The organism is Pseudomonas sp. App30 (assembly GCF_047947025.1).
Lineage (GTDB): Bacteria > Pseudomonadota > Gammaproteobacteria > Pseudomonadales > Pseudomonadaceae > Aquipseudomonas.
The window spans coordinates 4542844-4600514 of the sequence record NZ_CP133165.1 but is presented as its reverse complement, the minus strand read 5'-3'; the positions used below and the strand labels follow the sequence as shown (position 1 = coordinate 4600514).

Annotated in this window: 51 protein-coding genes and 2 tRNA genes (2 of these 53 only partly in view); 19 read left to right on the top strand and 34 right to left on the bottom strand. The window is 63.0% G+C overall.

What is annotated here, in order from left to right; all coding sequences use genetic code 11:
* The 3 genes in view from RAM80_RS21420 to RAM80_RS21410 are tightly spaced (at most 50 nt apart) and all read right to left on the bottom strand, a layout consistent with a single transcriptional unit that may run on beyond the window.
* Positions 1-322, bottom strand: the start of a protein-coding gene (locus tag RAM80_RS21420; protein ID WP_416422428.1) for a heme ABC transporter ATP-binding protein. The gene continues 446 nt to the left of window position 1, outside the view; 322 of the gene's 768 nt are visible here — the first part of the coding sequence; its start codon is at positions 320-322; its stop codon lies beyond the left edge, outside the window.
* Positions 322-1305, bottom strand: a complete 984-nt coding sequence (locus RAM80_RS21415; protein WP_416427534.1) for a FecCD family ABC transporter permease — start codon at positions 1303-1305, stop codon at positions 322-324. Before RAM80_RS21415 ends, RAM80_RS21420 begins: the two co-directional genes overlap by 1 nt.
* 50 nt (positions 1306-1355) lie before the next feature.
* On the bottom strand, positions 1356-2240 hold the full coding sequence (locus RAM80_RS21410; RefSeq protein ID WP_416422427.1) for a heme/hemin ABC transporter substrate-binding protein: 885 nt from the start codon (positions 2238-2240) through the stop codon (positions 1356-1358).
* Positions 2241-2399: 159 nt separating this feature from the next.
* On the opposite strand from RAM80_RS21410, the gene RAM80_RS21405 reads away from it, so the two are divergent.
* A complete protein-coding gene (locus tag RAM80_RS21405) occupies positions 2400-2717 on the top strand; it encodes a Rieske (2Fe-2S) protein (RefSeq protein ID WP_416422426.1) in 318 nt (105 codons plus the stop codon).
* A 128-nt stretch (positions 2718-2845) separates the two neighbouring features.
* Here RAM80_RS21405 and sfsA read toward each other — a convergent pair whose 3' ends face one another.
* The gene (gene sfsA, locus RAM80_RS21400; protein WP_416422425.1) at positions 2846-3553 is read right to left on the bottom strand and encodes a DNA/RNA nuclease SfsA; all 708 of its coding nucleotides are present in this window, start codon (positions 3551-3553) and stop codon (positions 2846-2848) included.
* On the bottom strand, positions 3553-4725 hold the full coding sequence (locus RAM80_RS21395) for a pyridoxal phosphate-dependent aminotransferase (protein ID WP_416422424.1): 1173 nt from the start codon (positions 4723-4725) through the stop codon (positions 3553-3555). Before RAM80_RS21395 ends, sfsA begins: the two co-directional genes overlap by 1 nt.
* A 232-nt stretch (positions 4726-4957) precedes the next feature.
* On the opposite strand from RAM80_RS21395, the gene dksA reads away from it, so the two are divergent.
* The 13 genes from dksA to RAM80_RS21330 all read left to right on the top strand — a co-directional run bounded on the left by dksA (position 4958) and on the right by RAM80_RS21330 (position 22648).
* On the top strand, positions 4958-5404 hold the full coding sequence (gene dksA / locus RAM80_RS21390; RefSeq protein ID WP_416422423.1) for an RNA polymerase-binding protein DksA: 447 nt from the start codon (positions 4958-4960) through the stop codon (positions 5402-5404).
* 77 nt (positions 5405-5481) lie between these two features.
* On the top strand, positions 5482-6372 hold the full coding sequence (gene gluQRS, locus RAM80_RS21385) for a tRNA glutamyl-Q(34) synthetase GluQRS (RefSeq protein WP_416422422.1): 891 nt from the start codon (positions 5482-5484) through the stop codon (positions 6370-6372).
* Positions 6373-6641: 269 nt separating this feature from the next.
* Positions 6642-6818 (top strand): hypothetical protein, encoded by a 177-nt coding sequence (locus RAM80_RS21380; RefSeq protein WP_003250005.1) that lies wholly within the window; start codon positions 6642-6644, stop codon positions 6816-6818.
* Positions 6802-9756, top strand: a complete 2955-nt coding sequence (locus RAM80_RS21375) for a sensor histidine kinase (RefSeq protein WP_416422421.1) — start codon at positions 6802-6804, stop codon at positions 9754-9756. Before RAM80_RS21380 ends, RAM80_RS21375 begins: the two co-directional genes overlap by 17 nt.
* A gap of 22 nt (positions 9757-9778) precedes the next feature.
* On the top strand, positions 9779-11221 hold the full coding sequence (locus tag RAM80_RS21370) for a sigma-54-dependent transcriptional regulator (RefSeq protein WP_416422420.1): 1443 nt from the start codon (positions 9779-9781) through the stop codon (positions 11219-11221).
* A 689-nt stretch (positions 11222-11910) separates the two neighbouring features.
* Positions 11911-13302 (top strand): polynucleotide adenylyltransferase PcnB, encoded by a 1392-nt coding sequence (locus RAM80_RS21365; protein WP_416422419.1) that lies wholly within the window; start codon positions 11911-11913, stop codon positions 13300-13302.
* Between the two features lie 4 nt (positions 13303-13306).
* Positions 13307-13789: a 2-amino-4-hydroxy-6-hydroxymethyldihydropteridine diphosphokinase gene (gene folK / locus RAM80_RS21360; RefSeq protein ID WP_416422418.1), complete on the top strand. Its 483-nt coding sequence runs from the start codon at positions 13307-13309 to the stop codon at positions 13787-13789.
* A 256-nt stretch (positions 13790-14045) separates the two neighbouring features.
* Positions 14046-14846, top strand: coding sequence for a 3-methyl-2-oxobutanoate hydroxymethyltransferase (gene panB / locus RAM80_RS21355; RefSeq protein WP_416422417.1), 801 nt, complete (start codon positions 14046-14048; stop codon positions 14844-14846).
* Positions 14843-15697 carry a pantoate--beta-alanine ligase gene (gene panC / locus RAM80_RS21350; protein WP_416422416.1) on the top strand — a complete coding sequence of 285 codons (855 nt, stop codon included), beginning with the start codon at positions 14843-14845 and terminating at the stop codon, positions 15695-15697. Before panB ends, panC begins: the two co-directional genes overlap by 4 nt.
* Positions 15698-15913: 216 nt before the next feature.
* On the top strand, positions 15914-17578 hold the full coding sequence (gene pgi / locus RAM80_RS21345; RefSeq protein ID WP_416422415.1) for a glucose-6-phosphate isomerase: 1665 nt from the start codon (positions 15914-15916) through the stop codon (positions 17576-17578).
* A 92-nt stretch (positions 17579-17670) separates the two neighbouring features.
* Positions 17671-18540 (top strand): oxygenase MpaB family protein, encoded by an 870-nt coding sequence (locus RAM80_RS21340; protein WP_416422414.1) that lies wholly within the window; start codon positions 17671-17673, stop codon positions 18538-18540.
* Between the two features lie 54 nt (positions 18541-18594).
* The gene (locus RAM80_RS21335; RefSeq protein ID WP_416422413.1) at positions 18595-19611 is read left to right on the top strand and encodes a class I SAM-dependent rRNA methyltransferase; all 1017 of its coding nucleotides are present in this window, start codon (positions 18595-18597) and stop codon (positions 19609-19611) included.
* Positions 19612-19711: 100 nt separating this feature from the next.
* Positions 19712-22648 carry a DUF748 domain-containing protein gene (locus RAM80_RS21330; RefSeq protein ID WP_416422412.1) on the top strand — a complete coding sequence of 979 codons (2937 nt, stop codon included), beginning with the start codon at positions 19712-19714 and terminating at the stop codon, positions 22646-22648.
* A 79-nt stretch (positions 22649-22727) separates the two neighbouring features.
* Here RAM80_RS21330 and RAM80_RS21325 read toward each other — a convergent pair whose 3' ends face one another.
* The 17 genes from RAM80_RS21325 to rlmE form a co-directional block, all read right to left on the bottom strand.
* Complete coding sequence (locus RAM80_RS21325) at positions 22728-23060, bottom strand: BON domain-containing protein (RefSeq protein ID WP_416422411.1); 333 nt, start codon at positions 23058-23060, stop codon at positions 22728-22730.
* A 556-nt stretch (positions 23061-23616) separates the two neighbouring features.
* A protein-coding gene (locus tag RAM80_RS21320) for an IS3 family transposase (protein WP_416422410.1) occupies positions 23617-24980 on the bottom strand; the annotation gives its coding sequence in 2 pieces (ribosomal slippage) (positions 23617-24515 and positions 24515-24980; 1365 coding nt in all).
* Between the two features lie 509 nt (positions 24981-25489).
* Entirely contained in the window at positions 25490-27595 is a 2106-nt protein-coding gene (pnp, locus tag RAM80_RS21315) for a polyribonucleotide nucleotidyltransferase (protein ID WP_416422409.1), read from the bottom strand.
* 254 nt (positions 27596-27849) lie between these two features.
* Positions 27850-28119, bottom strand: coding sequence for a 30S ribosomal protein S15 (gene rpsO, locus RAM80_RS21310; protein ID WP_158157548.1), 270 nt, complete (start codon positions 28117-28119; stop codon positions 27850-27852).
* A 116-nt stretch (positions 28120-28235) separates the two neighbouring features.
* Entirely contained in the window at positions 28236-29153 is a 918-nt protein-coding gene (gene truB / locus RAM80_RS21305; protein WP_416422408.1) for a tRNA pseudouridine(55) synthase TruB, read from the bottom strand.
* Positions 29154-29156: 3 nt separating this feature from the next.
* On the bottom strand, positions 29157-29558 hold the full coding sequence (rbfA, locus tag RAM80_RS21300; protein ID WP_416422407.1) for a 30S ribosome-binding factor RbfA: 402 nt from the start codon (positions 29556-29558) through the stop codon (positions 29157-29159).
* A gap of 110 nt (positions 29559-29668) precedes the next feature.
* Entirely contained in the window at positions 29669-32170 is a 2502-nt protein-coding gene (gene infB / locus RAM80_RS21295; protein WP_416422406.1) for a translation initiation factor IF-2, read from the bottom strand.
* A gap of 27 nt (positions 32171-32197) precedes the next feature.
* Entirely contained in the window at positions 32198-33679 is a 1482-nt protein-coding gene (gene nusA, locus RAM80_RS21290; RefSeq protein ID WP_027981880.1) for a transcription termination factor NusA, read from the bottom strand.
* A gap of 59 nt (positions 33680-33738) precedes the next feature.
* Positions 33739-34197: a ribosome maturation factor RimP gene (gene rimP / locus RAM80_RS21285; protein WP_027981879.1), complete on the bottom strand. Its 459-nt coding sequence runs from the start codon at positions 34195-34197 to the stop codon at positions 33739-33741.
* Between the two features lie 131 nt (positions 34198-34328).
* Positions 34329-34405 (bottom strand) — tRNA-Met (locus RAM80_RS21280).
* 98 nt (positions 34406-34503) lie between these two features.
* Positions 34504-34589: transfer RNA gene (locus RAM80_RS21275), tRNA-Leu, on the bottom strand.
* 21 nt (positions 34590-34610) lie between these two features.
* Positions 34611-34994 carry a preprotein translocase subunit SecG gene (gene secG / locus RAM80_RS21270; protein ID WP_416422405.1) on the bottom strand — a complete coding sequence of 128 codons (384 nt, stop codon included), beginning with the start codon at positions 34992-34994 and terminating at the stop codon, positions 34611-34613.
* Between the two features lie 4 nt (positions 34995-34998).
* Positions 34999-35754 carry a triose-phosphate isomerase gene (gene tpiA, locus RAM80_RS21265; RefSeq protein WP_416422404.1) on the bottom strand — a complete coding sequence of 252 codons (756 nt, stop codon included), beginning with the start codon at positions 35752-35754 and terminating at the stop codon, positions 34999-35001.
* Positions 35755-35819: 65 nt separating this feature from the next.
* Positions 35820-37160 carry a phosphoglucosamine mutase gene (glmM, locus tag RAM80_RS21260; protein ID WP_416422403.1) on the bottom strand — a complete coding sequence of 447 codons (1341 nt, stop codon included), beginning with the start codon at positions 37158-37160 and terminating at the stop codon, positions 35820-35822.
* 16 nt (positions 37161-37176) lie between these two features.
* On the bottom strand, positions 37177-38028 hold the full coding sequence (gene folP, locus RAM80_RS21255; RefSeq protein WP_416422402.1) for a dihydropteroate synthase: 852 nt from the start codon (positions 38026-38028) through the stop codon (positions 37177-37179).
* An 8-nt stretch (positions 38029-38036) separates the two neighbouring features.
* A complete protein-coding gene (ftsH, locus tag RAM80_RS21250; RefSeq protein ID WP_416422401.1) occupies positions 38037-39944 on the bottom strand; it encodes an ATP-dependent zinc metalloprotease FtsH in 1908 nt (635 codons plus the stop codon).
* A 219-nt stretch (positions 39945-40163) separates the two neighbouring features.
* Positions 40164-40787 carry a 23S rRNA (uridine(2552)-2'-O)-methyltransferase RlmE gene (rlmE, locus tag RAM80_RS21245; RefSeq protein WP_416422400.1) on the bottom strand — a complete coding sequence of 208 codons (624 nt, stop codon included), beginning with the start codon at positions 40785-40787 and terminating at the stop codon, positions 40164-40166.
* A 101-nt stretch (positions 40788-40888) separates the two neighbouring features.
* On the opposite strand from rlmE, the gene RAM80_RS21240 reads away from it, so the two are divergent.
* A complete protein-coding gene (locus tag RAM80_RS21240; RefSeq protein WP_416422399.1) occupies positions 40889-41197 on the top strand; it encodes a YhbY family RNA-binding protein in 309 nt (102 codons plus the stop codon).
* A gap of 12 nt (positions 41198-41209) precedes the next feature.
* Here the strand turns inward: RAM80_RS21240 and RAM80_RS21235 are convergent, their stop codons facing one another.
* The 8 genes from RAM80_RS21235 to grpE all read right to left on the bottom strand — a co-directional run bounded on the left by RAM80_RS21235 (position 41210) and on the right by grpE (position 51748).
* Complete coding sequence (locus RAM80_RS21235) at positions 41210-41617, bottom strand: MFS transporter (protein ID WP_416422398.1); 408 nt, start codon at positions 41615-41617, stop codon at positions 41210-41212.
* Between the two features lie 16 nt (positions 41618-41633).
* A complete protein-coding gene (gene greA, locus RAM80_RS21230; RefSeq protein WP_416422397.1) occupies positions 41634-42110 on the bottom strand; it encodes a transcription elongation factor GreA in 477 nt (158 codons plus the stop codon).
* Positions 42107-45328, bottom strand: a complete 3222-nt coding sequence (gene carB / locus RAM80_RS21225) for a carbamoyl-phosphate synthase large subunit (protein ID WP_416422396.1) — start codon at positions 45326-45328, stop codon at positions 42107-42109. The genes greA and carB overlap by 4 nt, the downstream gene beginning before the upstream one ends.
* 137 nt (positions 45329-45465) lie before the next feature.
* Complete coding sequence (gene carA, locus RAM80_RS21220; protein WP_416422395.1) at positions 45466-46602, bottom strand: glutamine-hydrolyzing carbamoyl-phosphate synthase small subunit; 1137 nt, start codon at positions 46600-46602, stop codon at positions 45466-45468.
* A gap of 396 nt (positions 46603-46998) precedes the next feature.
* Entirely contained in the window at positions 46999-47805 is an 807-nt protein-coding gene (gene dapB, locus RAM80_RS21215; protein WP_416422394.1) for a 4-hydroxy-tetrahydrodipicolinate reductase, read from the bottom strand.
* A 10-nt stretch (positions 47806-47815) separates the two neighbouring features.
* Positions 47816-48946 carry a molecular chaperone DnaJ gene (dnaJ, locus tag RAM80_RS21210; protein ID WP_416422393.1) on the bottom strand — a complete coding sequence of 377 codons (1131 nt, stop codon included), beginning with the start codon at positions 48944-48946 and terminating at the stop codon, positions 47816-47818.
* A gap of 188 nt (positions 48947-49134) precedes the next feature.
* Positions 49135-51054 (bottom strand): molecular chaperone DnaK, encoded by a 1920-nt coding sequence (gene dnaK / locus RAM80_RS21205; RefSeq protein WP_416422392.1) that lies wholly within the window; start codon positions 51052-51054, stop codon positions 49135-49137.
* A 127-nt stretch (positions 51055-51181) separates the two neighbouring features.
* Positions 51182-51748, bottom strand: a complete 567-nt coding sequence (gene grpE / locus RAM80_RS21200; protein ID WP_416422391.1) for a nucleotide exchange factor GrpE — start codon at positions 51746-51748, stop codon at positions 51182-51184.
* 231 nt (positions 51749-51979) lie between these two features.
* Between grpE and recN the strand changes: the two genes are divergently transcribed.
* A complete protein-coding gene (gene recN, locus RAM80_RS21195) occupies positions 51980-53656 on the top strand; it encodes a DNA repair protein RecN (protein WP_416422390.1) in 1677 nt (558 codons plus the stop codon).
* Positions 53657-53811: 155 nt separating this feature from the next.
* Here the strand turns inward: recN and fur are convergent, their stop codons facing one another.
* Positions 53812-54216 carry a ferric iron uptake transcriptional regulator gene (fur, locus tag RAM80_RS21190; RefSeq protein WP_416422389.1) on the bottom strand — a complete coding sequence of 135 codons (405 nt, stop codon included), beginning with the start codon at positions 54214-54216 and terminating at the stop codon, positions 53812-53814.
* Between the two features lie 98 nt (positions 54217-54314).
* On the opposite strand from fur, the gene RAM80_RS21185 reads away from it, so the two are divergent.
* Positions 54315-54839: an outer membrane protein assembly factor BamE gene (locus RAM80_RS21185; protein ID WP_416422388.1), complete on the top strand. Its 525-nt coding sequence runs from the start codon at positions 54315-54317 to the stop codon at positions 54837-54839.
* Between the two features lie 42 nt (positions 54840-54881).
* Here the strand turns inward: RAM80_RS21185 and RAM80_RS21180 are convergent, their stop codons facing one another.
* The gene (locus RAM80_RS21180; RefSeq protein ID WP_416422387.1) at positions 54882-55199 is read right to left on the bottom strand and encodes an RnfH family protein; all 318 of its coding nucleotides are present in this window, start codon (positions 55197-55199) and stop codon (positions 54882-54884) included.
* Positions 55192-55626, bottom strand: a complete 435-nt coding sequence (locus RAM80_RS21175) for a type II toxin-antitoxin system RatA family toxin (RefSeq protein ID WP_416422386.1) — start codon at positions 55624-55626, stop codon at positions 55192-55194. The genes RAM80_RS21180 and RAM80_RS21175 overlap by 8 nt, the downstream gene beginning before the upstream one ends.
* 153 nt (positions 55627-55779) lie before the next feature.
* Between RAM80_RS21175 and smpB the strand changes: the two genes are divergently transcribed.
* Positions 55780-56262, top strand: a complete 483-nt coding sequence (gene smpB / locus RAM80_RS21170) for an SsrA-binding protein SmpB (protein ID WP_008373856.1) — start codon at positions 55780-55782, stop codon at positions 56260-56262.
* Between the two features lie 117 nt (positions 56263-56379).
* Here smpB and RAM80_RS21165 read toward each other — a convergent pair whose 3' ends face one another.
* Positions 56380-57147: a GntR family transcriptional regulator gene (locus tag RAM80_RS21165; protein ID WP_416422385.1), complete on the bottom strand. Its 768-nt coding sequence runs from the start codon at positions 57145-57147 to the stop codon at positions 56380-56382.
* A 164-nt stretch (positions 57148-57311) separates the two neighbouring features.
* Here RAM80_RS21165 and RAM80_RS21160 point away from each other — a divergent pair, with 164 nt between their 5' ends.
* Positions 57312-57671: the 5' portion of a lactate permease LctP family transporter gene (locus RAM80_RS21160; protein ID WP_416422384.1), read on the top strand. Its footprint extends 1335 nt past the window's final position; the window shows 360 of its 1695 coding nt (coding positions 1-360); the start codon lies at positions 57312-57314; the stop codon falls past the right edge of the window.

Sequence of the window (57671 nt, the reverse complement as noted above, 5' to 3'; positions counted from 1 at the left end):
CCAGGCCGCTGTCGTGGGGCAGCCGGCCCATGCCCACCACCTCCTCCACCCGGAAGGCGAAGCCCAGGGTCGAGACCTGCGGCAGCACCGCCAGGCGCCGGGCCCGCTCGGGGCCATGCCAATCGGCCAGCAAGCGCCCGTCCAGCCAAACTTCGCCCTGGCTGGGCGCCAGTTCGCCGCACAGGGCGCCCAGCAAGGTGCTCTTGCCGGCGCCATTGGGGCCCAGCACGCCCAGCACCTCGCCGGGCTGCAGTTGCAGGCTGATGTCGTCGATCACCGCCTGCTGGCCGCGTCGAACTTGCAGGTTGGCCACACGTAACATCAGGGACGCCCCCGCACCAGCAGATAAAGGAAAAACGGCGCGCCGAGGAACGCCGTGACAATGCCGATGGGCAACTCGGCCGGGGCCAGGGCCATGCGCGCGATCAGGTCGGCGAACAGCAGCAGGCTGGCGCCCGCCAGCAGCGACGCCGGCAGCAGCACCCGATGATCGGGGCCGGCCACCTGGCGCACCAGGTGCGGCACCACCAGGCCGATGAAGCCGATCAGCCCTGCCGCCGCCACGGCCGCGCCCACGCCCAGCGCGGTGCAGAACACCAGCTCACGCTTGAGGCGCTCCACCTCGATGCCCAGGTGCCGCGCCTCGGACTCGCCCAGCAGCAACGCGTTCAGCGCCCGCGCCCGGCGCGGCAGCCACAACGCCACGCCGGCGGCGATCACCACCAGCGGCCACAGGCGCTGGTAGCTGGCGCCATTGAGGCTGCCCAGGTTCCAGAACGTCAGGGTGCGCAGGGTGCTGTCATCGGCCAGGTAGGTGAACAGCCCCACCGCCGAGCCGGCCAGCGCCGTCAGCGCCACGCCCGCCAGCAGCATTACTGCCACGCTGGTCTGGCCGTCCTTGCGCCCCAGGCGATACACCAGCGCGGTCACGCCCAGGCCGCCAAGGAAGGCGCAGATCGACAGCAGGTAGGGCTCCAGCATGGGCGGCAGGCCGCCGAACCAGCTGCCGCCGACAATGGCGATGGCCGCGCCCAGCGCGGCGCCGCTGGACACGCCCACCAGCCCCGGGTCGGCCAGCGGGTTGCGAAACAGCCCCTGCATGGCCACGCCCGACAGCGCCAGCACCGCGCCCACGGCCAGGCCCAGCAGGGTGCGCGGCAGGCGGATCTGGCCGACGATCATCTCGGCCTGCTCCAGGCCCTGGCCGTTCACCGGCAACCCGGCCAGGCGCAGGCCGGCCTTCAACGTGTCGAGCAGCGGCAGGCTCACCGGGCCCAGGGCCAGGGACAGCCAGCACGCCAGCAGGCACAACAGCCCCAGGGTGACGAACAGCGTGCGTGGCGCCAGCAATGGCCTCATCGGACAGGCTTGGCGTCAGGGAAGAACGCCTGCGACAAGCCGTTCAGGCTCGCCGGCAGGCGCGGCCCCAGGCCGCCCACCAGCAGGGTCGGGTCCAGCACCACGATGCGCTTGTCCTTCACCGCGCGGGTGTTGGCCAGCGCCGGATTGTCCTTGAGCATGGCGGCAATGGCCGCGTCCCCGCTCAGGCTGCGGTCGGCGAACACGATCACCTGCGGGTCGAGCGCGGCCAGCACTTCGGTGGAGAAATTCTTGTAGCCCGGCTGCGTGGCCAGGTTGCGCCCGCCGGCCTGGCTGATCAGCCAGTCAGCCACGGTACCGGGGCCACCCACCAGCGGCTTGGCGCCCATGTGGCCCAGCAGCAGAATCACCCCGGGCGCAGGCTGGCCGGCTTCGGCGGCTTTCACCCAGGCCTGGTGGTCCTGCAGCTGCTGGCGGTAGTCGTCGAACAGCTTTCCAGCGTGGGCCTCATCGCCCAGCAGCCGGCCCAAGTGCAGCAGGTTGGCCTGCAGGGTCGGCAGCTCGGGCTTGCTGTCGAACATCTCCACGCTCAGGCCGGCCTGGCGAATCTGTTGCAGCACCGGCGGCGGCCCCATTTCCTCGGTGCCGATGAGGATGTCCGGGCGCGGGGTCAGGCTGAGAATGCCCTCGGCCGACAGCGCGCGCTGGTAGCCGATGCTTTTCAACGCCTTGACGCTCTCGGGGTGTTGGCTGGTGGTGTCCACCCCGACCAGCTTGCTCGCGCCGCCCATGGCCACCACCCACTCGGTCAGCGCGCCACCGGCGCTGACCCAGTGCTGCGGCAGCGCTTCGGCGGCCATGGCCCAGGGGTGACACAGCATGGCGGCGGTAAAGCCAACGACCTTGGCGCTCAGGCGCATCGGGTGTTCCTCTATTCAATGATGGGCAGTGGTTGCAGCGCTCGGCGTTTTCTCGTTGAATGCCCGCCCAAATGGCAACCTATCAATTCATTTGATAATTATTTGCATTTAGGCGTCAAGTCGCCCCTTGTATCATCAAGTAAAACAAAAGAGGTCAGCATGCAGTGGCTGTGTGAAAGCACCGCTTTGAGCGAAGCACAAAGTCGTGGTTTCGAGTGTGAAGGCATCAAGCTTTTCATCGTGCGCCGCGAAGGCCGGGTGTACGCCTACCGCAACCGCTGCCCGCACCGGGGCACCGCGCTGCAGTGGGAAACCGACGTGTTCCTGGACGACAGCGCCACCATGATCCGCTGCGCCAGCCATGGCGCGTTGTTCCTGATGGACTCGGGCGAGTGCGTGGCGGGCCCGTGCGAGGGCAAGGAGCTGGAGAACTTCGATTGCCGCGAGGACGACAAAGGCATCTGGGTAGAACTCTGATTCCGGCCCCGCGACGATCTGCGTAGCCGCTGCCGCAGGCTGCGCTGGCCCTCCCCTCCACTGTAAATCTCCAGTGTAATCTGGGGCCGGCGCAGCCTTCGGCAGCGGCTACGAGTCGGCGGCGTGAATCAAATCTGGACGTTCAAGCGGCGGTTCACATACACACGCTCGCTATCCAGGTGCACCCCATACGCCAGCACCTCCACGCCATCCGCCACTGCAGCCTTCAACGCCTCGGCATAGCCGGCGTCAATCTCGCCAGCCGGGCGCACGGCGTCGATGCCGGTCAGGTTCACGCAATACAACTGCACCGCGCGCACGCCGTTGCGCGCCAGCGTCGCCAGCTCGCGCAGGTGCTTGGCGCCGCGCTGGGTCACGGCGTCCGGGAAGGCCGCCACCGTGGTGCCGTCGTGGCCCAGGGTCACGCTTTTTACTTCCACGTAGGCCGGGCCTTGCGGGTATTGCAGGCAGAAATCCACGCGGCTGCCCTCCTCGCCATAGGCCACTTCGCGTTTCAGCGCGGTAAACCCGTTCAGCTCGGTGATCACCCCGGCCAGCAACGCCTCTTCCACCAGCCGGTTGGCACGCGCGGTGTTCACGCAGGCCAGGCGGCCCTGGGGCGTCTCGCTGATTTCCCAGGTGCCCGGCAGCTTGCGCTTGGGGTCGTTGGAGCGGCTGAACCACACCTGCCCGCCCTCGACCATGCAGTTGAACATCGAGCCGGTGTTGGGGCAGTGAATGGTCAGCTCTTCGCCGTCCAGGGTGCGGATATCGGCAAGGAAACGCTTGTAGCGGCGCAGCAGGCGACCTTCTTCCAGGGGAGGATTGAATTCCATCAGCCTTGCCAGCTCCGCAGGCCACGCGCGATGCGCTCCACGGCCTGCTGCAGGCGCGGCAGGCTCTGGGTGTAGGCAAAGCGCACATGGTGGCTGGCCTGGTGACGGCCGAAGTCCAGGCCAGGGGTGAACGCCACGTGCTCGGTTTCAAGGAAATGCTGGCAGAACGCGAAGGCATCGCCGCCGAACCGGCTGATATCGGCGTACAGGTAGAACGCCCCTTCCGGCTCCACGGCAATGCCGAAGCCCAGTTCGCGCAGGGCCGGCAGCAGGAAGTCGCGGCGGCGGCCGAATTCGGCCCGGCGCTCCTCCAGAATGGCCAGGGTCTGCGGCTGGAAGCAGGCCAGCGCGGCGTGTTGGGCCATGCTGGGGGCGCTGATGTAGAGGTTCTGCGCCAGCTTCTCCAGTTCCGGCACCGCTTCGGGCGGCGCCACCAGCCAACCCAGGCGCCAGCCCGTCATGCCGAAATATTTGGAAAAACTATTAAGGACAAAGGCGTCGTCGTCCACTTCCAGCACGCTGGCGGCGTCGGTGCCGTAGGTGAGGCCGTGGTAGATCTCGTCCACCACCAGGTGGCCGTTGCGCGCCTTGATGGCCTGGGCCAGCTGCGCCAGCTCGTCGCGGCTCAGCAGCGTGCCGGTAGGGTTGGCGGGCGATGCCACCAGGGCGCCGACGCTGTCCTTGTCCCAGTGGCGTGCCACCAGGTCGGCGGTGAGCTGGTAGCGCACCTCGGGGCCCACCGGCACCAGTTGCGCCGCGCCTTCCACCAGGCGCAGGAAATGGCGGTTGCACGGGTAGCCAGGGTCGGCCAGCAGCCAGTGCTTGCCCGGGTCCACCAGCAGGCTGCTGGCCAGCAACAGCGCGCCGGAGCCGCCAGGGGTGATGAGGATGCGCTGCGGGTCGATGTTCACGCCATAGCGCTGGTCGTAGAAGCCAGCGATGGCCTCGCGCAGCGCCGGCAGGCCACGGGCCGCGGTGTAGCGGGTCTGGCCGTTGGCCAAGGCCGCCTGGCCGGCCTGGATGATCGGTTCGGCAGTGGTGAAGTCCGGTTCGCCGATTTCCAGGTGGATGACGTCATGGCCGGCGGCCTGCAGTTCGTTGGCCCGCGCCAGCAGCGCCATCACGTGAAAGGGTTCTATGGCGCGGCTGCGCGCACTGTAGGGCTGGGCCATTGACCTTCCTTAAAAGGGTGTAAAATAACGATTCTACCGGACACGGCAGCCGAACGCGTCGCGAAACGGCCGGTCCATATGCTTTGACGCCATCTGCGACAGGCTCGACAACCGGGAGTGGCGCCGTCTGGATTGATCTGCTAAGTTCGCCGGCTTGCAGTCGCAGGGCCGGCGGGTGTCGGAGATGGAGCATCCTGCGCAATGGATTAGAAGAGCGAGAGGCGGTCAACCAATGTCCACCAATGAAAAGCAAGCATCTACCCAAACACTGGAATCGGGCTTTGAGCCTTACGTAGTAGCTCCCGGTGAGGAGTACATGGGCAAGCCCATGCGCGCGCACTTCACCAGCATCCTGCAAAAATGGAAGATGGAGCTGATGGTCGGCGTCGACAAGACCGTGGACCACATGAAGGACGAAGCAGCCAACTTCCCCGACCCTGCTGACCGTGCCAGCCAGGAAGAGGAATTCGCCCTCGAGCTGCGTGCCCGCGACCGCGAGCGCAAGCTGATCAAGAAAATCGACAAGACCCTGCAGCTGATCACCGACGAAGAATACGGCTGGTGCGAATCCTGCGGCGTCGAGATTGGCGTCCGCCGCCTGGAAGCCCGCCCTACCGCCGACCTGTGCGTCGACTGCAAGACCCTGGCAGAGATCAAGGAAAAACAGGTCGGCAAATGACCTGTTGAAGCCGGGGCGCGCCACGCGCCCCGGACCTGCCCCGCCCCTTCTCCGAAATTTCCAGTACCCTGTTCCCCATGAACACGCCTGCCTACATTGGCCGCTTCGCGCCAACGCCCAGTGGTTTCCTGCATTTCGGCTCGCTGGTGGCCGCCCTTGCTTCCTACCTTGACGCCCGTGCCGTGGGTGGCCGCTGGCTGCTGCGCATGGAAGACCTGGACCCGCCACGGGAGATGCCCGGCGCCCAGGCCGCGATCCTCAAGGCCCTGGAGAACTACGGTTTCGAATGGGATGGCGAGGTGGTGTACCAGAGCCTGCGCCATCACGCCTATGCCCAGGTCATCGACCGCCTGTTCCAGCAGGGGCTGGCGTATGCCTGCACCTGCTCGCGCAAGCAGCTGGAGCCCTACAACGGTATCTACCCCGGGCTGTGCCGCAACCTGGGCCACGGCCAGGAAGATGCCGCCATCCGCATCCGCGTGCCGGAGCTCAACTACGCCTTCGTCGACCGTGTGCAGGGCCGCTTCGAGCAGCACCTGGGGCGCGACAGCGGCGACTTCGTGATTCGCCGCCGTGATGGCCTGTACGCCTACCAACTGGCCGTGGTGCTGGACGACGCCTGGCAGGGGGTGACGCACATCGTGCGCGGCGCCGACCTGCTGGACTCCACCCCGCGCCACCTGTACCTGCAGGAACTGCTGGGGCTGCCCCAGCCCAAGTACCTGCACGTGCCGCTGATTACCCAGCCCGACGGCCACAAGCTGGGCAAGAGCTACCGCTCGCCGCCGCTGGAAGCCGACCAGGCCGCGCCGCTGCTGGTGCGCGCGCTGCGGGCGCTGGGGCAGCCGGTGCCGCTGGAGCTGCGGGGTGCCATGCCTGGCGAGGTGCTGGCGTGGGGCATCGCCCACTGGAACGCCGAGCTTATCCCGCGTGCCTTGAGCCTGCCCGAGGCGCAGTTGCCGGCCTGAGGTCCGCGTTGGGCGTGGACGCAGCCTTCGGCAGCTGCTACGGCGATATCTGTCTTGAAATGGCCGCGATGCAGGCGACGCGATCGATGGGGTCTGCGCATCTGCGTAGCAGCTGCCGAAGGCTGCGTCCCGGGCCACCACTCACGGTGTAGTGAACTTCCAGTTGCACTACGACGCGCTTGCGTTACCATCCCCGCTCCTTTTTGCCCGTACCTACAATAATAAGGCGAGCACCCTGGACTTGATGTTCTTCCATTCGAGAGGCCGGCATGTACATCTACCGATTGGTCCTGCTGCTGGTAGTCGGTATCTACCTGTTCTCCCCCGCGATCATGGACTGGTGGATAGAACCGACCGGCGCCTGGTATCGGCCCTACCTGTTGTGGCTGATCCTGATCGTGGTGACTTTCATTCTCCAGAGCCAACGTGATGCCGATGAGCTTTAGCCTCACCCAGATGATCCTGATCAGCGCCGCCTACCTGCTGGTGCTGTTCGGCGTGGCCTGGGTCAGCGAGCGCGGGATGATCCCGCGCGCGATCATTCGCCACCCGCTGACCTACACCCTGTCGCTGGGCGTCTACGCCAGCGCCTGGGCGTTCTACGGCACGGTGGGCCTGGCCTACCAGTACGGCTACGGTTTCCTGGCCTGCTACCTGGGGGTCAGCGGCGCGTTCCTGCTGGCGCCGGTGCTGCTGTACCCGATCCTGAAGATCACCCGCACCTACCAGCTGTCCTCCCTGGCCGACCTGTTCGCGTTTCGCTTTCGCAGCACCTGGGCCGGCGCCCTGACCACCATCTTCATGCTGATCGGCGTGCTGCCGTTGCTGGCCTTGCAGATACAGGCAGTGGCCGACTCCATCAGCATCCTCACACGCGACCCGGTGCAGAACCGCGTGGCCCTGGCGTTCTGCGCGCTGATCACGCTGTTCACCATCTTCTTCGGCTCACGCCACATCGCCACCCGCGAGAAGCACGAAGGCCTGGTGTTCGCCATCGCCTTCGAGTCCATCATCAAGCTGGTGGCCGTGGGCGGCATCGGCCTGTACGCACTGTACGGGGTGTTCAACGGCCCCCACGAGCTGGAACTGTGGCTGTTGCAGAACCAGACCGCCCTCGCCGCCCTGCACACGCCGCTGCAAGAAGGCCCATGGCGCACGCTGCTGCTGGTGTTCTTCGCCTCGGCCATCGTCATGCCGCACATGTACCACATGGCGTTCACCGAGAACCTCAACCCGCGCTCGCTGGTCAGCGCCAGCTGGGGCCTGCCGCTGTTCCTGCTGCTGATGAGCCTGGCCGTGCCGCTGATCCTGTGGGCCGGCCTGCGCCTGGGCGCCACCACCAGCCCCGAATACTTCACCCTGGGCGTAGGCATCGCCGCCAACAGCAAGGCCCTGGCGCTGCTGGCCTACGTGGGCGGGCTGTCGGCCTCCAGCGGGCTGATCATCGTCACCACCCTGGCGCTGTCGGGCATGGCCCTCAACCACCTGGTGCTGCCGCTGTACCAGCCGCCGGCCGAGGGCAACATCTACCGCTGGCTGAAGTGGACGCGCCGCGGCCTGATCGTCGCCATCATCATGGCCGGCTACGCCTTCTACCTGCTGCTGGGCACCGCCCAGGACCTGGCCAATTTGGGCATCGTCGCCTTCGTCGCCACCCTGCAGTTCCTGCCCGGGGTGTTGTCGGTGCTGTACTGGCCGGCCGCCAACCGCCGCGGCTTCATCGCCGGCCTGCTGGCGGGCATCCTGGTGTGGATGGTGACCATGCTGCTGCCGCTGGTCGGCAACCTGCAGGGCTTCTACATCCCGCTGCTGAACATGATCTACGTGCTCGACGACACCAGCTGGCACATGGCGGCCATCGCCTCGCTGGCCGCCAACGTGCTGGTGTTCACCCTGATCTCGCTGTTCAGCAACCCCAGCGCCGAAGAGGCCAGCGCCGCCGAAGCCTGCGCGGTGGACAACGTGCGGCGGCCCCAGCGCCGTGAGCTGCACGCCGCCTCGCCCCAGGAATTCGCCACCCAGCTGGCCAAGCCGCTGGGCGCCAAGGCCGCGCAGAAGGAAGTGGAACAGGCCCTGCGCGACCTCTACCTGCCCTTCGACGAGCGCCGCCCCTATGCCCTGCGCCGCCTGCGCGACCGCATCGAGGCCAACCTCTCGGGCCTGATGGGCCCCAGCGTGGCCCAGGACATGGTCGAGACCTTCCTGCCCTACAAGTCCGGCAACGAGAATTACGTCACCGAAGACATCCACTTCATCGAGAGCCGCCTGGAAGACTACCACTCGCGCCTCACCGGCCTTGCCGCCGAGCTGGACGCCCTGCGCCGCTACCACCGCCAGACCCTGCAGGAACTGCCCATGGGCGTCTGCTCGCTGGCCAAGGACCAGGAAATCCTGATGTGGAACAAGGCCATGGAAGAGCTTACCGGCATCGCCGCGCAGCGCGTGGTGGGCTCGCGCCTGGTGACCATCGGCGAGCCGTGGCGCGGCCTGCTGCAAGGCTTCATCAACGTGCCCGACGAACACCTGCACAAGCAGCGCCTGCCCCTGGACGGCCAGATCCGCTGGCTGAACCTGCACAAGGCGGCCATCGACGAGCCCCTGGCGCCGGGCAACAGCGGCCTGGTGCTGCTGGTGGAAGACCTCACCGACACGCAGCTGCTGGAAGACAAGCTGGTGCACTCCGAGCGCCTGGCCAGCATCGGCCGCCTGGCGGCTGGCGTGGCCCACGAAATCGGCAACCCGATCACCGGCATCGCCTGCCTGGCGCAGAACCTGCGCGAAGAGCGCGAGGAAGACGGCGAGATCACCGAGCTCAGCAGCCAGATCCTCGAACAGACCAAGCGCGTGTCGCGCATCGTGCAGTCGCTGATGAGCTTCGCCCACGCCGGCAGCCACCAGCACAGCGACGAGCCGGTGAACCTGGCCGAAGTGGCCCAGGACGCCATCGGCCTGCTGGCCCTGAACCGGCGCAATTTCGAAGTGCAGTTCTACAACCTCTGCGACCCCGACCACTGGGTGGAGGGCGACCCGCAACGCCTGGCCCAGGTGCTGATCAACCTGCTGTCCAACGCCCGCGACGCCTCCCAGGCCGGCAGCGCCGTGCGGGTGAAAAGCGAGGCCAGCGAGCACACCGTGGACCTGATCGTCGAGGACGAGGGCAGCGGCATTCCCAAGAACATCATGGACCGCTTGTTCGAACCGTTCTTCACCACCAAGGACCCTGGCGAGGGAACCGGACTGGGGCTTGCTCTGGTCTATTCCATCGTTGAAGAGCATTATGGACAAATCACCATCGACAGCCCGGCTGATACCCAGAGCCAGCGCGGCACCCGAATCCGGGTGACCTTGCCGCGTCATGTCGAAGCGACGTCCGCCGTGAACTGAGACCGTCGAGAGAATTGAATCAATGCCGCATATTCTGATCGTCGAAGACGAAACCATTATTCGTTCTGCCCTGCGCCGCCTGCTTGAACGGAATCAGTACCAGGTCAGCGAAGCCGGCTCCGTGCAAGAGGCACAAGAGCGCTTCTCCATCCCCACGTTCGACCTGATCGTCAGTGACCTGCGCCTGCCTGGCGCCCCGGGCACCGAGCTGATCAAGCTGGGCCAGGGCAAGCCGGTGCTGATCATGACCAGCTATGCCAGCCTGCGCTCGGCCGTGGACTCGATGAAAATGGGCGCGGTGGACTACATCGCCAAGCCCTTCGACCACGACGAGATGCTGCAGGCCGTGGCGCGCATCCTGCGTGACCGCCAGAGCGCGCCAGCCCCGGCTGCCGCGCCGGCCGAACGCGCCGGCAATGGCAACGCCAAGGCCGCCGCCGGCGCCGAGAACGCCAATGGCGAGATCGGCATCATCGGCTCATGCCCGCCCATGCAGGACCTGTACAGCAAGATCCGCAAGGTGGCGCCCACCGACTCCAACGTGCTGATCCAGGGCGAGTCGGGCACCGGCAAGGAGCTGGTGGCCCGTGCCCTGCACAACCTGTCGCGCCGCGCCAAGGCACCGATGATCTCGGTGAACTGCGCCGCCATTCCCGAAACCCTGATCGAGTCCGAGCTGTTCGGCCACGAAAAGGGCGCGTTCACCGGCGCCAGCGCCGGCCGTGCCGGCCTGGTGGAAGCGGCGGACGGCGGCACCCTGTTCCTGGATGAGATCGGCGAGCTGCCGCTCGAGGCCCAGGCGCGCCTGCTGCGCGTGCTGCAGGAAGGCGAGATTCGCCGCGTGGGCTCGGTGCAATCACAGAAGGTCGACGTACGCCTGATCGCCGCCACCCACCGCGACCTCAAGAGCCTGGCCAAGGTCGGCCAGTTCCGTGAGGACTTGTACTACCGCCTGCACGTGATCGCCCTGAAGCTGCCGGCCCTGCGCGAGCGCGGCGCCGACGTCAACGAGATCGCCAACGCGTTCCTGGCCCGCCAGAGCGCGCGCATCGGCCGCAACGACCTGCGTTTCGCCGCCGACGCCGAACAGGCCATCCGTCACTACTCGTGGCCCGGCAACGTGCGCGAACTGGAAAACGCCGTGGAGCGTTCGGTGATCCTCAGCGAGAGCGCGGAAATTTCCGCCGAGCTGCTGGGCATCGACATCGAACTGGAAGACCTCGACGACGAGGCGTTCGACGCCATGGCCGCGCAACCGGCGAGCAACGTCGGCGGCGGCAACCACGAACCCACCGAGGACTTGTCGCTGGAAGACTATTTCCAGCACTTCGTGCTCGAGCACCAGGACCACATGACCGAGACCGAGCTGGCACGCAAGCTGGGCGTCAGCCGCAAGTGCCTGTGGGAGCGCCGCCAGCGCCTGGGTATTCCACGGCGCAAGTCGGGCGTGGCCAGCGAAAGCTGATACGTTTCAGCTAATTACGCGGTGTCACGGGGTAACAAAAGGGGGGAGTGACAAACTGTTACCCCCACCTTGCCGGCGTAACAGATGCCGGGGCATACGGTAACGAATTTTGTCCGTTTCAGGCACTGGCCGATGGCCACCAAACAGCCGAAAGCCTTGATTTACAAGGGTTTTCAAAAGTTGGCACGGCACCTGCTATGTATTTGGTACAAGAACAACAATAAGCAATGACACACTCTAATAAAAACAAGATGAAACGGCTCACGCATAACAAGAACAACACGGCGGAGGCGCAGCTAACTGATTCTTTTGGAGAGGCGTTGTAATTGGGGCCCGCCCCACACCCAGGCAAAGACCAATAAAAACTGCACTGAAAAGCAGAACGGCATGGGATGAAAGCAACTCAGCGACCAAAGCAATCCGTTTGCTCTTGCTCCCGGTTAGGGAGCCACTCACTGGCGAAGACCACGTGGGTAGGGCGTTAACAAAAACAAGAAGCCCGATCAAAAAAACAAGAAGAGCACGCAACTACATTCCTTGGGGAGCTTCGGCTCCCCTTGTAGTTTCCACGTTTCGTCCCCCTCGTTGCGCAGTGTCCTACACCATCCCCTGACTAAATGCTAGAATCCCCGCCCATCATGCGGTCATTCTCCATTCATGGCCGAACATTCCTTCAAACAGTGCATCCCATGCTGAAGAAGCTGTTCCAGTCTATCCGTCCCCCCGTGCGTCGCCCGCAACACCTGCGGACCACGCCCGAAGTGCTCAATAGCGGGCAACACTCGCTGCAGCGCAACCAGTTCAGCCGCCACGCGGTGAGCATCGTCGAACGCCTGCAAAACGCTGGCTATCAGGCCTATCTGGTGGGCGGTTGCGTGCGTGACATGCTGCTCAACATCACCCCCAAGGACTTCGACGTCGCCACCAGTGCCACCCCCGAGCAAGTGCGTGCGGAGTTCCGCAACGCCCGGGTGATCGGCCGTCGGTTCAAGCTGGTGCATATCCATTTCGGTCGCGAGATCATCGAGGTCGCCACCTTCCGCGCCAATCATCCCAAGGATGAAGAAGAGGAAGACAGCAACCAGTCGTCGCGTAACGAAAGTGGTCGCATCCTGCGCGACAACGTCTACGGCACCCTCGAAGAGGACGCCCAGCGCCGCGATTTCACCATCAACGCCCTGTACTACGACCCGGTGAGCGAGCGCATCCTCGATTACGCCAACGGCGTACACGACATTCGCAACCACCTGATCCGCCTGATCGGCGACCCGGTGCAGCGCTACCAGGAAGACCCGGTGCGCATGCTGCGGGCCGTGCGTTTCGCCGCCAAGCTGGACTTCGGCATCGAGAAGCACACCGCCGCGCCGATCCGCGAGCTGGCGCCCATGCTGCGCGAGATCCCGTCGGCGCGCCTGTTCGAGGAAAGCCTGAAGCTGTTCCTCTCGGGCCACGCCTCGGACACCTTCGAGATGCTGGTCGACCTGCAGCTGTTCGACCCGCTGTTCCCGGCCAGCGCCCACGCGCTGGAGCACCAGCCGACCTACACGCACACGCTGATCAGCGAAGCGCTGAGGAACACCGACCTGCGCGTCAAGCAGGGCAAGCCGGTGACCCCGGCCTTCCTGTTCGCCGCCCTGCTGTGGCCGGCCCTGCCCGCCCGCGTGCTGCACCTGCAGGAACGTGGCATGCCGCCGATCCCGGCCATGCAGGAAGGTGCGCACCAGCTGATTGCCGAGCAGTGCCAGCGCATCGCCATTCCCAAGCGTTTCACCATCCCGATCCGCGAGATCTGGGACATGCAGGAGCGCCTGCCACGCCGCAGCGGCAAACGCGCCGACCTGCTGCTGGACAACCCGCGCTTCCGCGCCGGCTACGACTTCCTGCTGCTGCGCGAAAGCGCTGGCGAGCAGACCGAGGGCCTGGGCGAGTGGTGGACCGACTACCAGGACGCCAATGACAGCGAACGCCGCGACATGATCCGCGACCTGGGCAGCAAGGACGAAACCGGCGCCGGCCCACGCAAGCGCAAGCGCACTGGCGCCAAGCGCAAGCGTGGCGCAGCGGCGGATTCGGGCGAGTAAGCCGATGGAAGTCGTGTACATCGGCCTGGGCAGCAACCTGGCCGAGCCCACCGAGCAACTGCGCCAAGCCATCGAGGCCCTGGGGCAGTTGCCGTCCAGCCAAGGCCTGGCGGTGTCGGCGCTGTACAGCAGCGAGTCGCTGTCGCCCGGCCAGCCGCGTTATACCAACGCGGTGGCACGGCTGGAGACCTCGCTGGCGCCCTTGGCGCTGCTGGACGCCCTGCAGGCCATTGAGAACGACCAGGGCCGCGTGCGCGCCGAGCGCTGGGGCCCGCGGACCCTGGACCTGGATGTGCTGTTGTTCGGCGAGCGGGTTATCGATGAGCCGCGCTTGAAGGTGCCGCATTACCACATGCACGCGCGGGCGTTCGTGCTGTACCCGCTGGCCGAGCTGGCGCCGGCCGACCTGCGCCTGGCGGATGGACGGCCTTTGGCCGATCTATTGGCTGCTTGCCCGTTTGAAGGCCTCGAGCGCTTAACTCCTTAGCCTGGCGGCAGCGGCTACGGGGCCGTCTGCCGTCCCGGTAACACACAATCCCCCCACCCAGTAACACACCCGTAACACATCCAATTGACTTCCCGCCCCCTCCTCACGACTATAGGCATCCCGTTGCTCACTAACGCAGCAAAACGGCGCGGAACGGCCGGTTGACGGTCGTTTCCCAAACATCACGGCAGATGATGTTGTGTTTGATCCGCTAACTGTTAGCAGTATTCACGGCGCCTGAAAGAGGACCCCTTTGATGCCTGAAATCACCCTGACCACCCTGCAGAGCCTCAAGCTCAAGGGTGAGAAAATCGCCATGCTGACCTGCTATGACGCGACCTTCGCCCAGGCAGCCTGCCAGGCGGGCGTGGAAATCCTGCTGGTCGGCGACTCCCTGGGCATGGTCCTGCAGGGCCACGACAGCACCCTGCCGGTCACCAACGCCGAGATGGCCTACCACGTGGCCAGCGTCAAGCGCGGCAACGAGGGCGCGCTGATCCTGGCCGACCTGCCGTTCATGGCCTGCGCCACCCTGGAGCAGACCTTCGCCAACAGCGCCCAGCTGATGCAGGCCGGCGCCCACATGGTCAAGGTGGAAGGCGCGGCCTGGCTGGCGGAGTCCATCCGCCTGCTGGCCGAGCGCGGCGTGCCGGTGTGCGCGCACATGGGCCTGACGCCGCAGACGGTCAACGTGCTGGGCGGCTATAAAGTGCAAGGCCGCAACGAAGCCCAGGCGCGGCAGATGCGCGCCGACGCCATCGCCCTGGAACAGGCCGGCGCGGCGATGATTTTGCTTGAATGCGTGCCCAGCGAGCTGGCCGCCGAGATCACCCAGGCGGTGAAGGTGCCGGTCATCGGCATTGGCGCCGGTAGCGCCGTGGACGGCCAGGTACTGGTGCTGCACGACATGCTGGGCCTGTCGCTGACCGGCCGCGTGCCCAAGTTCGTGAAGAACTTCATGGCCGGCCAGCCAGACATCCAGAGCGCCCTGGGCGCCTACGTCACCGCCGTCAAGGAAGTCAGCTTCCCGGGTACCGAACACGGATTTAATGCATGAACACCGTAAAAACCGTCAAAGAACTGCGCGCCGCCGTGGCCCGCGCCCGTAGCGAAGGCAAGCGCATCGGCTTCGTGCCCACCATGGGCAACCTGCACAGCGGCCACGCCGCACTGGTGACCAAGGCGGCCCAGCGCGTCGACTTCGTGGTGGCGAGCATCTTCGTCAACCCGCTGCAGTTCGGCCCTGCCGAGGACCTGGACAAGTACCCGCGCACCCTCGCCGCCGACCAGGAAAAACTGGTGCAAGCCGGCTGCCACCTGCTGTTCGCCCCCACCGTTGAAGAAATGTACCCCGACGGCATGGGCGTGCAGACCCGCGTCAGCGTCCCGCACCTGTCCGAAGGCCTGTGTGGCGCCAGCCGCCCTGGCCATTTCGAGGGCGTGGCCACCGTGGTCAGCAAGCTGTTCAACATGGTCCAACCGGACCTGGCCGTGTTTGGCCAGAAGGACTACCAGCAGCTGGCGGTGATCCGCGCGCTGGTGCGTGACCTGAACATGCCCATCCAGATCATCGGCGAGCCTACCGTGCGCGCCGAGGACGGCCTGGCGCTGTCGTCGCGCAACGGTTACCTGACCACCGAGCAACGCGCTGCCGCCCCTGCGCTGTACCGCGCCATGCAACAGGTGGCCAAGGCCATCGAGGCCGGCGAGCGCGACTACGGCCGCCTGCTGGATGAGGCCCGCACGCAGATCACCGCCGCCGGCTTCAAGACCGACTATTTCGAGATTCGCCACGGCATCAACCTGCGCCCGGCCACCGCCGAGGACCGTGACGTAGTGATCATCGCCGCCGCCTACATCGGCAGCACGCGGCTGATCGACAACCTGCACCTGAACCTCGACGCCTGACTGCTATGCTGCAAGGCCCGGAACTGTTAAAAGTACCGGGCACCGCGCAGACAGATGCGCTGTAGATGGTTACTGTGGGAGCTGGCTTGCCAGCGAGCTTTTTGCTGGCCGGAAAGCTCGCTGGCAAGCCAGCTCCCACAGGTTGCAAAATTTATGCAACTGGCCAGGACCCGACCGTGTCCAAAGGCTGTTCTAAGTACAAGGAAACCCGCAGCGATGGCGTATTACCGTACCCCCCACGACGTTACCGCTCTGCCCGCCTGGCAGGCACTTACCCAGCACCGCCAGGCCATGCAGGATTTCAGCATGCGCGAAGCCTTCGCGGCCGATCCGCAGCGTTTTCACCAATTTTCCCTGAGTGGTTGCGGGCTGTTCCTCGACTACTCGAAAAACCTGATCACCACCGAGACCCGCGACCTGCTGGTCAAGCTGGCCGGTGAAGTGGACCTGCAGGGCGCCATCAAGGCCATGTTCGCCGGCGAGCTGCTGAACGCCTCCGAAGGCCGCCCGGCGCTGCACACCGCCCTGCGCCGCCCGGTAGGCGACAAGCTCAACGTCAACGGCACCAACATCATGCCCGAAGTGCATAAGGTGCTGAACCAGATCACCGAGCTGGTCACCCGCATCCACGACGGCCTGTGGCGCGGCTACACCGAGAAGCCGATCACGGACGTTGTGAACATCGGCATCGGCGGCTCGTTCCTGGGCCCGGAGCTGGTCTCCGAAGCCCTGCTGCCGTACGCCCAGAAAGGCGTGCGCTGCCACTACCTGGCAAACATCGACGGTAGCGAGTTCCACGAACTGGCCACCAAGCTGCGCGCCGAGACCACCCTGTTCATCGTCTCGTCGAAGTCGTTCAGCACCCTGGAAACCCTGAAGAACGCCCAGGCCGCCCGCGCCTGGTACCTGGCCCAGGGCGGTTCGGAAGCCGAGCTGCACCGCCACTTCATCGCCGTGTCCAGCAACAACGCCGCGGCCGTGGCCTTCGGCATCCGTGAAGAGAACATCTTCCCGATGTGGGACTGGGTAGGCGGCCGCTACTCGCTGTGGTCGGCCATCGGCCTGCCGATTGCCCTGGCTATCGGCACCGCCAACTTCAAGGAACTGCTGTCCGGTGCCTACACCATGGACCAGCACTTCCAGACCGCGCCGTTCGAACAGAACATGCCGGTGCTGCTGGCCCTGCTGGGCGTGTGGTACGGCAACTTCTGGGGCTCGCAGGCCCACGCGATCCTGCCGTACGACCACTACCTGCGCAACATCACCAAGCACCTGCAACAGCTGGACATGGAGTCCAACGGCAAGAGCGTGCGCCAGGACGGCAGCCCGGTCACCACCGACACCGGCCCGGTCATCTGGGGCGGCGTGGGTTGCAACGGCCAGCACGCCTACCACCAGCTGCTGCACCAGGGCACCCAGCTGATCCCGGCCGACTTCATCGTGCCGGTGGTGAGCTTCAACCCGGTGGCCGACCACCATCAGTGGCTGTTCGCCAACTGCCTGTCGCAGAGCCAGGCGCTGATGCTGGGCAAGACCCGCGCCGAGGCTGAAGCCGAGCTGCGCGACAAGGGCATGCCCGAAGAGCAGATCCAGAAGCTGGCGCCGCACAAGGTGATCCCGGGCAACCGCCCGAGCAACACCCTGGTGGTGGAACGCATCAGCCCGCGCCGCCTGGGTGCCCTGGTGGCCATGTACGAGCACAAGGTGTTCGTGCAGAGCGTGCTGTGGGGCATCAACGCCTTCGACCAATGGGGCGTGGAGCTGGGCAAGGAACTGGGCAAGGGCGTGTACCAGCGCCTCACCGGCGGCATCGAAGAGCCTGCCGAGGACGCCTCCACCCAGGGCCTGATCAACTACTTCCGCGGCCGCCACCGCGGTTGACGAAAAAATCCCCTCTCCGGAGGGGATTTTCTTTTTAGGCACCAATAACCCCCTAGCAGCGGCCGCAGGCCGCGTCCTGACCCAGATTATTCATGGAATTCATTCGTCGTCGTATCGAGAAACAAGTGTTGAGCCTGACCGGCCTGTCCCTCGGCCGGCTGGACCTGGAAAACCCCAAGGGTGACCCCGGCCTGTTCGGCCCCCAGGCGGTGTGCTGGCAGGTGCATGGCGACTTCACCAGCATGCTGGTGGGCGGCATCAGCGCGCTGATGCTGCAGGCGCTGCACCCACTGGCGCTGGCCGGAGTGTGGGACCACTCCAATTTCCGCACCGACATGCTCGGGCGCCTGCGCCGCACCGGCCAGTTCATCTCCGGCACCACCTTCGGTGCCACTCGCGACGCCGACTGGCTGATCGACAAGGTGCGCACCATCCACCTGCAGGTAGTGGGCCACGCCGAGGACGGCCGCGCCTATGCCGCCAGCGACCCGGACCTGCTGACCTGGGTGCACGTGGCCGAGGTCAGCCATTTCCTCGCCGCGCACCTGCGTTACCGCAACCCGCACCTGCCGGCCGCCGACCAGGACCGCTACTACGCCGAGATCGCCCTGGTGGCCGAACGCCTGGGCGCGCGCCATGTGCCCGCCTCGCGCCAGGAGATTGCCGAGTACCTGGAGGGCATTCGCCCGCAACTGGTGTGCGACCACCGCAGCCGCGAGGTCATCCGCCTGCTGATGAACGCACCCGCGCCCAGCCGCCTGGCCAAGCCGTTCGGCGCGCTGATGATGCAGGCCGGGGTAGACCTGTTGCCCGACTGGGCCAGCGCCATGCTCGAACTGCCGCAAAGCGACTTCAAGCGCCGGCTGGTGCGCACGGGCATCAACGGCACCGCGCCGGTGCTGCGCTGGGCCGTGCGCGACGGCTCTGCCCACCGCGCCCGGCGGCGCATGGGCATCGCCTGAGGCGGGTGTTCTCCTGTTAAACTACGCGCCTCTTTTTTTCCAGGCGTACAGCGCATGTCCACCGTGAACAAGGCGCTGCGCGCCGCTCTCGACTCCCGCAAAGACCTCCTCGCGCAACTGCACGCCCAGGGCACCGATTGCTACCGGCTGTTTCACGGCAGCCAGGAAGGCGCCGGCGGCCTCACCGTGGACCGCTACGGCCCGCAGCTGATGGTGCAAAGCTTCCACACCAGCCTTGAGCGCGACGACCTGCTGGCTATCCACGCCGCCATCAACGCCGAACTGGGCCAGGAGCTACTGCTGGTCTACAACGACCGCTCCAAGGGCAACTCGCGCATCGACCGCCAGGACAGCGTGTACCAGGCCGACGAAGCGGCGCTGGCCGACCTGGTGGGCCACGAGTGGGGCCTGGACTACCGCGTGCGCGGCCGCCATGCCGGGCAAGACCCACTGCTGTTCCTGGACCTGCGCAACGCCCGTGGCTGGGTGAAGGCCAACAGCCAGGGCAAGAGCGTGCTCAACCTGTTCGCCTACACCTGCGGCGTCGGCCTGGCCGCCGCGGCCGGTGGCGCGCGCGAGGTGTGCAACCTGGACTTCGCCGAAGGCAACCTGGCCGTGGGCAAGGAAAACGGCGCGCTGAACCCGACGCTGCTGCCCATGACTTTTGTGCAGTCGGACTACTTCCCGGCCATCCGCCAGCTGGCCGGCCTGCCCATCAGCCAGCGCCGCGGCCAGAAGCTGCCCAGCTACCCGCGCATGGAGCAACGCCAGTACGACCTGGTGTTCCTCGACCCGCCGGCCTGGGCCAAGAGCGCCTTCGGCACCGTGGACCTGCTGCGCGACTACCAGAGCCTGCTCAAGCCAGCGCTGCTGACCACCGCCGACGACGGCGTGCTGATCTGCTGCAACAACCTGGCGAAGGTGGCCTTCGATGACTGGCGCGACCAGGTGCTGCGCTGCGCCGAGAAAGCCGGCCGGCCGGTGCGTGACTGGCAGGTGATCACCCCGGCCAGTGATTTCCCGTCCATGGACGGCCAGCCGCCGCTGAAGACCCTGGTGCTGCAACTGTAAGTTTCCAGAAAAATCCTACACATAAAGCGGACACCTCTTCGGAACCAGATAGGCGTGCCATACTCCAAGCACTCCTATTCCGAGACGTAGATGCCCCCCCATGCCCAAAGGATTGATACGCGCCATCGGCGCCGTACTGACCGCGCTCGCGCTTTACAGCCTGCTGGGCTTCCTGATTCTGCCGGGCATCGGGCTGCGGGTGGCCAATTCCCAGCTGGCCAAGTATTCCAGCGTGCCGGCGCACCTGGAGCGGCTGGAGTTCAACCCCTTCAGCCTGGAGCTGACCCTGTGGGGCCTGCACATCGGCGAGCCGGGCATCGAGCAGGTCGGCTTCGAGCGCCTGTACCTGAACCTGCAGGTGGACAGCCTGTGGACCCGGGCCCTGCACCTGGACGCCATCGAGCTGGACAAGCCGCGCACCGAGTTGCTGTTCAACAAGGACGGTAGCCTGAACCTGGCGCAGCTGTTCAAGCTGCCGCCCAGCGAGCCGGCCAAGCCTGACCAGCCGCCGAGCAAACCCTTCCCGGTGCGGGTGGGCAGCATCAAGCTCAGCGAAGGCTACCTGCACTTCAAGGACGTGCGCCCCAGCGAGCCCATCGAATTCCTCTACAACTCCATGAACCTGGAACTGAAGAACCTCAGCACCCTGCCTGAGGACAACGCCGACATGACCCTGGTGGCCGCCGGCCCGGACGGTGGCCAGATCGACTGGAAAGGCAGTATCAGCCTGGTGCCCATCACCTCCAAGGGCAGCCTGAAGGTCACCGACGGCAAGATGAAGGTCTGGTGGCCCTACGTGCGTGACGCCCTGCCCCTGGCCTTGCAGGACGGCATCCTCAACCTCAGCACCGATTACTCGCTGGACCTGTCGAAAAACACCGAGCTGAATCTCACCAACGCCTCGGTCAGCATCGCGCCCTTCGCCCTCAACGCCCCGGACGGCCGCCCGCTGGTCAAGCTCGAACGCCTGGACGTCAGCGACACCTCGGTGGACCTGGCCAGGCAGTTGGTGACCGTCGGCAAGATCCGTAGCAGCAAGCTGGAAACCTGGGCGGCCCGCGAAGCCGATGGCCAGCTGGATTGGCAGAAGCTGTTCGCCAGCCAGAAAACCGCCGCGCCGCCGCAAGAGAAAACCGCGCCGGCCACCGCCGACGCCAAGCCCGAGGCCAAGCCGGTGCCTGGCGCGCCGAGCAAGCCCTGGCAGGTGCTGCTCAAGGACGTGCAGCTGCGCGACTACCAGGTGCACCTGGCCGATCGCCTGCAGAAGGAGCCGGTGGCGCTGGAGCTGGGCCCGCTGAACGTCGATGTGCAGAACTTCGACAGCCTGAACAAATCGCCCTTCACCCTCAAGCTCGATACCGGCCTGGGCAAGCAGGGCAAGCTCAGCGCCGCCGGCGAGGTCAACCTGGCGCCGGTCACCGCCAACCTCAAGGTCAAGACCCAGGACATCGACCTGCGCGTGGCCCAGGCCTACATCAGCCCGTTCATTCGCCTGGAACTGCGCAGCGGCATGCTCGGCAGCGACCTGGCGGTGAACCTCAAGAACATCGACCCGCTGACCCTGAGCGTCACCGGTCGCGCCCAGGTAGACCAACTGCACACCCTGGACACGGTGAAAAACCGCGACTTCGTCAAATGGGAGCAACTGCAGCTCGACGGCCTGGACTACGAGCACGGCAACAGCCTGACCATCGACAAGGTCACCCTGATGCAGCCGTACGCGCGCTTCATGATCAACGAAGACCGCACCACCAGCATCAAGGACCTGCTGATACCCCAGGCCGAGAACCCCAAGGCCCAGGCCGACGCCAAGCCTGCGGTCGCCAGCAAGCCACTGGCCATTCACATCGGTGGCATCGCCATCAATGACGGCTCGGCGTATTTCGGTGACTTCAGTCTGACCCCCAACTTCGCCACCAACATCCAGAACCTCACCGGCACCATCGGCACCATCGACAGCCAGCAGCAGAAGCCAGCCAAGGTGGACATCAAGGGCAAGGTCGACCGCTACGCGCCGGTGACCATCAGTGGCGCGCTGACGCCGTTCGACCCCATGGCCAGCCTGGACATCGACACGCGCTTCAACCGCCTGGAACTGACCACGCTGACGCCCTACTCCGGTAAATTCGCCGGCTACCGCATCCGCAAGGGGCGGATGAACCTGCAACTGCACTACGTGATCACCAAGGGCCAGCTAAAGGCCGAGAACAAAGTGCTGGTGGACCAACTGGAGCTGGGCGAGAAAGTCGACAGCCCCGACGCCGTGAGCCTGCCGGTGAAGCTGGCGGTGGCCCTGCTCAAGGACGTCAACGGCCAGATCAACATCGAGCTGCCGATCACCGGCGACCTCAACAACCCGCAGTTCAGCGTGATGCCTATCGTGTGGCAGACCCTGCGCAACCTGGTGGTCAAGGCCGTGGCCGCGCCCTTCAAGTTGCTGGGCGGGCTGGTGAGCGGTGGCGATTCGGCAGACCTCAGCAACATCGCCTTCGCCCCCGGCGCCAGTGACCTGACCCCCAGCGCCCAGGACAACCTGCTGAAGCTGGCAGCCGGCATGAAGGCCCGCCCCGGCCTGCACCTGGAAGTGGAAGGCGGCGCGGCACCCAGCAGCGACGGCCCGCTGGTGGCCCAGCAGCGCCTGGAGCGTGAATACCAGGCCACCTACTTCAAGATCCTCCAGCGGCGCGGCGACAAGGTGCCCGCCCAGGCCTCGCTGCTGGTGGTGCCCGAAGACGAGAAAGCCCCCATGCTGCCGGCCATCTACCGCACCCGCCTCAATCAGGCGCCACCTGCCGAGTGGGATCAGCTGGAGAAGAAACAGCGCGATGCCAACCTGCGTGACGCGGTCATCAAGTCCTGGAGCACGGACGAGCAGCTGCTGCGCACCCTGGGCCAGGCTCGTTCGGCGGCCATCAAGGCCTTCCTGGTGGACAAAGGCCAGTTGCCGGACGAGAAGGTGTTCCTGATCGACACCATCATCAGCGATGCCCAGAAAGACGGCACCGTGGTCACCAACCTGCACCTGGAAGCGGATTGACCTGACCCACAAAAAAAAGCCCCGGCACACGGCCGGGGCTTTGAGTGGGCACAGTCCGTGTGCCCGTCGCATGAATCGATTATTGGGTTTCCAGCGCGTCAGCCGACACGGACTTGACGTGCTTGGTGTGCTTGGCGATGTTCACCGCGGTGGTTTTCTGTGCCGAGGTCAGGGTAGTGCCTGCCTTCGAAGCCAGGGTTACCACGCCTTGGTTGGTCTCGACGGTGATGTCGCTACCAGGAATGCCTTTCTCGGTCAGCAGGTTGGCTTTCACCTTGGTGGTGATCCAGGTGTCGGAACCGGCCTGTTCGGTCTTGGCTGCGGTTTCACTCGCAGTGGCGGCATACGCGAAGTTACCCATGGCCAGGGTCAGGGCGGTGGCAGTAGCGGCAGCAATAGCGAACTTTTTCATACGAGTCACTCCTGTTTTTCGAGAAGTCTGCGCCAAGGCATGCCTGGCTGCAGGGTTAGCTATACCGTTGCAGGGCGTGTGCCAACCTGATGATTAAATAAAATCCTTTAAAATCAACACCTTAAAAAACTCTTCGTTTTTGCTGTTCGTGCATTCTGCATGCTCGCAGCAAAAACCGCGTGCAAGTTGCATGTCCGCTAAAGAACTGGGTAAAGGCTAACCGCCTGCACCCACCCACCTTGCCTTTGCTTGTGATCTGCTTGTGATCTGCTGTTGATCTGGCTCTTGATCTTGATTGTATGCCCCGTAAAGCGCCCGGGCCGACTGGAGGCGTTGACCAGGCGGCAGCCCGCAGGGCCCTTCGGCGCAGCCGAAGGAAACGGCAACCCGCCAGCTTCTATAGCGGGGGCCGTTTGCCGCCTGGGCGACGCCGGAAGGAGGGGACCCGCAGCGCAGCGGAGGGCCCAAGCAGGGGCAAGCCCTTTTTGGTGACTTTTTGGGGCGACTGCCAAAAAGTTACTCGCCGTTGAACTGACCCCCTAATGTTGGACAAGGGTTAGTGTTTCCGTGCTTGGGTCCGAAATTGTACCGGACTCAAGCCATTCAATCTGAGGCTTATGCGTTCCTGGTTGTAGTAGTCGATGTAGCTCTCTAGCCCTGATGCCAGTTGCTCCACGCTCTCAAAAGATTCCAGGTAGAAGAACTCACTCTTGAGCGTGCCGAAAAAGCTTTCCATGGCGGCGTTGTCCAGACAATTGCCCTTGCGCGACATGCTCTGCTCAATGTTTTTTTCGGCCAGCATGTGCCGGTAGGTCGGCTGGCGGTACTGCCAGCCTTGATCAGAGTGCAGGATCGGTTTGTCACCTTGATTAAGCCGCCCAAAAGCTTGCTCCAACATGCTCGAAACCATATTGAACTCAGGGCGGCGGTTGGTCTGGTAAGCCAGGATTTCTCCGTTGTACAGGTCCATCACAGGCGAAAGAAACAACTTCTGCCCTCTTACGTTGAACTCCGTCACATCGGTCGCCCATTTCTGGTTGGGGGCTTCTGCCTTGAATTCGCGCTTAAGCAGATTACGTGAGGCAAGCCCCTCATCGCCCCGATAAGAACGGTACTTCTTCACCCTGATCAGCGATTTTAGGCCCATCAACTGCATCAGACGCTGCACCTTCTTGTGATTGACCGACTCACCAGTGCGCCCAAGGGCTGCGGTGATGCGGCGATAGCCGTAGCGCCCTCGATGCTTGTGATAGACGCTGCGTATGCGGTCTTTCAGATCAGAATGCTTGTCAGTCAGCAGTGCCTTGCCTTGGTAGTAGAAGGTGCTGCGCGCCAACCCGGCAGCACGAAGCAGCAAAGCAAGTGGATATACCTGCCTCAATCCTTGGACGGCCTGCGTTTTTTTGATTGCGCAGTCCGAGGATCCGCCTGGATCAAGGCATCGAGCTTTTTTAGATAGGCATTCTCGGCGCGCAGATAGGCCAGCTCCTTGAGCATTTGCTCAGGTGTCAGGTCAGCGTCCGCATGGTTCTCAGGACTTACTGTGGGTGCTTTGGAGGTTTTGCGGGACACGCTGGGCTCTCGGTGACGATGCGATTGAAGTGCTTCAATTCCGCCTGCATCGTACCGCGTTTTCCATTGCCTGATGCTGCTCGGGCCGCGGATATCAAACCGTATGCACGCTTGCTGGGTTGACAGCCCCTCTTGCTCGATGCACTGCAACACCTTCATTTTGAACTGGGCATCGTAGTGGCTGTATTTGGCAGCCAAACCTGCGGCGCCGTGCGTCTCATAGCCTTTGACCCAGCGGCGCAGGATCGATGGGCTCAGGCCATGCTTGATTGCCACCTCATGAACACTGCCCGCAGACAGACATTCCTCAATCAGTGATTGTTTGAGCGATCGGTCGTACTTCGTCATTGAACACCCTCCGGCGAGGTCAGGTGTCCAACATTCGGGGGTCAGTTCACGTAAGGGCGAAACAGTCGGTGGTCGCACCACGAAAATGGATATGTTCGAAATCGCCGAAGCAGGATACAGAATCCAAGCGCTTATCCATTACCGAGGGTGATGCAGAATCACCTTTCCGGCCTTACGCCGGCTCACTTTTTGTCAAACGCCCGGTGTGCCGGCCCAGACAAAAAATAAGCAAAAAAGGCTTGCCCCTGCTTGGTCCCTACGCTTCGCTACGGGTCCCCTCCCTCCGGCGTCGTCCAAGCGGCCGACGGCCCGGAATAGAAGCGCCTCCGGTTCCGTCTTCCCCGGCTACGCCGTGGACCGCTCGGCCAACGCCTCCAGTCGGCCCTGGCGCTTTATGGGGCACACAATCAAGATCAAAGGCCGCACGGGATCAAGGTCAAAGGCGGTCCGTGGGGTAGCTGGGGGCATAAAAAAAGGGCCCCGAAGGGCCCTTTTCTGCTATCGGCTAATTAAACGCCGGAAGCTTTTGCTGCAGCTACGTCCTTGATGGACAGCTTGATACGGCCGCGGTTGTCCACGTCCAGCACCAGTACTTCAACTTCCTGGCCTTCTTTCAGGATGTCGGTCACTTTCTCTACGCGAGCGTCGCTCAGCATCGAAATGTGAACCAGACCGTCCTTGCCAGGCAGGATGTTGACGAAGGCGCCGAAGTCGACGATACGCTCGACCTTGCCCACGTAGATCTTGCCGATCTCGGCCTCGGCAGTGATCGACAGCACGCGCTGCTTGGCAGCCTCGGCCGCGTCCTTGGTTTCGCCGAAGATCTTGATCGAGCCATCGTCTTCGATGTCGATCGAAGCCTTGGTCTCTTCGCAGATGGCGCGAATGGTGGCACCGCCTTTACCGATGACGTCACGGATCTTGTCGGTGTCGATCTTCATGGCGATCATGGTAGGCGCGTTTTCCGACAGCTCGGTACGCGACTGGCCAATGATCTGGTTCATCTGGCCGAGGATGTTCAGGCGCGCTTCCAGGGCCTGGCCCAGGGCGATTTCCATGATCTCTTCGGTGATGCCGTTGATCTTGATGTCCATCTGCAGGGCGGTAACGCCCTTGGCAGTACCGGCCACCTTGAAGTCCATGTCGCCCAGGTGGTCTTCGTCACCCAGGATGTCGGTCAGGATGGCGAACTTCTCGCCTTCTTTAACCAGGCCCATGGCGATACCGGCAACCGGTGCCTTCATCGGTACACCGGCGTCCATCAGGGCCAGGGATGCACCGCACACCGAAGCCATGGAGCTGGAACCGTTGGACTCGGTGATTTCCGACACCACGCGGATGGTGTACGGGAACACGTCGGCGGCTGGCAGCATGGCCTGTACCGAACGACGAGCCAGGCGGCCGTGACCGATTTCACGACGACCAGCGCCGCCCATGCGACCACACTCGCCCACCGAGAACGGAGGGAAGTTGTAGTGCAGCATGAAGGGGTCTTTCTTCTCGCCTTCCAGGGTGTCCAGCAGCTGGGCGTCACGGGCAGTACCCAGGGTCGCAACGACCAGGGCCTGGGTTTCGCCACGGGTGAACAGGGCCGAACCGTGGGTCTTCGGCAGCACGCCGACTTCGATGTTCAGCGGGCGCACAGTCTTGGTGTCGCGGCCGTCGATACGTGGCTTGCCGTTGACGATGTTCTCGCGCACGGTGCGGTATTCGATCTCGCCGAAGGCAGCCTTGACGTCGCTGGCCGAAGGCTGGCCTTCTTCACCGGACAGCTTGGCAACGACCTGGTCCTTCAGCTCGCCCAGGCGAGCGTAACGGTCGGCCTTGACGGTGATGGTGTAGGCGTCGGAGATGGCAGCGCCGAACTCGGCACGGATAGCGCCCAGCAGTTCGGTGGCTTCGGCTTGAGGAGCCCAGGCCCAGGTAGGCTTGGCAGCTTCGGCAGCCAGTTCCTTGACAGCCTTGATGACCGCCTGGAATTCGTCGTGGGCGAACAGCACGGCGCCCAGCATCTGGTCTTCGGTCAGCTCCTTGGCTTCCGATTCAACCATCAGCACGGCGTCGGAGGTACCGGCAACGACCATGTCCAGGCTCGAGGCAGCCAGTTGCTCGTAGGTTGGGTTCAGCAGGTAGCCGGTGCTTTCGTGGAAAGCAACGCGCGCGGCGCCGATCGGGCCTTCGAAAGGAATACCGGAGATGGCCAGGGCTGCCGAGGTACCGATCATCGCAGCGATGTCCGGATCGGTCTTCTTGCTGGTGGACACCACGGTGCAGACCACCTGGACTTCGTTCATGAAGCCTTCAGGGAACAGCGGGCGGATCGGACGGTCGATCAGGCGCGAGGTCAGGGTCTCTTTCTCGGAAGGACGGCCTTCACGCTTGAAGAAACCACCAGGGATCTTGCCGGCGGCGTAGGTCTTTTCCTGGTAGTGCACGGACAGGGGGAAGAAGCCCTTGCCTGGATCAGCTTGCTTGGCACCTACCACGGTGACCAGCACGGTGACGTCGTTGTCGACGGTGACCAGCACGGCGCCGGAGGCTTGACGGGCAATACGGCCAGTCTCGAGGGTTACGGTCGATTGACCGAACTGGAACTTCTTGATTACCGGGTTCACGGTTTCCTACCTTCTTCAATGGCTCTGGGGGAACTGGTTTCTTGCGAAATTCTTGGGCAGCAAGGGGAATCGGCCCCTTTTGGCAGTCCAGATAAAACTTGAGGCTGGAAGCCTGCCCTGCATCAGCGCCTAGGCGCCGATACAGGACAGTCAACCAACCTCATTGATACGCACGGCGTGTTCGTCAGCTCCGGCGCCAGGCGCCGGGTTCGACGGAGGCAACACGCCGCGCACACCACAAGCCCGGGCCGCTATTAGCGACGCAGACCCAGACGGCCGATCAGGGCGCTGTAACGAGTGGTGTCTTTGCCCTTCAGGTAGTCCAGCAGCTTACGACGCTGGTTAACCATACGGATCAGGCCACGACGCGAGTGGTGGTCTTTGCCGTTGGCCTTGAAGTGGCCTTGCAGCTTGTTGATGTTGGCAGTCAGCAGTGCAACTTGCACTTCTGGCGAACCAGTGTCGCCAGCGGCTTGCTGGAACTCACCAACGATCTTTGCTTTTTCTTCAACGTTAAGTGCCATGAGGCATCTCCATTACTAAGGAAAACCGTTTGACCGGCTTTCCAACAGGCCGAGGACAAATCCTCGTATTTAAAAGTGAGGGATAACCGTGCCTGTTAACAGCCACCCTCGTTCGGTCATTCTGACCGAATCAGTCGACGTGGCGCGATGCGCCCGTCTTCGCTCACTTCACCGATACCGATGAAGCGACCGTTGTGATCCTGCACCCGCACCATGCCGAATTTCGGCGCGTCGGGGGCGCGAACCGGTTGCCCGTGCAGCCAGTAGAACGCACTGTGCTCGGAGAACTGCAACAGGGGCCAATCCAGCAGGCCGCTGTCAGAAGGCATCAGGAACTGGTCCACCGCCTCGTTGCCACCTTCGGCATGCACGCGCTCGAGTTCCTCGAGGGTGACCGTCTGGGCCAACGTGAACGGGCCAGCCTGGGTGCGACGCAGTTCTGCAACGTACGCGCCGCAACCCAACTGCTCGCCGATGTCCTCCACCAGGGTACGGATGTAGGTGCCTTTGGAGCACCCTACCGACAACCGTGCGCGGGTCTCATCGAAGGCGAGCAATTCCAGCCGGTCAATAGTAACAGAACGCGCTTCGCGCTCCACTACTTCCCCTGCACGTGCCAGCTTGTAAAGCGGCTGGCCATCACGCTTGAGGGCGGAGTACATCGGCGGTATCTGACTGATTTCACCACGAAATTGTGGCAAAACGGCTTCGATGTCGCCGCGACAAACGGTTACATCTCGAGTGCGCAAAACCTCACCCTCGGCGTCTGCCGTGGTGGTGGTCTGGCCCATCTGCATGACGGTCTCGTAGCCCTTGTCGGAATCGAGCAGGTATTGCGAGAACTTGGTGGCCTCGCCGAAGCACAGCGGCAGCACGCCGGTGGCCAGGGGGTCGAGGCTGCCGGTGTGGCCGGCCTTCTCGGCATTGAGCAGCCAGCGGACCTTCTGCAGGGCGGCGTTGGAAGTGAAGCCCAACGGCTTGTCCAGCAGGATGATGCCGCTGACGTTACGACGGATACGCTTGACCTGAGCCACCGCTTACTCCTCGGTGCCTGGTTTGCTGTCGGCGTCCTGGTGCTGGCTGTCTTCGGCCACGGCACGCTCGATCAGCGCGGAAAGCTGGGCACCACGGGTGACGCTTTCGTCGTAGTGGAAGTGCAGTTGCGGCACGCTGCGCAGCTTCATTTCCTTGCCCAGGTGCACGCGCAGGAAGCCTGCGGCAGAGTTCAGCACCTTGATGGTCTGCTTGATGTCCTCGGCGCTGTCCTGGCCCATGACGGTGATGAACACCTTGGCATGGCCCACGTCGCGGCTGACGTCGACGGCAGTGATGGTCACCAGGCCCACGCGCGGGTCCTTGACCTCACGGCGGATCAGTTGCGCCAGCTCGCGTTGCATCTGGTCGCCGATGCGCTGGGTACGGCTGTATTCTTTTGCCATGAATTCTTACCTGTAACTGAAGCGGCAAACGCCCGGCCAGGCGAAGAGCCGGACCGGGCGTTGCGTTTAGAGTGCCCGGGCGAACCCGGTGCACTCCTCTAGCTCGCGTGTTAGAGCGTACGAGCCACTTGGACCTTCTCGAAGACTTCGATCTTGTCGCCGACCTTGACGTCGTTGTAGCTCTTCACGCCGATACCGCATTCCATGCCGGCACGGACTTCCGAGGCGTCGTCCTTGAAGCGACGCAGCGATTCCAGCTCGCCTTCGAAGATAACGATGTCTTCGCGCAGTACACGGATCGGACGGTTCCGGTAAACGGTACCTTCGACGACCATGCAACCTGCGATAGCACCGAACTTCGGCGAACGGAACACGTCACGCACTTCGGCGATGCCCAGGATGTTCTCGCGAACGTCGCTGCCGAGCATACCGGTCAGGGCTTTCTTGACGTCTTCAATGATGTCGTAGATCACGTTGTAGTAACGCATATCCAGACCTTCCTGCTCGACGATCTTGCGCGCGCCGGCATCGGCACGCACGTTGAAGCCGAACAGTACTGCATTGGAGGCCAGTGCCAGGTTGGCATCGGATTCGGTGATACCACCGACGCCGCCACCGACCACGCGCACTTGCACTTCGTCGTTGCCCAGGCCGTTCAGAGCGCCCTGCAAAGCTTCCAGCGAACCACGGACGTCGGATTTGAGGACGATGTTGAGCGTCTTCTTCTCTTCCTGGCCCATGTTCTCGAAGATGTTTTCCAGCTTGCCAGCGTGGGCGCGGGCCAGCTTGACTTCGCGGAACTTGCCTTGACGGAACAGAGCCACTTCACGGGCTTTCTTCTCGTCGGCAACCACGCTCATCTCGTCGCCAGCGTCCGGGGTACCGTCCAGGCCCAGGATCTCGACCGGAATGGCCGGACCTGCTTCCTTGATCGGCTTGCCGTTCTCGTCGAGCATGGCACGTACACGGCCGTAGTTCGAACCGACCAGCACCATGTCGCCTTGGCGCAGGGTACCGTCTTGAACCAGCACGGTGGCAACCGGGCCGCGGCCCTTGTCCAGGCGCGATTCAACCACAACACCACGGCCAGGGGCCGATGGGGTTGCCTTCAGTTCCAGTACTTCGGCTTGCAGCAGGACAGCTTCCAGCAGCTCGTCGACGCCAGTACCCATCTTCGCCGAGACCGGTACGAATGGAGTGTCACCACCCCAGTCTTCCGAGGTCACGCCGTGTACCGACAGCTCGCTGCGGATACGGTCCAGGTCTGCACCCGGCTTGTCGATCTTGTTCACTGCGACAACCAGCGGCACGCCAGCAGCAACGGCGTGCTGAACGGCTTCGATGGTCTGCGGCATCACGCCGTCGTCGGCAGCAACGACCAGGATCACGATGTCGGTAGCCTTGGCACCACGGGCACGCATGGCGGTAAACGCGGCGTGGCCAGGGGTGTCGAGGAAGGTCACCATGCCACGGTCGGTTTCAACGTGGTACGCACCGATGTGCTGGGTGATACCACCGGCTTCGCCAGCAGCTACCTTGGCACGACGGATGTAGTCCAGCAGCGAGGTCTTACCGTGGTCAACGTGGCCCATTACGGTCACGACTGGGGCACGGGAGAACGCCTCACCTTCGAACTTCAGCGATTCGGCCAGGGAGTCTTCCAGGGCGGTGTCGCTGACCAGGGTCACCTTGTGGCCCAGTTCTTCAGCAACCAGCTGGGCAGTTTCCTGGTCCAGTACCTGGTTGATGGTGGCCGGGGTACCCAGCTTGAACATGAACTTGATGACTTCGGCAGCTTTCACCGACATCTGCGCGGCCAGGTCGCCGACAGTGATGGTCTCGCCAATCTGCACGTCACGAATCACAGGACCGGTAGGGTTCTGGAAGCCGTGGGCGTTGCGCTTCTTCAGCTTGCCCTTGCCACGACCGCCACGACGGAAGCCATCGCTTTCCTCGTCGGTGGTGCGTGGGGCGGCACGTGGAGTCGGCGCCTTCTCTTTTTCCTTGACCGAAGCACGATGCGGCGCGTTCTTGCGCTCGCCATCGTTGCGGCGGCTGTCGTCGTTGCGCGGTTTGTCCGGGCGACGCGGCTCGTCTTTCTTGCGGTCGGCAACCGGCGCAGGGGCAACGGCTACATCGGCAGCGGCGGCAGGCGCTTCCACGGCAGGTGCCGGGGCAGCAGCCGACGCAGGCGCGGCAGGACGGCGTGCTTCTTCTTCGGCACGCTGACGGGCAGCTTCCTGTTCGGCTTTCTGACGCGCAGCGTTCTCGGCTGCACGGCGCTCTTCCAGCTCGCGCTTCTGCTCGGCCTGAATTTCTTCAGGGCTGCGCTGCACGAATACTTTCTTCTTGCGTACTTCTACGCTGATGCTCTTGCTGCCAGCCACACGCAGGGTGCTGGTGGTCTTGCGCTGCAAGGTGATCTTGCGTGGTTCTTCCGCTTTAGCCTTGTGGCTGCTTTTCAAATGAGCCAGCAGAGCCTGCTTCTCATTATCGGTCACAACTTGTCCGGCGTCGGTGTGTGGCAGACCTGCCTCACGCATCTGCTGTAACAGGCGCTCTACCGGTGCGGCGACCTCTGTGGCCAGTTCTTTCACCGTGACTTGCGTCATGCACTTCTCTCCTCAGGCCGCGCCTACTTACTCGAACCAGTGGGCTCGGGCGGCCATGATCAACTTGCCGGCACGATCATCGTCAATGCCGTCGATGTCGAGCAGATCATCAATAGACTGCTCGGCCAGGTCTTCGCGGGTAATTACGCCGCGCACCGCCAGTTCCATCGCCAAATCCTTGTCCATACCCTCAAGCGAGAGCAGGTCTTCGGCCGGATGGGCGTCTGCCAGCTTTTCCTCTGTAGCGATGGCTTTGGTCAACAGGCGATCCTTGGCACGAGCGCGAAGCTCGTTGACGATGTCCTCGTCAAAGCCGTCGATGTTGAGCATTTCTTCCAACGGTACGTAGGCAATCTCTTCCAGGCTGGTGAAGCCTTCATCAACCAGCACCTGTGCCAGCTCTTCGTCGACTTCCAGCTCGTCGATGAAGTTGCGCAGGATGTCGCCGGTTTCTGCTTGCTGCTTAGCCTGGATGTCCGATTCGGTCATCACGTTCAGGGTCCAGCCAGTCAGCTGGCTGGCCAAACGTACGTTCTGACCACCACGACCAATGGCCTGAGCCAGATTGTCAGCGCCGACAGCGATGTCCATTGCATGGGCATCCTCGTCGACAATGATCGCCGCCACTTCAGCTGGGGACATCGCGTTGATCACGAACTGCGCAGGGTTGTCATCCCACAGGACGATATCCACACGCTCACCGCCCAATTCACCCGATACCGCCTGGACGCGCGAACCGCGCATACCGATGCAGGCACCTTGTGGGTCGATGCGTTTGTCCTTGGAGCGGACCGCAATCTTGGCGCGCGAACCCGGGTCACGGGACGCAGCCATCACTTCGATCAGGCCTTCGGCAATTTCCGGCACTTCGATGCGGAACAGTTCGATCAGCATTTCCGGCGCTGTACGCGACAGGATCAGCTGCGGACCGCGGTTCTCGGTGCGGATTTCCTTGAGCAGGGCGCGCAGGCGCACACCTACCCGGAAAGTTTCGCGAGAAATGATGTCCTCGCGGGCCAGCAGGGCTTCGGCGTTGTTGCCAAGGTCCACGATGACGTTGTCACGGGTAACCTTCTTAACAGTACCGGAGATGATCTCGCCCAGGCGCTCGCGATAGGCGTCAACCACTTGGGCGCGCTCTGCTTCACGAACTTTCTGGACGATCACCTGCTTGGCAGTCTGTGCTGCAATGCGACCGAATTCGATCGATTCGATCTTCTCTTCGATCACGTCGCCGGCGACGGCGCCCGGCTTCTTGGCCTGGGCCTGGTCAACGGCCAGCTCGATCGCCGGGTCGTCCAGGTCTTCATCCTCGACCACTGCCCAGCGACGGAAAGTTTCATAGGCACCGGTGTGGCGGTTGATTTCCACACGCAGGTCCACTTCATCTTCGAAGCGCTTCTTGGTAGCGGTTGCCAGAGCAATCTCCAGCGCTTCGAATATTACGCCGGCCGGTACACCCTTTTCGTTGGATACCGACTCAACAACCAGCAGTACTTCTTTGCTCATCGTACGCCTCGCCTTTCGCAAGCCATTGGATCCGCGGGATCCGCAGTATCTGGCACGTCTCAGTCAAAACTGGGAATAATGTTGGCCTTGTCGATCATATCGATCGGCAGCAGGAACTCATGGTCATCAACCTGCACCACGACGTCCTGCTCCTCCACCCCGCGGAGAAGGCCCTGAAAGTTGCGACGCCCTTCAAAGGGAGAGCGCAGCTTGATCTTCACTTGGTCCCCGGCATACTTGGCGAACTGTTCAAGGGTGAACAGCGGGCGTTCCATGCCAGGAGAAGAGACTTCAAGGGTGTACTCGACAGCGATAGGGTCTTCAACATCAAGCACCCCGCTGACCTGACGACTGACAATGGCGCAGTCATCCACCAGCACACCGCCTTCTTTGTCGATATAAATGCGCAACATTGAGTGACGGCCTTGAGCCGAGAACTCGATACCCCAGCATTCATAGCCTAGGGCCACGACCACCGGGGCCAGCAAGGCCTGCAACTGTTCTAGCTTGCTCGACACCTGAACCCCCTCGTGCATGCTTATGCAAATAAAAAATGGGCGAAGCGCCCATCCCTGAAACGCCGTTGAATACCGGCGCTATGATCTTTTCAGCTAACAAAAAGCCCCTGTAAAAGGGGCTCCAGTAAAACTGGTTGCGGGAGCTGGATTTGAACCAACGACCTTCGGGTTATGAGCCCGACGAGCTACCAGACTGCTCCATCCCGCGACAAAGCTGGGGCAAAAGTATACGTCTGATACCCTTTTGGGTCAATCGCACACTTCCACCGACAAGAAAGCCCGCTGTTGCGGGCTCTCCTGAATAAATGGTACCGAGAAGGGGACTCGAACCCCTACACCCTATGGGCACAACCACCTCAAGGTTGCGTGTCTACCAATTCCACCACCTCGGCAATACTACGTTTGAAACCCTTTTACTTCTGCTCTTGAGCGGGAGGTACGTCAGTGGAATTCACATCAGTCTTTTGCTCTTGAAGCACCGGTACATCATCTGAGGCCGGCTTTTGCTTTGGCGCTTCAACTGCTGCCGGAGTGGGTAACCCTACTTGAGTCAGCTGGTGAGCCTTCTCTTTAGCAAAGTATCCTAACCCCAAGCTGGTTATGAAGAAACCTGCGGCAAGTATAGCAGTAAACTTACTAAGAAAGGTAGAGGAACCTTGGCTTCCGAACACAGTATTTGATGCACCTGCTCCGAAAGACGCGCCAGCGTCCGCACCTTTACCCTGCTGCAGCAAAACCAGGGCAACTACACCCAGGGCAGCCAGCAGATGAAACACGACTACGACTGTTTCCAGCATCTTCTCAGTTTCCCGCGGCGCGACAGATCGCACCGAACTCATCTGCATTCAAGGAGGCTCCACCAATGAGCCCCCCATCGATATCCGGCATGCCGAACAGCTCAGCCGCATTGGCCGCCTTCACGCTGCCGCCGTATAGAAGCCGCACACCTTGCGCGACTTCAGAATTCTCTGTTGCCAGTTGAGCACGAATGGCTGCGTGCACATCCTGCGCCTGCTCTGGCGTTGCCGTCAGACCAGTGCCGATGGCCCATACAGGCTCATAAGCGATCACTGCGTTGGCGAAGGCACCGATGCCCAGGGCATCAATGACACTGCTCAGCTGGCGCCCTACCACTTCCAGGGTCTTGCCGGCTTCGCGCTCTGCCAGGGTCTCGCCGATGCAGAGCACCGGAACCAGGCCACCTGCCTGAGCCGCCTCGAACTTGCGAACCAGCACTTCGTCCTGCTCGCCGATGATCTGGCGGCGTTCGGAGTGACCGATCAACACAAGCTTGCAACCGGCATCAGCCAACTGAGTCGACGAAACCTCGCCGGTCAGGGCGCCTTGCCCGGTTTGCGTTGCGCAGTTCTGCGCACCTACTTCAATCGATGCACCTTGCAGGCCGTCGATCACTCGTTCGACGTGCAGGGCGGGTGGAAATACCACCACATCAACACCGCCAGGCAGGGCCTCATCTACAAGGCCCTTGAGCAGCTCAGCGACGCTGGCGCGGGTACCGTGCATTTTCCAGTTACCAGCTACCATAGGGCGACGCATGCTGTACCTCGTCGGTCAAAGTGGGCGCAGATGTTACCCAACGAAGCGACTACTGGCAAGCCGTATCAAGCGCAAACTTCACTAACGACCTTCGCGAGCTCTTCGGCATAGCCGTGCACGGTCTTTTCGTCGTCGCCTTCGACCATCACCCGTACCAGCGGCTCGGTGCCGGATTTGCGCAGCAACACGCGCCCGCGACCGGCCATGGCGTGGGTCACGCGCTCGCACGCCTGCTGCACCGAAGGGTGCTCGATGGGGTTCACGTCGCCACCGGCGAAACGCACGTTGAGCAGCACCTGCGGGCACTTGCGCAGGCCATGGCGGGCGTGGGCCAGGGTTTCGTCACGACGCTTGAGCGACAACAGCACCTGCAGCGCGGCGATGATCGCGTCACCCGTGGTGGTGTGCTGGCAGCAGACGATGTGGCCGGAGTTCTCGCCACCCAGTTGCCATTCACGCTCCTTGAGCTCGGCCATCACGTAGCGGTCGCCGACGTTGGCGCGGGTGAACGGAATCGACAGCTCTTCCAGGGCCAGCTCCAGGCCCAGGTTGCTCATCAGCGTGCCGACCACGCCGCCATGCAGCTTGCCGCGCTCGTGCAGGTCGCGGGCGATGATGAACAGCAGCTCGTCACCGTCGACGATGGCGCCCGTGTGGTCGACCATCAGCACGCGGTCGCCGTCGCCGTCGAAGGCGATGCCCAGGTCGGCGTGGCCGACCAGCACGGCGGCCTGCAGGGCCTCCATGTGGGTGGAGCCGCAGTTGTCGTTGATGTTCAGGCCATCGGGCGCTGCCGACAGCACGGTGACCTGGGCGCCCAGCTCGCGGAACACGTTGGGGGCAACCTTGTAGGTGGCACCGTGGGCACAGTCGATCACCAGCTTCAGGCCGGCGAAGTCGGTGCTGGTGGGCACGCTGCTCTTGCAGAACTCGATGTAGCGGCCGGCGGCGTCGTTGATGCGCGACACCTTGCCCAGCTTGCTCGACTCGGCGACGGTCATCGGCGCGTCCAGCAGCTCCTCGATCATCAACTCGATCTCGTCGGGCAGCTTGGTGCCCTGGCCCGAGAAGAACTTGATGCCATTGTCGTCATGGGGGTTGTGCGAGGCACTGATGACGATGCCGGCTTCGGCGTGGAAGGTGCGGGTCAGGTAGGCGATGGCCGGTGTCGGCATCGGGCCCAGCAGCATCACGTCGGCGCCAGCGGCCGACAAGCCGGCTTCCAGGGCCGATTCGAACATGTAGCCGGAGATGCGCGTGTCCTTGCCGACCAGTACGCGGCAGGCGCCCATCTTGCGGAAGGCCATGCCGGCGGCCCAGCCCAGCTTGAGCATGAAGTCAGGCGTAATGGGGTATTCCCCGACACGACCGCGGATGCCGTCGGTGCCAAAATATTTTCTGCTCATGTGTGCTCCGTCATTCTTATTCAGCGGTTTCTACCGCTGTGATCATGCGTACGACGTCGGCGGTTTCCGCCACGTCGTGCACGCGAAGGATCCTTGCGCCCTTGAACATGGCCAGCGCTGCCAGCGCCAGGCTGCCGTAGAGGCGTTCAGACACCGGCCGGCCCAACGCCAGGCCCACGATGCTCTTGCGCGACACACCCACCAACAGGGGCCGCCCAAGGGCTTCCAGGGCCTGCATGTGCTTGAACAGGCTGAGATTGTGCTCGTGGGTCTTGGCAAAGCCGAAGCCCGGGTCGAGGATGATGCGCTCGGCCGGGATACCCGCCGCCGCACAAGCCTGCATACGCTCGTCGAGGAACTGGGTCACCTCGCCCACCAGGTCATGGTAGTGAGGGTCGTCCTGCATGTTGCCGGGCTCGCCCAGCATGTGCATCAGGCACACCGGCAGGCCGGTGGCGGCCGCGGCATCCAGGGCGCCGTCACGCTGCAGCGAGCGCACGTCGTTGATCAGCCCGGCGCCTACCCGCGCCGTCTCGCGCATGACGGCAGGCGTGGAGGTGTCCACCGAGATGATCACGTCGATTTCCCGGGCGATGGCTTCCACCACCGGCGCCACGCGCTCCAGCTCTTCGAGCGGGGTGACCACGCGCGCACCGGGCCGGGTGGACTCGCCACCGACGTCGATCAGCGTGGCCCCGGCCGCCACCATGGCTTCGGCGTGGCGCAGGGCCACGTCGAGCTGGTTGAACCGGCCGCCATCGGAGAAGGAATCGGGGGTGACATTGAGGATACCCATGACATGGGTACGGCTTAAATCAAGAACCCGGTTGCCGCAAGGCAACCGGGTTGGGTACTGCTGTGAAGTCATGTCAGGCCTTAGTGTTGAGCTGCAGGACCGCCGATCGGGCTCTCGGGACGGTCGTCCCGCGGCACTGGGGTGCCGGTAGAGCCTGAGCCGCCCGACCAGTCACGCGGTTCGCGCGGCGTGCGGCCAGCCATGATGTCGTCGATCTGATCGGCATCGATGGTCTCGTACTTCATCAAGGCGTCCGCCATGGCGTCCAGCTTGTCGCGGTTATCGGTGAGGATCTGCTTCGCCGTGCCGTAGCACTGGTCGATGATGCTGCGCACTTCCAGGTCGATCATCTTCGCGGTTTCACCCGAGACGCTGGAGTTGGCACCGCCGCCGCCACGACCCAGGAAGCCCTGGTCTTCGTCTTCGGCGTACAGCAATGGGCCCAGCTTCTCGGACAGGCCCCACTTGGTGACCATGTTCCGGGCAATCTGGCTGGCACGCATGATGTCGTTGGACGCGCCGGTGGTGACACCGTCGAAGCCCAGGGTCATTTCCTCGGCGATACGGCCGCCGTACAGCGAGCAGATCTGGCTGATCAGCGCACGCTTGGACAGGCTGTAGCGGTCTTCCTCGGGAAGGAACATGGTCACGCCAAGCGCGCGGCCACGGGGAATGATCGACACTTTGTAGACCGGGTCGTGCTCGGGCACGATACGGCCGACGATGGCGTGACCGGCTTCATGGTACGCAGTGTTCTGTTTCTCTTTCTCGGACATGACCATGGTCTTGCGCTCGGCGCCCATCATGATCTTGTCTTTCGCCAGCTCGAATTCCTTCATCTCGACGATGCGCTTGCCATTGCGGGCAGCGAACAGCGAGGCCTCGTTGACCAGGTTGGCGAGGTCCGCACCGGAGAAGCCAGGGGTGCCACGGGCAATGACCGCCGGGTTGACGTCGTCACCCAGTGGCGCCTTGCGCATGTGTACCTTGAGGATCTGCTCGCGGCCGCGGATGTCCGGCAGGCCAACCACCACCTGGCGGTCGAAACGACCTGGACGCAGCAGCGCAGGGTCGAGCACGTCCGGACGGTTGGTCGCGGCGATGACGATGATGCCGTCATTCATCTCGAAGCCGTCCATCTCCACCAGCAACTGGTTGAGGGTCTGTTCACGCTCGTCGTGACCGCCACCCATGCCGGCGCCACGATGGCGACCCACGGCGTCGATCTCGTCGATGAAGATGATGCAGGGTGCGTGCTTCTTGGCCTGCTCGAACATGTCGCGCACACGGCTGGCACCGACACCCACGAACATTTCCACGAAGTCCGAACCGGAAATGGTGAAGAACGGCACCTTGGCTTCGCCCGCGATGGCCTTGGCCAGCAGGGTCTTACCGGTACCTGGAGGGCCGACCATCAGCACGCCGCGCGGGATACGACCGCCCAGGCGCTGGAACTTGCCCGGGTCGCGCAGGAACTCGACCAGCTCGCCCACTTCTTCCTTGGCTTCGTCGCAACCGGCGACGTCGGCCAACGTAGTCTTGACCTGGTCTTCGGACAGCAGGCGCGCCTTGCTCTTGCCGAAGCTCATCGGCCCGCCCTTGCCGCCCGCACCGCCCTGCATCTGGCGCATGAAGAACATGAACACCGCGATGATCACCAGGATCGGGAAGCTCGCCACCAGCAGTTGAGTCCAGATGCTCTGCTGCTCGGGCTGCTTGCCTTCGATGGCCACGTGGTTGTCGACCAGGTCGCCGATCAGGCCGTTGTCGGCAATGTTCGGACGAATGGTCTTGAAGCTGTCGCCATCATTGCGCTTGCCGGTGATGACCACGCCGTCAACGGTAATTTTCTCGACCTTGCCATCCTTGACCTGCTGGATGAAGTCGGAATAGTTGAGGGTCTGAGGCTCATTGGGGCTGGAGAAGTTGTTCATCACCGTCACCAGCACGGCCGCAATGATCAACCACAGGATCAGATTCTTTGCCATATCGTTCAATTCGCTACCCTCTGAAGCCTGCTACCCGCAACCCGCGCAGGCGTGCTTCGCATGATAATCACCGGCTTAACTTACTACATAACCTGTTTGTCTGCAGGTGCCGTCTGTAACCCTTTGTGAAAACTAGACTACACGATGTCGATCCCGGCCACGCAGTCCATCCGATTGGAAAAAACTATGGGCTACCTCGACACCTGCCCGGCGCAGGCCTTACTCGCCCTTGTAACCACGCCCCAGCATGTACTGTTCGCGGGAACGGTCACGCGAGGAGTCGGGCTTGAGCATGATCACCTTGTCGAACTTCTTGCGGGCGTCCTTGAGGTATTGATCGAACCCTTCGCCCTGGAAAATCTTGATCACGAAATCGCCGCCAGGCTTGAGCACGCGGGTCGCCAGGTCAAGCGCCAGCTCGCACAGGAACATCGCCTTGGGCATGTCCACTTCGGGCGTACCACTCATATTGGGGGCCATATCCGAAATCACAAGGTCCACGTGCGAATTACCCACGGCCTCGAGAATCTGCGCCAGCACCTCGTCCTCGGTGAAGTCACCCTGTATGAAGGTCACGTCCGGGATGCTGTCCATTTCCAGGATGTCGGAGGCGATGAGGCGGCCCTGGCCACCAATCAGACGACTGGTCACCTGCGACCAGCCACCAGGCGCTGCGCCCAGGTCGATCACGCTCATGCCGGGACGGATCAGGCGGTACTTTTCCTGGATTTCAAGCAGTTTGTAGCTCGCTCGCGAGCGATAACCGTCCTTTTGCGCCTTTTTGACGTAAGGATCGTTGAAATGTTCTTTCAGCCAACCAAGGCTTGTCTTGGAACGCGCCATTGGGCACCTCGATGATAAGGGTCGTGATTAATTGGGCGGATCCACGGGCCCTCGGGTAAAATGGCCGCCATTTTTGCAAAATCCAAACTAAGGGTCAGATTATGCCGCTCACTAACGAGCAGAAGAAACAGTACAAATCCATTGGCCACGATCTGAAACCAGTTCTGATTGTGGCAGGCAATGGCCTGACTGAAGGAGTTCTGGAAGAACTCGAACGCGCACTCGTCGACCACGAATTGATCAAGGTCGAGATTCGCTCCGAAGATCGTGAAGCCCGTGCCGCGACCATTGCCGAGCTGTGCAAGGCTGGCCGCGCCGAGCTGGTGCAGACCATCGGCAAGAAAGCGCTGATCTATCGCCGCAACCCACAGCCGAACAAGCAGCTGTCGAACATCCATCGCTACAAGTGATGTTCGCGACGGTCAGTGGCGCGCCTGGCGCGCCCTGGCCGGCACCGGTTGCAACACCAGCGCCAGGCCGCAGAGGCCCAGCGCCAGGTAACAGAATATCTGCCACCGCAGCGGGTCGAGCGCCCCGACGGTCACCACGCCGTACAACGCGGCGGCCATCAGGGCCATGGACAGCAACTGTCCACGCGAGTCACGCCACAGGGCCGCAAAGCCCAGGCCACTGATCAGCACCAGCGCCTGCAATACCACACAGAACGCACAGAAACCCACCAGCAGCGCGGTCATTTGCGCGCCCACGTCCTGAATGAGCACCGGCGCCAACCCGATGTGGGTCAGCGCCGGCATCACGCCCAGTTGCAGGAACCACAGGCCGCCCACCCAGAGTACCTGGGCAAGCTGCCAGATGATCGCGCCCGCCATGAACGGGCGACGTTTTTCAAATGTGGCTGACTTCGACAATCTCGTACTCGATAACGCCGCCAGGCGTCTTGACCACCACCACGTCGCCTTCCTGCTTGGCAATCAGGGCGCGCGCGATCGGCGAGCCGACCGAGATCTTGCCCAGCTTGATGTCGGCTTCGTCTTCACCGACGATCTGGTACTTGACCCGCTCGTCGGTCTCGACGTTGGCGATCTCGACGGTCGTGCCGAAGATCACCTTGCCGGTAGGCTCGATGGTGGTGACGTCGATGACCACGGCGTTCTGCAGGCGGCCTTCGATGTCACGGATGCGCGCCTCGACCATGCCCTGCTGTTCGCGGGCAGCGTGGTACTCGGCGTTTTCCTTGAGGTCACCCAGTTCACGGGCAGTGCCGATGTCCTGGCTGAGCTTGGGGCGCACGACCTTGGTCAGGTGGGCATGCTCTTCCTCCAGGGCGCGAGCGCCCTGGACGGTCATGGGGTATTTATTCATGCATTCAATCCTGCGTGAAGATCCTGCAAGCGACGCACGGTCTTTTCCGGACCGAACTTCAGCGCTTCGCAGATCGCTTCGCCAGCAGCAATGGTCGTGGTGCAGTAGATCTTGTGCTGCAGCGCGTTGCGACGGATGGAGTAGGAGTCAGCGATCGACTGACGGCCTTCGGTGGTGTTGATGATCAGGGTGACTTCGTCGTTCTTGATCATGTCGACCACGTGCGGGCGACCTTCGGTCACTTTGTTCACACGGCGTACTTTCAGGCCGGCTTCTTCGATGACGCGCGCGGTGCCAGCGGTGGCAACCACTTCGAAGCCCAGGGCGATCAGGTCGCGGGCAACGCCGGCCACCAGTGGCTTGTCGTCGTCACGCACGCTGATGAACGCGGTGCCGCCGGTAGGCAGCACTTCGCTGGCGCCCATCTGGGCCTTGGCGAAGGCTTCGCCGAAGGTGTCGCCGACACCCATGACTTCACCGGTGGACTTCATCTCTGGGCCCAGGATCGGGTCTACGCCAGGGAATTTGGCGAACGGGAAGACCGCCTCTTTCACGCTGTAGAAGTTAGGAATGATTTCCTTGGTGAAGCCCAGCTCTTTCAGGGTTTTACCAGCCATCACGCGGGCAGCGATCATGGCCAGGGAAGTGCCGATGCACTTGGACACGAACGGTACGGTACGCGAGGCGCGCGGGTTGACTTCGATCACGTAGATCTTGTCGCCCTGCAGGGCCAGCTGCACGTTCATCAAGCCGACCACGCCCAGTTCCAGGGCCATCTTCTTGACCTGCTCGCGCACTTCGTCCTGCACGTGGGCAGGCAGCGAGTACGGCGGCAGCGAGCACGCGGAGTCACCGGAGTGGACGCCGGCTTGCTCGATGTGCTGCATGATCGCGCCGATCACCACGTCGGTGCCGTCGCAGACCGCGTCCACGTCCATCTCGATGGCGCAGTTGAGGAAGTGGTCCAGCAGCACCGGGCTGTCGTTGGACACTTGCACCGCTTCGCGCAGGTAGCGTTTCAGCTCGTCCAGTTCGTAGACGATTTCCATCGCACGGCCGCCCAGTACGTAGGACGGGCGCACCACCAGCGGGTAGCCGATGGCGCCGGCAGCGCGGATGGCTTCTTCTTCGCTGCGCACAGTGGCGTTTGGCGGCTGCAGCAGGTTCAGGCGCTGGACCATCTGCTGGAAGCGCTCGCGGTCTTCGGCGCGGTCGATGGCGTCAGGGCTGGTGCCGATGATCGGCACGCCGGCTTCTTCCAGGGCACGAGCCAGTTTCAGCGGGGTCTGGCCGCCGTACTGGACGATCACGCCTTTCGGCTTCTCGACGCGTACCACTTCCAGCACGTCTTCCAGGGTCAGCGGCTCGAAGTACAGGCGGTCGGAGGTGTCGTAGTCGGTGGACACGGTTTCCGGGTTGCAGTTGACCATGATGGTTTCGTAACCATCGGCACGCAGCGCCAGGGCCGCGTGTACGCAGCAGTAGTCGAACTCGATGCCTTGGCCGATACGGTTCGGGCCACCGCCCAGGATCATGATCTTGTCGCGGGTCGACGGGTTGGCCTCGCACTCTTCCTCGTACGTGGAGTACAGGTAGGCGGTGTCGGTGGCGAACTCGGCGGCGCAGGTGTCAACGCGCTTGTAGACCGGGAAGATCTCCAGCTTGTGGCGGTGACGACGCAGGTTCTTGTCGGTAACACCCAGCAGCTTGGCCAGGCGCTGGTCCGAGAAGCCCTTGCGCTTGAGTTTCAGCATCAGGGCCTTGTCGATGTCGGCCAGGCCCAGGGTCTTGACGCGCTCTTCGTCCTTGATCAGGTCTTCGATCTGCACCAGGAACCAGTGGTCGATGGCGGTCAGGGCGAAGATTTCGTCACAGGTCATGCCCGAACGGAAGGCGTCGGCCACGTACCAGATGCGCTCGGCGCCCGGCACGGTCAGTTCGCGCTTCAGAATGCTGTGGAACTCGGGGTTGCTTGGCTCGACTTTCGGGTCCAGGCCGCAAACGCCCACTTCCAGGCCGCGCAGGGCTTTCTGCAGGGATTCCTGGAAGGTACGGCCGATGGCCATGACTTCACCGACAGATTTCATCTGGGTGGTCAGGCGGGCATCGGCTTTCGGGAATTTCTCGAAGGCGAAGCGTGGCAGCTTGGTGACGACGTAGTCGATGGACGGCTCGAAGGACGCTGGGGTCTTGCCGCCGGTGATGTCGTTCTGCAGTTCGTCCAGGGTGTAGCCAACAGCCAGCTTGGCCGCGACCTTGGCAATCGGGAAGCCGGTGGCTTTCGAGGCCAGTGCCGAGGAACGCGATACACGCGGGTTCATCTCGATCACGACCATGCGGCCAGTGTTCGGGCAGATACCGAACTGCACGTTCGAACCGCCGGTTTCCACGCCGATCTCGCGCAGCACCGCCAGGGAGGCGTTACGCAGGATCTGGTATTCCTTGTCGGTCAGGGTCTGTGCAGGGGCAACGGTGATCGAGTCACCGGTGTGCACGCCCATCGGATCGAAGTTCTCGATGGAGCAGACGATGATGCAGTTGTCCTTTTTGTCGCGGACCACTTCCATCTCGTACTCTTTCCAACCGATCAGCGATTCGTCGATCAGCAGTTCCTTGGTCGGCGACAGATCCAGACCACGGGCGCAGATTTCTTCGAATTCTTCACGGTTGTAGGCGATACCACCACCGGTGCCGCCCATGGTGAACGATGGACGGATGATGCACGGGAAGCCCAGGGTCTCGAGGACCGCGTTGGCTTCTTCCATGGAGTGGGCGATGCCGGAACGCGGGCACGCCAGGCCGATGGCCTTCATGGCCTTGTCGAAACGCGAACGGTCTTCAGCCTTGTCGATGGTATCGGCGTTGGCACCGATCATTTCCACGCCGAACTTTTCCAGCACGCCTTCGCGTTCCAGGTCCAGGGCGCAGTTCAGGGCGGTCTGGCCACCCATGGTTGGCAGCACGGCGTCCGGACGCTCTTTCTCGATGATCTTGGCAACGGTCTGCCACTTGATCGGCTCGATGTAGGTGGCGTCGGCCATGTCCGGGTCGGTCATGATGGTGGCCGGGTTGGAGTTCACCAGGATGACGCGGTAGCCCTCTTCGCGCAGGGCCTTGCAGGCCTGGGCGCCGGAGTAGTCGAATTCACAGGCCTGGCCGATCACGATGGGGCCGGCGCCGAGAATCAGGATGCTTTTTAAGTCTGTACGTTTTGGCATGGTTGTCACTCAAATCCGCAGGTCAGTCGGCAGGCCCTGAGGCGAGCCGCCTTGAACATTCTTTGGCGGCGCCGGGCAGGCTGTCTCCGCTTGAAGCGGGGCCTGCACGGCGCGCGTTACGCTTCCAACAGCTTCACTCAGCGGCGCTTGGCCATGGCGTCGATGAAGCGGTCGAACAGCGGGGCCACGTCGTTCGGGCCTGGGCTGGCTTCAGGGTGGCCCTGGAAGCTGAACGCGCTCTTGTCGGTGCGCTCGATGCCCTGCAGGGTACCGTCGAACAGCGACTTGTGGATCGCCCGCACGTTGCTCGGCAGGGTCGCCTCGTCAACGGCAAAACCGTGGTTCTGGCTGGTGATCATCACGACGCCGGTGTCCAGGTCCTGGACCGGGTGGTTGGCACCGTGGTGGCCGTGGCCCATCTTCACGGTCTGGGCGCCGGAGGCCAGGGCCAGCAGCTGGTGACCCAGGCAGATGCCAAACACCGGGATCTCGGTTTCCAGCACTTCCTTGATGGCCTGGATAGCGTAGTCGCATGGCGCGGGGTCGCCCGGGCCGTTGGACAGGAACACGCCGTCAGGGTTGAGGGCCAGCACGTCGGCGGCAGGGGTCTGTGCCGGTACCACGGTCAGGCGGCAACCGCGCTCTACCAGCATGCGCAGGATGTTCAGCTTGACGCCGTAGTCGTAGGCAACCACGTGGTACGGCAGTTCGCTGTCGGCGATTTCCGGGTGGCTGTCGGTGGCCAGGTTCCAGACGCTGGAGCGCCACTGGTAGGCTTGCTTGGTGGTCACTTCCTTGGCCAGGTCCATGCCTTTCAGGCCTGGGAAGGCGCGAGCGGCGGCGATGGCGGCTTCTTCGGAAATGTTGTCACCGGCCATGATGCAGCCGTTCTGGGCGCCTTTTTCACGCAGGATGCGGGTCAGGCGACGGGTGTCGATACCGGCGATGGCAACGACGTTGTTGGCCTTCAGGTATTCGTCCAGGGGCTGGGTGTTGCGCCAGTTGCTGGCAACCAGTGGCAGGTCACGGATGACCAGGCCGGCGGACCAGACGCGGTTCGACTCGGCGTCTTCGGCGGTGGTGCCGGTGTTGCCGATGTGCGGGTAGGTCAGGGTAACGATTTGCTGGGCATAGGAAGGATCGGTAAGGATTTCCTGATAGCCGGTCATTGCGGTGTTGAACACCACCTCACCGACAGTCTGGCCGTCGGCGCCAATGGCTTCACCGCGAAAAATGCTGCCATCAGCAAGGGCAAGTATGGCTGGCTTAGTCAAGAAGACCTCCCGTAAATAAAACCTGAAAGGGCGATCGCAGGTTGTAAAAAAGCGGAATGACGTATAGACACGTCACCCCGCTTCTTCATCGAATTATCTGCGCGCTTTTAGTGGACACACTAAAGCTGTAGCTTACAGAAAAATGATTTTTTTATCTACCGCCAATGAGCCTGAAAGGCAGAGGAATGCGACAAGGAATCGCGTGGCGGGGTTAAAACGGGGTCTGGAGCCGTAATTGTACGTGGGAGCAGGCCTGCCAGCGAGCTTTTTCGCCCCCGGCAACCCCGTCGACCGCACCACGGTGCGGCGACGGGACGCAGGCCTTGTGGGAGCTGGCTTGCCAGCGAGCTGTTGATACCCCCAAAAACTCGCTGGCAAGCCAGCTCCCACAATCGATCAATGCAGGTCGAGCACGTCCTGCATGTCGTACAGCCCGGCAGCCTTGCCATCCAGCCACAGGGCAGCACGCACGGCGCCCTTGGCGAAGGTCATGCGGCTGGAGGCCTTGTGGGTGATCTCCAGGCGCTCGCCTTCGGCGGCGAACAGCACGGTGTGGTCGCCCACCACGTCGCCGCCACGCACGGTGGCGAAGCCGATGGTGTCGCGCTCACGCACGCCGGTGTGGCCTTCACGGCCATAGACCGCCACCTTGGACAGGTCGCGCCCCAGGGCCTTGGCCACCACTTCACCCATGCTCACGGCCGTGCCCGAAGGCGCGTCGACCTTGTTGCGGTGGTGAGCCTCGATGATCTCGATGTCGGCCTCTTCGCCCATCACCCGCGCCGCCAGGTCCAGCAGCTTGAACGACAGGTTCACGCCGACGCTGAAGTTGGAAGCGAAGACGATCGGGATGTCCTTGCCCGCCTCCACCAGCAACTGCTTCTGCTCGGCATTCAGGCCGGTGGTGCCGATGACCATGGCCTTGCCTGCCTTGCGGCAGAACGCCAGGTTCTTCAGCATCACGTCCGGCAGGGTGAAGTCGATGAGCACATCGAATTCATCCGCCACCTGCTCCAGGTTGCCGGTCAACTGCACGCCGATACGGCCCAGCGAGGCCAGCTCGCCGGCGTCGGCGCCAATCATCGTGCTGCCCGGGCGAACGATCGCCGCGGTCAGGCCGGTCAGCGGCGCGCGCTGCTGCACGGCCTCGACCAGGTTCTTGCCCATGCGCCCGGCAGCGCCCATCACCGCAATACGTCTCATGCCAGATTCCTTACAGATCGCCGAAGAAGCGCTTCACGCCTTCAAACCAGCCGCTGGCCTTGGGCGAATGCGAGCTGTCGCCTTCCAGGGTGGAGCGGAACTCTTCCAGCAGCTCGCGCTGACGGCGGCTGAGGTTGACCGGGGTTTCCACCGCCACGCGGCACATCAGGTCGCCAGCACCGCCGCCACGCACAGGGGCCACGCCCTTGCCACGCAGGCGGAACTGCTTGCCGGTCTGGGTGCCTTCGGGGATCTTCAGCTTCACGCGGCCGTCCAGGGTCGGCACTTCCAGCTCACCACCCAGGGCAGCCTCGGTGTAGCTGATCGGCACTTCGCAGTACAGGTGCTTGCCGTCGCGCTGGAAGATGTCGTGCTCGCGCACGTTGATCACCACGTACAGGTCGCCGGTCGGGCCACCCTGGGTGCCGGCCTCGCCTTCGCCCGACAGGCGGATGCGGTCACCGGTGTCGACGCCAGCCGGCACTTTCACCGACAGGGTCTTGTACTCTTCCACGCGGCCTTCGCCACGGCAGGATTCGCACGGGTCGGAAATGATCTTGCCCTGGCCATGGCAGCGCGGGCAGGTCTGCTGCACCGAGAAGAAGCCCTGCTGCATGCGCACCTGGCCGATACCGCCACAGGTTGGGCAGGTGACCGGCGCGGAGCCTTTCTTGGCGCCCGAGCCATCGCACGGCTTGCAGTTGACCAGGGTCGGCACGCGAATGCTGACCGTGGTGCCGCGCACCGCTTCTTCCAGGTTCAGTTCCAGGGTGTAGCGCAGGTCGCTGCCGCGCTGGGCGCCGCCGCGGGAGCCGCCACGGCCGCCGCCACCGAAGAAGTCGCTGAATACGTCGCCGAAGATGTCGGAGAAGTTGGCACCGCCCCCGCCAAAGCCGCCACCGCCACCCATGCTTGGGTCGACGCCGGCGTGGCCGTACTGGTCGTAGGCTGCGCGCTTGCTGGAGTCGGACAGCACTTCGTAGGCCTCGTTGGCCTCCTTGAACATGTCTTCCGACGCTTTGTCGCCCGGGTTACGGTCCGGGTGGTGCTTCATCGCCAGGCGGCGATAGGCCTTTTTCAGATCGGCTTCGCTGGAGCCGCGCTCGACCCCTAGAACCTCGTAATAGTCACGCTTTGACATAGTTCTATTGTCTCTTCAGGACGTCGGAGCGCACGAGGGCCTCCGACCGTGCCGACAGCATCCGAGTCAGTCGCATGCTGTAAAAATTCGTCTATTCCAGACACGCCAACGCGGGAGCAAGCCCCCGCGCGGCGACATCCTACCAGCGACTGCCAAAGGGCAGTCAACTGGCCGACAACAAGCAGTAATTACTTGTGGTCTTTGACTTCTTCGAACTCGGCGTCGACGACGTCGTCGTGCTTGCCGGCTTCTTCAGCAGGCTGGGCTGCCGCGCCTGCAGGCTGTTCGGCCTGTTCGGCGTACATCTTCTGGGCAACCGGCGCGCTGACTTTCGACAGCTCTTCGACCTTGGCGTCGATGGCAGCCTTGTCGTCGCCTTTGACAGCGGCTTCCAGGGCAACCACGGCCGCCTCGATAGCGGTTTTCTCTTCGGCGGTGACCTTGTCGCCCGCGTCGGTGACCATCTTGCGAGTCGAGTGCACCAGCGCGTCACCCTGGTTGCGGGCAGCGGCCAGTTCTTCGAACTTGCGGTCTTCTTCCGAGTTCGCTTCGGCGTCGCGGATCATCTGTTGAATTTCTTCGTCAGACAGGCCCGAGTTGGCCTTGATCACGATCGACTGGGTCTTGCCGGTAGCCTTGTCTTTCGCGCCTACGTGCAGGATGCCGTTGGCGTCGATGTCGAAGGTCACCTCGATCTGTGGAACACCGCGTGGGGCTGGCGGGATCTCGGACAGGTCAAACTTGCCCAGCGACTTGTTCTGCGCGGCTTGCTTGCGCTCGCCCTGCAGCACGTGGATGGTCACGGCGCTCTGGTTGTCGTCGGCAGTCGAGAACACTTGCGATTTCTTGGTAGGAATCGTGGTGTTTTTCTCGATCAGCGCAGTCATCACGCCACCCATGGTTTCGATACCCAGGGTCAGCGGGCTGACGTCCAGCAGCAGTACGTCTTTCACGTCACCGGCCAGCACGGCGCCCTGGATGGCAGCACCCATGGCAACGGCTTCGTCAGGGTTTACGTCCTTGCGAGCTTCTTTACCGAAGAAGTCGGTAACGGCTTTCTGTACCAGCGGCATACGGGTCTGGCCGCCGACCAGGATCACGTCGTTGATCGAGCCAACGTCGATACCGGCGTCTTTCAGGGCAATGCGGCAAGGCTCGATGGTGCGCTGAACCAGGTCTTCAACCAGCGATTCCAGCTTGGCACGCGAGATTTTCACGTTCAGGTGCTTAGGACCGGTGGCGTCTGCAGTGATGTACGGCAGGTTGACGTCGGTCGACTGGCTGGAGGACAGCTCGATCTTGGCTTTTTCAGCGGCTTCTTTCAGACGCTGCATGGCCAGGGGGTCGCCCTTCAGGTTCATGCCGGTTTCTTTCTTGAACTCGTCGACGAGGTAGTCGATCAGGCGGATGTCGAAGTCTTCGCCACCCAGGAAAGTGTCGCCGTTGGTAGCCAGTACTTCGAACTGGTGCTCGCCGTCGACTTCAGCGATCTCGATGACCGACACGTCGAAGGTACCGCCACCCAGGTCGTAGACGATCACGGTGTGGTCGCCCTTGGCCTTGTCCATGCCGTAGGCCAGTGCGGCTGCGGTTGGTTCGTTGATGATGCGTTTTACGTCCAGGCCGGCGATGCGACCGGCATCCTTGGTGGCCTGGCGCTGGCTGTCGTTGAAGTAGGCAGGCACGGTGATGACCGCTTCAGTCACTGCCTCGCCGAGGTAATCTTCGGCGGTTTTCTTCATTTTCTTCAGGATTTCGGCGGAAATCTGTGGCGGAGCCATTTTCTGGCCGTTCACTTCCACCCAGGCATCGCTGTTGTCAGCCTTGACGATCTTGTAAGGGACCATCTGGATGTCTTTCTGCACGACTTCTTCGTCGAAACGACGGCCGATCAGGCGCTTAACCGCGTACAGGGTGTTGTGCGGGTTGGTGACGGCCTGGCGCTTGGCCGACTGGCCAACCAGGATTTCGCCGTCGTTGGCGTAGGCGATGATCGATGGGGTGGTACGAGCGCCTTCAGCGTTCTCGATGACCTTGGCCTTGCCGTTTTCCAGAATGGAGACGCAGGAGTTGGTGGTCCCCAGGTCGATGCCGATAATCTTGCCCATGTTAACTCTCCCGAAACTTTGGATTTGGATGCCGCAGCAGTAGTGGCTGTCTGCGGTAGCACTTAAACGCTTGACATCAAAATGGGGGCCCTTGGAGGAATTTCAAGGCCACCCATTAACAGAAGTTTCACGCCTGCTCGTCGATCGATGGCGACACCGGCGCCGGGGCCTTGCTGACCACGACCATGGCCGGGCGCAACAGGCGACCGTTGAGCTGGTAGCCCTTCTGGAACACTTTCAGCACGCTGTTGGGCTCGACGTCAGCGCTTTCCTGCATGGCCATGGCCTGGTGGTGCTCGGCGTTGAACGGCTGGCCGTGCGGGTCGATGGCTTCCAGGTTGTAGCGCTTGAGGGTGTCCTCGAACATCTTCAGCGTCAGCTGCATGCCTTCGCGCATCGGGCGCAGGGCTTCGTCATCGGCGCTGCTCAGTTCAACGCCACGTTCCAGGCTGTCCATGATCGGCAGCAGGTCGGAGGCAAATTTTTCCAGGGCGAACTTGTGCGCCTTTTCCACGTCCTGGTCGGCACGGCGACGCACGTTCTGCAGGTCGGCAGCCACGCGCAGCGACTGGTCCTGGGCGGCAGCCAGCTGCTCCTCGAGGGTTTTCACCCGCGCGGCGAGGTCTTCTGCGCCAGCTTCGCCAGCCTGGTTTGCTTCGAGGTTCTGTTCGTCCAGAGTCTGTTCGTCAGCCATAAGGGTTCTCCTTTCAATTTCGTCTGCGAGCTCGACTCGCGCTTCTGCCCGCTATATGGGGTCGCAATTCTCAGCTTCAAGGGCCTTTGTGTTGCCGCGTGCACATTGGCAAATCACCGCTGGCGATTAAAAAAACCGCCAGGCAAGCCAATGGTGCTAAGCGCAGGCATTGTCAGGGCAAATAAAAACACTGTATAAATAACCAGACCTTTTTACCCAGGGAGCCGCCCCATGCTGGTGCACCTATCCGTACACAACTACGCCATCGTCGAACACCTGGACCTTGAGCTCGCACGCGGCATGAGCGTGATCACCGGCGAGACCGGCGCGGGCAAGTCCATCATGCTCGACGCGCTGGGGCTCACCCTAGGTGACCGCGCCGACAGCGGCGTAGTTCGACCGGGTGCCGACAAGGCCGACATCCTCGCCACCTTCGACCTGGGCGACATTCCCGAGGCGCGCACCTGGCTGGCCGAGCGCGACCTGGACAACAACAGCCCGTGCATCCTGCGCCGGGTCATCACCGCCGAAGGCCGTTCACGCGGCTACATCAACGGCACGCCCTGCCCGCTGGGCGACCTGAAGGCGCTGGGCGAGCTGCTGATCGATATCCACAGCCAGCACGAGCACCAGTCCCTGCTGAAAACCGACACCCACCGGCGCCTGCTGGACGAGTACGCCGGCGCCACCGACCTGGCTCGCCAGGTGCAGCTGGCCGCACAGAAATGGCGTCAGACCCGCCAGGAGCTCGACCGCCTGTCGAACTCCGGCGACGAGCAGCGCGCCCGCCACCAGTTGCTCAGCTACCAGTTGGAAGAGCTGGAAAACCTCAACCTGGGCGACAACGAGCTGGAGCTGCTGGAGCAGGAACACAAGAACCTGACCAACGCCGAGGCCCTGTTCGGCATCTGCCGCCAGGTGATCGACCATTGCAGCGAGAACGACTCGGGCAACGTGCTCAGCGCCCTCACCGCCAGCCTCAACCGCCTGACCGCGGTGCACAACGCCCCGCGCGCCCTGGGCGAGGCGGCCAGCATGCTGTCCAGCGCGCAGATCCAGGTGGAAGAAGCGGTGGGCGAACTGAACCGCTTCCTCGACCACTTCGACGCCGACCCGGCGCGCCTGCAGCAACTGGAAGAGCGCCTGGACACCATCTATACCCTGGCGCGCAAGCACCGCATCCACCCCACCGAAGTGGCGGCGCTGCAACAGAAGCTGCTGGACGAAATCGAGACGCTGAACGCCAACGACGAGGCCATCGAACGCCTGGCCGACGAAGTGAAAGCCTACGCCCGTCATTACCAGGAGCACGCCCGCGAACTCAGCGGCCTGCGCGCGCACGCCGCCACCCAGTTGGCGGCCGCAGTGGAAGTGGAAATCCAGCGCCTGGGCATGCCGGGCGGGCGCTTCACAATCGAACTGCGCCCCCATGCCGGCGACGAACTGCTGCCCCATGGCCTGGAGCAGGTAGAACTGCTGGTCAGTGCCAACCCCGGCCAGCCGCTCAAGTCCCTGGCCAAGGTGGCCTCGGGGGGCGAGCTGTCGCGCATCAGCCTGGCCATCCAGGTGATCACCGCACAAACCTCGCGGGTGCCGACCCTGGTGTTCGACGAAGTGGACGTGGGCATCGGCGGCCCTACTGCCGAGATCGTCGGCCAACTGCTGCGCCGCCTGGGCGAGCGCGGCCAGGTGCTGACCGTCACGCACTTGCCGCAGGTTGCGGCGCAAGGCCATCACCACCTGTTCGTGCACAAGCAGCGCGGCAGCGACGAAACGCGCACGGCGGTGGCCAACCTTAATAAAGGAGAGCGTGTGGAAGAGGTGGCGCGGATGCTGGGCGGCATCGACCTGACCAAGGAATCCCTGGCCCACGCGAAGAAAATGGTAGTCACCGCCCGCTGCGGCTGATGACGATAATCTCTCTGAAAACCTCTGTGGGAGCTGGCTTGCCAGCGAGCTGTTGAGGCCCCAAAAACTCGCTGGCAAGCCAGCTCCCACAACGATCTCTGCCCAGAAAGCACAAAGGCGGCCCTAAGGCCGCCTTCGTCCGTCACGCAGGTAGATTACTTCTTCTTGCGGACTTGCAGGACCAGCTTGTGGTCAACCAACTCGTAGCCGTGGCGCTCAGCGATGGTGTGTTGCAGCTTCTCGATCTCCTCGTCGACAAACTCAATCACCTCGCCAGTGTCCAGGTCGACCATGTGGTCGTGGTGGCCGCTGTCGGCCAGTTCGAACACCGCATGGCCGCCATCGAAGTTATGACGTACTACCAGCTCGGCAGCTTCGAATTGAGTCAGTACACGGTAAACCGTGGCCAGGCCCACATCTTCGCCCGCTTCCATCAGCGCCTTGTAGACATCCTCGGCACTCATGTGGCGTTGCTCTGCAGCGTCAAGCATTTGCAGGATCTTGACTCGAGGCAGGGTCACCTTGAGGCCGGCTTTTCGTAACTCGCTATTTTCAACCATGGTCAGCTTTCTCGCCGATGCTGCTTCGCAGCTTCTCTTAATGCGGGTATGATCGGGGTTTACGTTGTCCCAGCCAAGATAGTGGAAGTCGCCCACCGATGCAAAACACCAAGCACTTGCTATTCAGCCTCACCTTCGTGGGACTGCTCGCACTCGCCGGTTGTTCATTCCCCGGGGTTTACAAAATCGACATCCAGCAGGGCAATGTCGTCACGCAGGACATGATAGACCAGTTGCGCCCGGGAATGACCCGCCGGCAAGTACGGTTTATCATGGGCAACCCTCTGCTTGTCGATACGTTTCACGCCAATCGCTGGGATTACCTCTACAGTATCCAACCAGGTGGCGGCGAACGCCAGCAGGAACGGATGAGCGTTTTCTTTAACGAGAACGATCAACTGGCCAGCCTGTCGGGCGACTTCATGCCTGGCGTCAGCAAGGACCAGACCATCCTCGGCACTCCAGCCGCAGCGCCTGCTGAACCTGCCGAAAACGCGCCGCAGCCGGCCAAGGAAGCACCGGCCAAGCCGGGCTCCACCCTGGACCAGATCCAGCGCAGCGTCGACGACGTGAAAGTGGTGCCAGTGCCTACGCCAGCACCGATCGAAGCCAACCCGCAGTAAGCGGTTGGCATGACAAAAGCCCCGGCCAGTGCCGGGGCTTTTTTATTCGCCTGCGCGTAGCCTCGCAGCTTCCGCGGCCTTGGCTGCGCGCATACGTCGCACCTCCTTGGGGTCGGCGATCAGCGGACGGTACAGCTCGATGCGCTCCCCCGCCTCCACCGGGCGGGACGGGTCCGCCACCACCTTGCCGAATACACCCATGGGGCAGGCCAGTACATCCAGCCCGGGGAAGTGCGCGGCAATGCCCGAGCGCTCCACCGCTTCACGCAGCGAGCAACCCACCGGCACCTGCACGCTCAGCAGCACCTGCCGGTCCACGGCGGCAAATACTACTTCCACCTCTAGGCTTGCCTCAGCCATAGAGCTGCTTGGCGCGCTGGCAGAACGCATCGACCATGGTGTTGGCGGCCTGGTTGAACAGTGGGCCCAGGGTGGCGCGCACAATGGAGCCGGCGTAGTCGAAGGACATGTCGAGGCTGATCTTGCAGGCCTTCTCGCCCAGCGGCTTGAACACCCACAGGCCATGCAGCTGGGTGAACGGGCCTTCCTCGAGGTTCATCTCGATGGACCTGCCAGGCACCAGTACATTTCGTGTGACAAATTTCTGCGAGAGCCCGCCCTTGGCCACTTCGAGGCTGGCGCGCATCAAGGTGTCAGTGTTTTCCAAAACCGTGCTGGACGAGCACCAGGGCAGGAACTGCGGGTAGTTAGCCACATCGTTGACCAGGTCATACAAGGCCTGCGCAGGGTAAGGCAGCAAGGCCGAACGTTGGATATGAGTAGTCATGAGTGCGTCATTTCCTCCGGTGCCTATCAGTCGACAGCAACCAGGCCCAGGTGATCAAAAAAGATCGCGCATTGTCCGGGATTCACCGCACGGGCTCAAGCACGTAGCTTCACCGTAGCCGACAACGTCGCGACTGCCTATAATGCGCCCCCTATGGCCAAACAAAAGAAACACCCCGAAGGGACTATCGCGCAGAACAAGAAGGCGCGACACGATTACTTCATCGAGCACAAGTTCGAGGCCGGTCTGGTCCTGTCCGGTTGGGAAGTAAAAAGTCTGCGTGCCGGCAAGGCGCAGTTGATCGACAGCTACGTCCTGCTCAAGGATGGCGAAGCCTGGCTGCTGGGCAGCCATATCACGCCCTTGACCGCGGCCAGTACGCACGTCATCGCTGACCCGGTACGTACCCGTAAACTGCTGCTGAACAAGCGCGAGCTGGAAAAACTGTTCACCCTGGTGCAACAGAAAGGCTACGCGTGCGTGGCGCTGTCCATGTACTGGAAGCAGCACCTGATCAAGTGCGAGATCGCGCTGGGCAAGGGCAAGAAGGAATACGACAAGCGCCATACCGAGCGCGAGCGCGATTCCGACCGCGAATTGCACCGCGCCGTGCGCACCAAGGGCAAGGACGAGTAGTCCAGCCCCTGGGGCGCCCTTGTGGGAGCGGGCTCTGCCCGCGAAAAGAACACCGCGTTGCTTCAGGCAAATCGCGGCGCCCTTTTCGCGGGCAGAGCCCGCTCCCACATGCCGCAATCAAAGCCCTTTGCGCCGCTCGGCCCGCGCCACGCGCTGCACCTGCTGCCTGACTTCATCCAGCACTTCCTGCACATACAGGATATGCCGGCTGGAGATCTCCCGGGCGTCTTCGGCACGCCCCTCGATAATGGCCTCGTACAGCTCGCGGTGCTGGCTGATCAGCATGTCGCGGGTCTCGCTGCGCTGCTGGTACATGCCACCAATGTTGATCACCACGTTGCGCTTGAGCAGGTCGAACAGCCCGCGGATGGTGTGCAGCAACACCGCGTTGTGGCTGGCCTCGGCAATGGCCAGGTGGAAATTGGCGTCGGCCGCGCCCTCCTCGGCCCGGGTCACGTTGTCTTCCCGCGCATAGCAATCCAGCAACGCCTCGAACGCTACCTTCAACCGCTCCCGGTCCAGCTCGGTGGCGCGCTTGGCCGCGTAAAACGCGCAGGACGCCTCCAGGGTGTGGCGAAACTCCAGCAAATCGCGCTGGGACTCGGGGTTGCTCTCCAGCAGCTGCATCAGCGGGTCGCTGAAGGTAGACCCCAGCGACTCCACGACATAGTTACCACCGCCCTGCCGGCTCATCAGCATGCCCTTGGCCACCAGCTTCTGGATGGCCTCGCGCAACGACGGCCGTGACACGCCAAACTGCTCCGCCAACGCCCGCTCGGCAGGCAGCCGCTCACCGGCACGCAGGGTGCCTTCCAGAATCATCCCTTCCAGCCGCTCGACGATATCGTCGGACAGACGGCGCTGCCGCACCTGATCAAACGCCATGAAACACCTCACCACTCATCCAACTGCGACCAAAGTTTCAGGGTGACAAATTGACACACTGACAGCAGGGCCTCTAACCTAGCACACATGCATTGTAAATTGGTATTACCAATTTGCCAATGCCAGTGCAGTGCCTGACCAACAACAATTAGGGGCCACCCCACATGCAAACCTGGCAACAACTCTACAGCCCGCTTGGCAGCCTCGGTTTATCCGCCCTCGCCGCCGTCATCCCGATCGTCTTCTTCTTCCTCGCCTTGGCCGTGTTGCGCCTCAAAGGCCACGTGGCCGGCAGCATCACCCTGGTGCTGGCGGTGCTGGTGGCGATATTCGCCTTCGGCATGCCCGCCGACATGGCCCTGGCGGCCGCCGGCTATGGCTTTATCTATGGCCTGTGGCCCATCGCCTGGATCATCGTGGCGGCGGTGTTCCTCTACAAGCTCACCGTGAAGAGCGGCCAGTTCGAGATCATCCGCAGTTCGGTGCTGTCCATCACCGACGACCAGCGCCTGCAGGTGCTGCTG

What these genes read in the sequence shown, in the direction of transcription:
- RAM80_RS21410 (WP_416422427.1), bottom strand. Translation starts at nt 2,240, where the DNA reads ATGCGCCTGAGCGCCAAGGTCGTTGGCTTTACCGCCGCCATGCTGTGT.
- RAM80_RS21405 (WP_416422426.1), top strand. Translation starts at nt 2,400, where the DNA reads ATGCAGTGGCTGTGTGAAAGCACCGCTTTGAGCGAAGCACAAAGTCGT.
- sfsA (WP_416422425.1), bottom strand. Translation starts at nt 3,553, where the DNA reads ATGGAATTCAATCCTCCCCTGGAAGAAGGTCGCCTGCTGCGCCGCTAC.
- RAM80_RS21395 (WP_416422424.1), bottom strand. Translation starts at nt 4,725, where the DNA reads ATGGCCCAGCCCTACAGTGCGCGCAGCCGCGCCATAGAACCCTTTCAC.
- dksA (WP_416422423.1), top strand. Translation starts at nt 4,958, where the DNA reads ATGTCCACCAATGAAAAGCAAGCATCTACCCAAACACTGGAATCGGGC.
- gluQRS (WP_416422422.1), top strand. Translation starts at nt 5,482, where the DNA reads ATGAACACGCCTGCCTACATTGGCCGCTTCGCGCCAACGCCCAGTGGT.
- RAM80_RS21380 (WP_003250005.1), top strand. Translation starts at nt 6,642, where the DNA reads ATGTACATCTACCGATTGGTCCTGCTGCTGGTAGTCGGTATCTACCTG.
- RAM80_RS21375 (WP_416422421.1), top strand. Translation starts at nt 6,802, where the DNA reads ATGCCGATGAGCTTTAGCCTCACCCAGATGATCCTGATCAGCGCCGCC.
- RAM80_RS21370 (WP_416422420.1), top strand. Translation starts at nt 9,779, where the DNA reads ATGCCGCATATTCTGATCGTCGAAGACGAAACCATTATTCGTTCTGCC.
- RAM80_RS21365 (WP_416422419.1), top strand. Translation starts at nt 11,911, where the DNA reads ATGCTGAAGAAGCTGTTCCAGTCTATCCGTCCCCCCGTGCGTCGCCCG.
- folK (WP_416422418.1), top strand. Translation starts at nt 13,307, where the DNA reads ATGGAAGTCGTGTACATCGGCCTGGGCAGCAACCTGGCCGAGCCCACC.
- panB (WP_416422417.1), top strand. Translation starts at nt 14,046, where the DNA reads ATGCCTGAAATCACCCTGACCACCCTGCAGAGCCTCAAGCTCAAGGGT.
- panC (WP_416422416.1), top strand. Translation starts at nt 14,843, where the DNA reads ATGAACACCGTAAAAACCGTCAAAGAACTGCGCGCCGCCGTGGCCCGC.
- pgi (WP_416422415.1), top strand. Translation starts at nt 15,914, where the DNA reads ATGGCGTATTACCGTACCCCCCACGACGTTACCGCTCTGCCCGCCTGG.
- RAM80_RS21340 (WP_416422414.1), top strand. Translation starts at nt 17,671, where the DNA reads ATGGAATTCATTCGTCGTCGTATCGAGAAACAAGTGTTGAGCCTGACC.
- RAM80_RS21335 (WP_416422413.1), top strand. Translation starts at nt 18,595, where the DNA reads ATGTCCACCGTGAACAAGGCGCTGCGCGCCGCTCTCGACTCCCGCAAA.
- RAM80_RS21330 (WP_416422412.1), top strand. Translation starts at nt 19,712, where the DNA reads ATGCCCAAAGGATTGATACGCGCCATCGGCGCCGTACTGACCGCGCTC.
- RAM80_RS21325 (WP_416422411.1), bottom strand. Translation starts at nt 23,060, where the DNA reads ATGAAAAAGTTCGCTATTGCTGCCGCTACTGCCACCGCCCTGACCCTG.
- rpsO (WP_158157548.1), bottom strand. Translation starts at nt 28,119, where the DNA reads ATGGCACTTAACGTTGAAGAAAAAGCAAAGATCGTTGGTGAGTTCCAG.
- rbfA (WP_416422407.1), bottom strand. Translation starts at nt 29,558, where the DNA reads ATGGCAAAAGAATACAGCCGTACCCAGCGCATCGGCGACCAGATGCAA.
- infB (WP_416422406.1), bottom strand. Translation starts at nt 32,170, where the DNA reads ATGACGCAAGTCACGGTGAAAGAACTGGCCACAGAGGTCGCCGCACCG.
- nusA (WP_027981880.1), bottom strand. Translation starts at nt 33,679, where the DNA reads ATGAGCAAAGAAGTACTGCTGGTTGTTGAGTCGGTATCCAACGAAAAG.
- secG (WP_416422405.1), bottom strand. Translation starts at nt 34,994, where the DNA reads ATGCTGGAAACAGTCGTAGTCGTGTTTCATCTGCTGGCTGCCCTGGGT.
- tpiA (WP_416422404.1), bottom strand. Translation starts at nt 35,754, where the DNA reads ATGCGTCGCCCTATGGTAGCTGGTAACTGGAAAATGCACGGTACCCGC.
- glmM (WP_416422403.1), bottom strand. Translation starts at nt 37,160, where the DNA reads ATGAGCAGAAAATATTTTGGCACCGACGGCATCCGCGGTCGTGTCGGG.
- folP (WP_416422402.1), bottom strand. Translation starts at nt 38,028, where the DNA reads ATGACTTCACAGCAGTACCCAACCCGGTTGCCTTGCGGCAACCGGGTT.
- ftsH (WP_416422401.1), bottom strand. Translation starts at nt 39,944, where the DNA reads ATGGCAAAGAATCTGATCCTGTGGTTGATCATTGCGGCCGTGCTGGTG.
- rlmE (WP_416422400.1), bottom strand. Translation starts at nt 40,787, where the DNA reads ATGGCGCGTTCCAAGACAAGCCTTGGTTGGCTGAAAGAACATTTCAAC.
- RAM80_RS21240 (WP_416422399.1), top strand. Translation starts at nt 40,889, where the DNA reads ATGCCGCTCACTAACGAGCAGAAGAAACAGTACAAATCCATTGGCCAC.
- RAM80_RS21235 (WP_416422398.1), bottom strand. Translation starts at nt 41,617, where the DNA reads ATGGCGGGCGCGATCATCTGGCAGCTTGCCCAGGTACTCTGGGTGGGC.
- greA (WP_416422397.1), bottom strand. Translation starts at nt 42,110, where the DNA reads ATGAATAAATACCCCATGACCGTCCAGGGCGCTCGCGCCCTGGAGGAA.
- carB (WP_416422396.1), bottom strand. Translation starts at nt 45,328, where the DNA reads ATGCCAAAACGTACAGACTTAAAAAGCATCCTGATTCTCGGCGCCGGC.
- dapB (WP_416422394.1), bottom strand. Translation starts at nt 47,805, where the DNA reads ATGAGACGTATTGCGGTGATGGGCGCTGCCGGGCGCATGGGCAAGAAC.
- dnaJ (WP_416422393.1), bottom strand. Translation starts at nt 48,946, where the DNA reads ATGTCAAAGCGTGACTATTACGAGGTTCTAGGGGTCGAGCGCGGCTCC.
- dnaK (WP_416422392.1), bottom strand. Translation starts at nt 51,054, where the DNA reads ATGGGCAAGATTATCGGCATCGACCTGGGGACCACCAACTCCTGCGTC.
- grpE (WP_416422391.1), bottom strand. Translation starts at nt 51,748, where the DNA reads ATGGCTGACGAACAGACTCTGGACGAACAGAACCTCGAAGCAAACCAG.
- recN (WP_416422390.1), top strand. Translation starts at nt 51,980, where the DNA reads ATGCTGGTGCACCTATCCGTACACAACTACGCCATCGTCGAACACCTG.
- fur (WP_416422389.1), bottom strand. Translation starts at nt 54,216, where the DNA reads ATGGTTGAAAATAGCGAGTTACGAAAAGCCGGCCTCAAGGTGACCCTG.
- RAM80_RS21185 (WP_416422388.1), top strand. Translation starts at nt 54,315, where the DNA reads ATGCAAAACACCAAGCACTTGCTATTCAGCCTCACCTTCGTGGGACTG.
- RAM80_RS21180 (WP_416422387.1), bottom strand. Translation starts at nt 55,199, where the DNA reads ATGGCTGAGGCAAGCCTAGAGGTGGAAGTAGTATTTGCCGCCGTGGAC.
- RAM80_RS21175 (WP_416422386.1), bottom strand. Translation starts at nt 55,626, where the DNA reads ATGACTACTCATATCCAACGTTCGGCCTTGCTGCCTTACCCTGCGCAG.
- smpB (WP_008373856.1), top strand. Translation starts at nt 55,780, where the DNA reads ATGGCCAAACAAAAGAAACACCCCGAAGGGACTATCGCGCAGAACAAG.
- RAM80_RS21165 (WP_416422385.1), bottom strand. Translation starts at nt 57,147, where the DNA reads ATGGCGTTTGATCAGGTGCGGCAGCGCCGTCTGTCCGACGATATCGTC.